The 56,005-nt window shown below is 74.2% G+C and carries 52 protein-coding genes, 1 tRNA gene and 1 pseudogene (1 of these 54 cut by a window edge); 25 read left to right on the plus strand and 29 right to left on the minus strand.

What is annotated here, in order from left to right; all coding sequences use genetic code 11:
* Positions 1 to 80: 80 nt before the first annotated feature.
* Positions 81 to 863, minus strand: a complete 783-nt coding sequence (locus tag ACI789_RS17060) for a DUF2470 domain-containing protein (protein WP_457010561.1) — start codon at positions 861 to 863, stop codon at positions 81 to 83.
* 235 nt (positions 864 to 1,098) lie between these two features.
* On the opposite strand from ACI789_RS17060, the gene ACI789_RS17065 reads away from it, so the two are divergent.
* On the plus strand, positions 1,099 to 2,700 hold the full coding sequence (locus tag ACI789_RS17065) for an alpha/beta hydrolase (RefSeq protein ID WP_457010562.1): 1,602 nt from the start codon (positions 1,099 to 1,101) through the stop codon (positions 2,698 to 2,700).
* Positions 2,701 to 2,985: 285 nt separating this feature from the next.
* Here ACI789_RS17065 and ACI789_RS17070 read toward each other — a convergent pair whose 3' ends face one another.
* Positions 2,986 to 3,252 (minus strand): hypothetical protein, encoded by a 267-nt coding sequence (locus ACI789_RS17070; RefSeq protein WP_457010563.1) that lies wholly within the window; start codon positions 3,250 to 3,252, stop codon positions 2,986 to 2,988.
* Positions 3,253 to 3,401: 149 nt separating this feature from the next.
* On the opposite strand from ACI789_RS17070, the gene ACI789_RS17075 reads away from it, so the two are divergent.
* The 4 genes from ACI789_RS17075 (at position 3,402) to ACI789_RS17090 (ending at position 4,996) form a co-directional block, all read left to right on the plus strand.
* Positions 3,402 to 3,608 carry a DUF5703 family protein gene (locus tag ACI789_RS17075; RefSeq protein ID WP_135140221.1) on the plus strand — a complete coding sequence of 69 codons (207 nt, stop codon included), beginning with the start codon at positions 3,402 to 3,404 and terminating at the stop codon, positions 3,606 to 3,608.
* Positions 3,609 to 3,660: 52 nt separating this feature from the next.
* A complete protein-coding gene (locus ACI789_RS17080; RefSeq protein WP_457010564.1) occupies positions 3,661 to 4,404 on the plus strand; it encodes an IclR family transcriptional regulator in 744 nt (247 codons plus the stop codon).
* 87 nt (positions 4,405 to 4,491) lie between these two features.
* Positions 4,492 to 4,875: a metal-sulfur cluster assembly factor gene (locus tag ACI789_RS17085; RefSeq protein ID WP_457010565.1), complete on the plus strand. Its 384-nt coding sequence runs from the start codon at positions 4,492 to 4,494 to the stop codon at positions 4,873 to 4,875.
* On the plus strand, positions 4,865 to 4,996 hold the full coding sequence (locus tag ACI789_RS17090; protein WP_457010566.1) for a hypothetical protein: 132 nt from the start codon (positions 4,865 to 4,867) through the stop codon (positions 4,994 to 4,996). The genes ACI789_RS17085 and ACI789_RS17090 overlap by 11 nt, the downstream gene beginning before the upstream one ends.
* A gap of 46 nt (positions 4,997 to 5,042) precedes the next feature.
* Here the strand turns inward: ACI789_RS17090 and ACI789_RS17095 are convergent, their stop codons facing one another.
* A complete protein-coding gene (locus tag ACI789_RS17095) occupies positions 5,043 to 5,999 on the minus strand; it encodes an NADPH:quinone oxidoreductase family protein (RefSeq protein ID WP_457010567.1) in 957 nt (318 codons plus the stop codon).
* 118 nt (positions 6,000 to 6,117) lie between these two features.
* On the opposite strand from ACI789_RS17095, the gene ACI789_RS17100 reads away from it, so the two are divergent.
* Positions 6,118 to 6,678: a class I SAM-dependent methyltransferase gene (locus tag ACI789_RS17100; RefSeq protein ID WP_457010568.1), complete on the plus strand. Its 561-nt coding sequence runs from the start codon at positions 6,118 to 6,120 to the stop codon at positions 6,676 to 6,678.
* Positions 6,679 to 6,681: 3 nt separating this feature from the next.
* On the opposite strand, the gene ACI789_RS17105 is transcribed toward ACI789_RS17100, so the two are convergent.
* From ACI789_RS17105 to ACI789_RS17115, 3 genes are all read right to left on the minus strand, one after another.
* Positions 6,682 to 7,920, minus strand: coding sequence for a low temperature requirement protein A (locus tag ACI789_RS17105; RefSeq protein ID WP_457010569.1), 1,239 nt, complete (start codon positions 7,918 to 7,920; stop codon positions 6,682 to 6,684).
* Between the two features lie 39 nt (positions 7,921 to 7,959).
* On the minus strand, positions 7,960 to 8,763 hold the full coding sequence (locus tag ACI789_RS17110; protein ID WP_457010570.1) for an SDR family oxidoreductase: 804 nt from the start codon (positions 8,761 to 8,763) through the stop codon (positions 7,960 to 7,962).
* A gap of 228 nt (positions 8,764 to 8,991) precedes the next feature.
* Positions 8,992 to 10,320, minus strand: coding sequence for a M20/M25/M40 family metallo-hydrolase (locus ACI789_RS17115; protein WP_457010571.1), 1,329 nt, complete (start codon positions 10,318 to 10,320; stop codon positions 8,992 to 8,994).
* An 86-nt stretch (positions 10,321 to 10,406) separates the two neighbouring features.
* Between ACI789_RS17115 and ACI789_RS17120 the strand changes: the two genes are divergently transcribed.
* Positions 10,407 to 10,494, plus strand: a tRNA-Leu gene (locus ACI789_RS17120).
* Positions 10,495 to 10,916: 422 nt separating this feature from the next.
* Complete coding sequence (locus ACI789_RS17125) at positions 10,917 to 11,690, plus strand: hypothetical protein (protein ID WP_457010572.1); 774 nt, start codon at positions 10,917 to 10,919, stop codon at positions 11,688 to 11,690.
* A gap of 31 nt (positions 11,691 to 11,721) precedes the next feature.
* On the opposite strand, the gene ACI789_RS17130 is transcribed toward ACI789_RS17125, so the two are convergent.
* Positions 11,722 to 11,988, minus strand: a complete 267-nt coding sequence (locus ACI789_RS17130; protein ID WP_457010573.1) for a hypothetical protein — start codon at positions 11,986 to 11,988, stop codon at positions 11,722 to 11,724.
* Between the two features lie 180 nt (positions 11,989 to 12,168).
* Positions 12,169 to 12,834, minus strand: a complete 666-nt coding sequence (locus ACI789_RS17135) for a hypothetical protein (protein WP_457010574.1) — start codon at positions 12,832 to 12,834, stop codon at positions 12,169 to 12,171.
* A gap of 301 nt (positions 12,835 to 13,135) precedes the next feature.
* Here ACI789_RS17135 and ACI789_RS17140 point away from each other — a divergent pair, with 301 nt between their 5' ends.
* Positions 13,136 to 13,270 (plus strand): hypothetical protein, encoded by a 135-nt coding sequence (locus ACI789_RS17140; protein ID WP_457010575.1) that lies wholly within the window; start codon positions 13,136 to 13,138, stop codon positions 13,268 to 13,270.
* 44 nt (positions 13,271 to 13,314) lie between these two features.
* On the opposite strand, the gene ACI789_RS17145 is transcribed toward ACI789_RS17140, so the two are convergent.
* The 8 genes and pseudogenes from ACI789_RS17145 to ACI789_RS17180 all read right to left on the minus strand — a co-directional run bounded on the left by ACI789_RS17145 (position 13,315) and on the right by ACI789_RS17180 (position 19,695).
* The gene (locus ACI789_RS17145) at positions 13,315 to 13,662 is read right to left on the minus strand and encodes a hypothetical protein (RefSeq protein ID WP_457010576.1); all 348 of its coding nucleotides are present in this window, start codon (positions 13,660 to 13,662) and stop codon (positions 13,315 to 13,317) included.
* Positions 13,663 to 13,762: 100 nt separating this feature from the next.
* Positions 13,763 to 15,364 carry a molybdopterin-dependent oxidoreductase gene (locus ACI789_RS17150; protein WP_457010577.1) on the minus strand — a complete coding sequence of 534 codons (1,602 nt, stop codon included), beginning with the start codon at positions 15,362 to 15,364 and terminating at the stop codon, positions 13,763 to 13,765.
* Between the two features lie 27 nt (positions 15,365 to 15,391).
* Positions 15,392 to 15,784, minus strand: a complete 393-nt coding sequence (locus ACI789_RS17155) for a hypothetical protein (protein WP_457010578.1) — start codon at positions 15,782 to 15,784, stop codon at positions 15,392 to 15,394.
* A gap of 161 nt (positions 15,785 to 15,945) precedes the next feature.
* On the minus strand, positions 15,946 to 16,614 hold the full coding sequence (locus tag ACI789_RS17160) for a hypothetical protein (RefSeq protein ID WP_457010579.1): 669 nt from the start codon (positions 16,612 to 16,614) through the stop codon (positions 15,946 to 15,948).
* Between the two features lie 94 nt (positions 16,615 to 16,708).
* Positions 16,709 to 17,092 (minus strand): annotated as a pseudogene (locus tag ACI789_RS17165) (NAD(P)-binding domain-containing protein); the annotation flags it as partial.
* Between the two features lie 56 nt (positions 17,093 to 17,148).
* Entirely contained in the window at positions 17,149 to 17,613 is a 465-nt protein-coding gene (locus ACI789_RS17170) for a hypothetical protein (RefSeq protein ID WP_457010580.1), read from the minus strand.
* 83 nt (positions 17,614 to 17,696) lie between these two features.
* Complete coding sequence (locus tag ACI789_RS17175; protein ID WP_457010581.1) at positions 17,697 to 19,037, minus strand: alpha/beta fold hydrolase; 1,341 nt, start codon at positions 19,035 to 19,037, stop codon at positions 17,697 to 17,699.
* A 106-nt stretch (positions 19,038 to 19,143) separates the two neighbouring features.
* Entirely contained in the window at positions 19,144 to 19,695 is a 552-nt protein-coding gene (locus ACI789_RS17180) for a hypothetical protein (protein WP_457010582.1), read from the minus strand.
* 137 nt (positions 19,696 to 19,832) lie between these two features.
* On the opposite strand from ACI789_RS17180, the gene ACI789_RS17185 reads away from it, so the two are divergent.
* Positions 19,833 to 20,963, plus strand: a complete 1,131-nt coding sequence (locus ACI789_RS17185; protein WP_457010583.1) for a GlxA family transcriptional regulator — start codon at positions 19,833 to 19,835, stop codon at positions 20,961 to 20,963.
* 53 nt (positions 20,964 to 21,016) lie between these two features.
* On the opposite strand, the gene ACI789_RS17190 is transcribed toward ACI789_RS17185, so the two are convergent.
* Positions 21,017 to 23,737 (minus strand): AAA family ATPase, encoded by a 2,721-nt coding sequence (locus ACI789_RS17190; protein WP_457010584.1) that lies wholly within the window; start codon positions 23,735 to 23,737, stop codon positions 21,017 to 21,019.
* A 129-nt stretch (positions 23,738 to 23,866) separates the two neighbouring features.
* Here ACI789_RS17190 and ACI789_RS17195 point away from each other — a divergent pair, with 129 nt between their 5' ends.
* The gene (locus ACI789_RS17195; protein ID WP_457010585.1) at positions 23,867 to 25,327 is read left to right on the plus strand and encodes an MFS transporter; all 1,461 of its coding nucleotides are present in this window, start codon (positions 23,867 to 23,869) and stop codon (positions 25,325 to 25,327) included.
* 271 nt (positions 25,328 to 25,598) lie between these two features.
* On the opposite strand, the gene ACI789_RS17200 is transcribed toward ACI789_RS17195, so the two are convergent.
* A complete protein-coding gene (locus ACI789_RS17200) occupies positions 25,599 to 25,784 on the minus strand; it encodes an ANTAR domain-containing protein (RefSeq protein WP_457010662.1) in 186 nt (61 codons plus the stop codon).
* A gap of 520 nt (positions 25,785 to 26,304) precedes the next feature.
* Between ACI789_RS17200 and ACI789_RS17205 the strand changes: the two genes are divergently transcribed.
* The 11 genes from ACI789_RS17205 (at position 26,305) to ACI789_RS17255 (ending at position 38,903) form a co-directional block, all read left to right on the plus strand.
* Complete coding sequence (locus ACI789_RS17205; RefSeq protein WP_457010586.1) at positions 26,305 to 26,538, plus strand: heavy-metal-associated domain-containing protein; 234 nt, start codon at positions 26,305 to 26,307, stop codon at positions 26,536 to 26,538.
* A 99-nt stretch (positions 26,539 to 26,637) separates the two neighbouring features.
* Entirely contained in the window at positions 26,638 to 26,772 is a 135-nt protein-coding gene (locus ACI789_RS17210) for a hypothetical protein (protein ID WP_457010587.1), read from the plus strand.
* Between the two features lie 65 nt (positions 26,773 to 26,837).
* Entirely contained in the window at positions 26,838 to 27,647 is an 810-nt protein-coding gene (locus ACI789_RS17215; RefSeq protein ID WP_457010588.1) for an ABC transporter ATP-binding protein, read from the plus strand.
* 5 nt (positions 27,648 to 27,652) lie between these two features.
* Complete coding sequence (locus ACI789_RS17220; protein WP_457010663.1) at positions 27,653 to 30,178, plus strand: FtsX-like permease family protein; 2,526 nt, start codon at positions 27,653 to 27,655, stop codon at positions 30,176 to 30,178.
* Positions 30,179 to 30,272: 94 nt separating this feature from the next.
* Complete coding sequence (locus ACI789_RS17225) at positions 30,273 to 30,773, plus strand: N-acetyltransferase family protein (RefSeq protein ID WP_457010589.1); 501 nt, start codon at positions 30,273 to 30,275, stop codon at positions 30,771 to 30,773.
* Between the two features lie 137 nt (positions 30,774 to 30,910).
* Positions 30,911 to 34,177: a heavy metal translocating P-type ATPase gene (locus tag ACI789_RS17230; protein WP_457010590.1), complete on the plus strand. Its 3,267-nt coding sequence runs from the start codon at positions 30,911 to 30,913 to the stop codon at positions 34,175 to 34,177.
* Positions 34,178 to 34,281: 104 nt separating this feature from the next.
* Positions 34,282 to 34,938: a GNAT family N-acetyltransferase gene (locus ACI789_RS17235; protein WP_457010591.1), complete on the plus strand. Its 657-nt coding sequence runs from the start codon at positions 34,282 to 34,284 to the stop codon at positions 34,936 to 34,938.
* Positions 34,935 to 35,510, plus strand: a complete 576-nt coding sequence (locus ACI789_RS17240; RefSeq protein ID WP_457010592.1) for a hypothetical protein — start codon at positions 34,935 to 34,937, stop codon at positions 35,508 to 35,510. The genes ACI789_RS17235 and ACI789_RS17240 overlap by 4 nt, the downstream gene beginning before the upstream one ends.
* Positions 35,511 to 36,288: 778 nt before the next feature.
* Positions 36,289 to 36,852, plus strand: coding sequence for an NAD-binding protein (locus ACI789_RS17245; protein ID WP_457010664.1), 564 nt, complete (start codon positions 36,289 to 36,291; stop codon positions 36,850 to 36,852).
* Positions 36,853 to 36,951: 99 nt separating this feature from the next.
* Complete coding sequence (locus tag ACI789_RS17250) at positions 36,952 to 37,197, plus strand: hypothetical protein (RefSeq protein WP_457010593.1); 246 nt, start codon at positions 36,952 to 36,954, stop codon at positions 37,195 to 37,197.
* A gap of 413 nt (positions 37,198 to 37,610) precedes the next feature.
* Positions 37,611 to 38,903, plus strand: coding sequence for an FAD-dependent monooxygenase (locus tag ACI789_RS17255; protein ID WP_457010594.1), 1,293 nt, complete (start codon positions 37,611 to 37,613; stop codon positions 38,901 to 38,903).
* A gap of 88 nt (positions 38,904 to 38,991) precedes the next feature.
* On the opposite strand, the gene ACI789_RS17260 is transcribed toward ACI789_RS17255, so the two are convergent.
* Positions 38,992 to 39,600 (minus strand): FHA domain-containing protein, encoded by a 609-nt coding sequence (locus tag ACI789_RS17260; protein ID WP_457010595.1) that lies wholly within the window; start codon positions 39,598 to 39,600, stop codon positions 38,992 to 38,994.
* 448 nt (positions 39,601 to 40,048) lie between these two features.
* Here ACI789_RS17260 and ACI789_RS17265 point away from each other — a divergent pair, with 448 nt between their 5' ends.
* Positions 40,049 to 40,207 (plus strand): hypothetical protein, encoded by a 159-nt coding sequence (locus ACI789_RS17265; RefSeq protein ID WP_457010596.1) that lies wholly within the window; start codon positions 40,049 to 40,051, stop codon positions 40,205 to 40,207.
* A 134-nt stretch (positions 40,208 to 40,341) separates the two neighbouring features.
* Here the strand turns inward: ACI789_RS17265 and ACI789_RS17270 are convergent, their stop codons facing one another.
* The 5 genes from ACI789_RS17270 to ACI789_RS17290 all read right to left on the minus strand — a co-directional run bounded on the left by ACI789_RS17270 (position 40,342) and on the right by ACI789_RS17290 (position 46,755).
* A complete protein-coding gene (locus tag ACI789_RS17270) occupies positions 40,342 to 41,862 on the minus strand; it encodes a serine/threonine-protein kinase (RefSeq protein ID WP_457010597.1) in 1,521 nt (506 codons plus the stop codon).
* Positions 41,863 to 42,880: 1,018 nt separating this feature from the next.
* Positions 42,881 to 43,297 (minus strand): ATP-binding protein, encoded by a 417-nt coding sequence (locus ACI789_RS17275; protein ID WP_457010598.1) that lies wholly within the window; start codon positions 43,295 to 43,297, stop codon positions 42,881 to 42,883.
* A complete protein-coding gene (locus ACI789_RS17280; protein ID WP_457010599.1) occupies positions 43,287 to 43,622 on the minus strand; it encodes an STAS domain-containing protein in 336 nt (111 codons plus the stop codon). The genes ACI789_RS17275 and ACI789_RS17280 overlap by 11 nt, the downstream gene beginning before the upstream one ends.
* Complete coding sequence (locus ACI789_RS17285) at positions 43,619 to 45,598, minus strand: glycosyltransferase (RefSeq protein WP_457010600.1); 1,980 nt, start codon at positions 45,596 to 45,598, stop codon at positions 43,619 to 43,621. Before ACI789_RS17285 ends, ACI789_RS17280 begins: the two co-directional genes overlap by 4 nt.
* On the minus strand, positions 45,595 to 46,755 hold the full coding sequence (locus ACI789_RS17290; RefSeq protein ID WP_457010601.1) for a PP2C family protein-serine/threonine phosphatase: 1,161 nt from the start codon (positions 46,753 to 46,755) through the stop codon (positions 45,595 to 45,597). Before ACI789_RS17290 ends, ACI789_RS17285 begins: the two co-directional genes overlap by 4 nt.
* 166 nt (positions 46,756 to 46,921) lie before the next feature.
* Here ACI789_RS17290 and ACI789_RS17295 point away from each other — a divergent pair, with 166 nt between their 5' ends.
* Positions 46,922 to 47,875 carry a glycoside hydrolase family 26 protein gene (locus ACI789_RS17295; protein WP_457010602.1) on the plus strand — a complete coding sequence of 318 codons (954 nt, stop codon included), beginning with the start codon at positions 46,922 to 46,924 and terminating at the stop codon, positions 47,873 to 47,875.
* A 130-nt stretch (positions 47,876 to 48,005) separates the two neighbouring features.
* On the opposite strand, the gene ACI789_RS17300 is transcribed toward ACI789_RS17295, so the two are convergent.
* The 5 genes from ACI789_RS17300 to ACI789_RS17320 all read right to left on the minus strand — a co-directional run bounded on the left by ACI789_RS17300 (position 48,006) and on the right by ACI789_RS17320 (position 54,918).
* Positions 48,006 to 50,462: a xanthine dehydrogenase family protein molybdopterin-binding subunit gene (locus tag ACI789_RS17300; protein ID WP_457010603.1), complete on the minus strand. Its 2,457-nt coding sequence runs from the start codon at positions 50,460 to 50,462 to the stop codon at positions 48,006 to 48,008.
* Positions 50,459 to 50,977 (minus strand): (2Fe-2S)-binding protein, encoded by a 519-nt coding sequence (locus tag ACI789_RS17305; protein WP_457010604.1) that lies wholly within the window; start codon positions 50,975 to 50,977, stop codon positions 50,459 to 50,461. The genes ACI789_RS17300 and ACI789_RS17305 overlap by 4 nt, the downstream gene beginning before the upstream one ends.
* Positions 50,970 to 51,857, minus strand: a complete 888-nt coding sequence (locus tag ACI789_RS17310) for an FAD binding domain-containing protein (RefSeq protein ID WP_457010605.1) — start codon at positions 51,855 to 51,857, stop codon at positions 50,970 to 50,972. The genes ACI789_RS17305 and ACI789_RS17310 overlap by 8 nt, the downstream gene beginning before the upstream one ends.
* A 1,074-nt stretch (positions 51,858 to 52,931) precedes the next feature.
* Positions 52,932 to 54,047, minus strand: coding sequence for a lysophospholipid acyltransferase family protein (locus tag ACI789_RS17315; RefSeq protein WP_457010606.1), 1,116 nt, complete (start codon positions 54,045 to 54,047; stop codon positions 52,932 to 52,934).
* Position 54,048: 1 nt separating this feature from the next.
* The gene (locus ACI789_RS17320) at positions 54,049 to 54,918 is read right to left on the minus strand and encodes a patatin-like phospholipase family protein (protein ID WP_457010607.1); all 870 of its coding nucleotides are present in this window, start codon (positions 54,916 to 54,918) and stop codon (positions 54,049 to 54,051) included.
* 377 nt (positions 54,919 to 55,295) lie between these two features.
* Between ACI789_RS17320 and ACI789_RS17325 the strand changes: the two genes are divergently transcribed.
* A protein-coding gene (locus tag ACI789_RS17325; RefSeq protein ID WP_457010608.1) for an amidase family protein crosses the window boundary here: on the plus strand, positions 55,296 to 56,005 show its 5' portion. 931 nt of this gene lie beyond the right edge of the window; the window shows 710 of its 1,641 coding nt (coding positions 1-710); the start codon lies at positions 55,296 to 55,298; the stop codon falls past the right edge of the window.

Raw genomic sequence — 56,005 nt, forward strand, 5'->3', positions numbered from 1 at the left:
CCCGGGCCCCCCGCCGGGCCCCCACCCCCCCGGCGGCGGGCGGCATACCCGGCCTGCCCCCCGCGACGTAACGCCTCCGCTCACCCGCGGGCTGACTGGGCGGCGCGGGCGGCGCAGAGCAGCTGGCGGGTGGCCGCCTGCAGCTGCCCCGGGCAGGTGAGCGGCCGCGGGAAGGGGATGCGCAGGTCCCGCGAGCTGGTCGGGCGCTCGATCCGCAGGCGGTAGCCGAAGCGGTCGATGCCCAGCGGCCGGACGACGTCGCGGGGGCCGAGCTCCTCGGCGGGGATGCAGCCGCGCAGCAGCGCGAGGGCCTCCGGGTGGTCGCGGTCGAGGTGCCGCAGCATCGCGGCCTCGACGCCGGCCAGCGGGTCGGGCCGGGCGGCGGCGTACTCCGGCGGGCTCACCTCGGCGCACCGCTCCCCCTCCCGCACGACCACCTCGGCGAGGTCCAGCCGCAGCAGCAGCGCCTCGCGGCCGACGTCGAGCAGGTGCTCGGCCGGGCGCACGTCGGCGAACTCCAGCGACGCGGCCCGCTGGTCGGCCCGGTGCACCGGCGTCAGCCAGCCGGAGAGCCACAGCTGGGCCCGCAGCGAGTCGCGCAGGGGCACCGGGGAGCGGTCGCTGACCATGAGCACCGTGGACCGGTCGGTCTCCTCCTCCAGGGCGCGGGCCACCTCGCCGTCGGCCGGCACGAGGACGAGCACCCGGCCCGAGGCCGTCGTGGCGTGCGCCAGCGGACGGCTGGGCGCCAGTCCGCGCACGCAGAGGGCGGCAGCGGCCCCGCAGGCGACCGTGCGGGCCCGCTCGGCCGCGTCGGCCAGCGCGGCGGGCGGGGCGGGGCTCCGGCCGGGACTCGTCGTCATGGGGCGCTCCCTCTGCGATCGACGACACGTAAGTAAGGGAAGCCTAACCAACCTTCGCGGCCGAGGGGAAGCCGACGGCGCCCGGCGTCGACCCGGGGCCGCACGGCGGCCGACCGGAACGGCCCGGTGCCGTTCTCGTGTTGCCGGGTGCCCGGCGGCGGAGTTGCATGACGGCCATCCCCGGGCGCTCCCCCGACGTCGCCCGGACGGCGTCCCTGGGGGCCCCGTGATCACGATGACCTGTCGTCGCAGCGCCGTCCTGGGCGCCCTCGTCGCCCTCGTCTCGGCCTCCGGGACCGCCGTCGCCGGCGCCGCGCCCGAGGCCGATCCGGTGCCGACCCTGACCTGGGCCGACTGCGGGACCACCCCCGAGGGCACCGCGGCCGGCGTGCAGTGCGCGACCGCGGACCTGCCCATGGACTTCGACGAGCCCGACGGCGACCGGGTGCAGATCGCCGTGGCCCGGGTGCCGGCCACCGACCCGGCGAACCGCATCGGCTCGCTGTTCCTCAACTTCGGCGGGCCGGGCGGGACGTCCGTCGACGTCCTGCAGGCCCGCGGGGCCGGCCTGTTCCCCGCGCTGAACGCCCGCTTCGACCTCGTCGGCTTCGACCCGCGCGGGGTCGGCCAGAGCACCCCCGCCATCGACTGCCGCGCGAACCAGGAGACCCAGGGCATCTACTCCGTCCCCGTCCCCACCCCGCTCGACGTCGACGCCGACGCCCTCGTGGCCAAGGCGCAGGGCTACGTCGACGCCTGCCTGGCCAACAACGGCGAGATCCTCGAGCACGTCTCCACCGCCAACGTGGCGCGCGACATGGACGCCCTCCGCGCGGCCGTGGGCGACGAGCAGCTCACCTACCTGGGCTTCTCCTACGGGACCTTCCTGGGCGCCACCTACGCCAGCCTGTTCCCCGACCGCGCGCGGGCCCTCGTGCTCGACGGCGCCCTCGACGCCGACCAGTACGTCAACGACCCGTTCAGCTCCATCGCCGCCCAGACGGCCGGGTTCGAGACCGGCCTGGCCCGCTTCGTCGAGGCGTGCGCCGCCGACCAGGTCGCCTGCTCCGGGTTCGGCGGCGCCGACCCCCGCCTCGCCTACGACGAGCTGGTCGCCGCGGCCGAGACCACGCCCATCCCGGCCGACGGGTTCGCCGCGGACCCGCGGCCGGTCACCGGCGACGACATCCGCACCGCCACCCTCTGGCTCATCTACGCCAAGCAGCTGTGGGGCCAGCTCGGCGCCGCGCTGGCCGACGCCGCCGCCGGGGACGGCTCGGCGGTCCGGGCGCTCACCGACGCCTACTACGGGCGCCGGGACGACGGGACGTTCGACCCCGGGCTGGACCGCTACTTCACCATCGGGGCCGCGGAGCAGCAGTACCCGACCGACGACCTGCAGGTCTACCTGGACCGGGGCGCCGAGTCGTGGGCGTCCTTCCCGCACTTCTGGTCCAACAGCGGCTACGCCGAGATCAGCTACGCGCTGTGGCCGGCCCGCGACGAGGACGCCTTCCTCGGTCCGTTCGACGTGCCCGAGTCCGCCGCGACCCCGCTGGTGATCGGCACCACCTACGACCCGGCCACCCCCTACGCCGGCGCCGAGGCCCTGGTGGCCGACCTGGGCAACGCCCGGCTGCTCACCATGGAGGGCGACGGGCACACCGCCTACGGCGGCAACTCCCCCTGCGTGGACGCCGCCACCGAGGCCTACCTGATCGACGGCACGCTCCCCGCCGAGGCGACGGTGTGCCGGCAGGAGGTGCCGTTCACCGCGCCGCAGCCGGTGCCCACGGGGGCGGCGGCGGCCTCCCGCGTGCTCCTCGCCGGCCCCTGAGGGCCCGCGACGCCTTTCGGCCCTGGGCACCCCGGCCGGCCTGGGCTGCGATGGGAGACGTGTCCGCGCCCGTCCACCGGGCCCTGGGACGGGCCGGGGGCCTGACCACCCCGCCCGTGCCGGGCCCGCCGCCGATCCCGCCGCCGCTGCCGGGGCCGCCTCCGCCGGCGCCGGAGCCGCCACTCCCGGTGCCCGAGCCGGGGCCGATGCCGGCGCCGCCGCCCGAGCCGGTGCCCCCGCCCGAGCCCCTGCCGCCGCCGCTGTCCGCGGCGGGGTGAGCTCAGGTCAGAGCGGGCCCTCGTCGTCGTCGACGGGGACGTCGGCCTCCTGCTCGAGCACGTCGGCGTCGTCGGCCTCGCGGTCCCCGACCGGTCGCAGCGGGCTGCCGGACTCGCCGGGCCGGGCCGCGAGCTGCTGTTCCAGGGCGTCGGCCTCGGGGACGTCCGCACCGGGCGGCGTCGCGTCCCCGGCGAGCGACACGGCCGGCGGGTCCAGCAGCGCCTCCTGCTCCGCGCGGTCGGCGTCGGGCACGTCGGTGCCGGGTTCGGTCACTGCTGGTCCTCCGTCTCGCTCGGCAGCTGCGGTCGCTCCCCATCCTGCCGTCCGGCGCAGGTCACGGCAGACCGGGTGCCCCGTCCCCGGGCGGCGGGGAGATGACGACCACGTGACCAGGAGGCGTCGGGCGGGGCACAATCGGCCGGGTGGAGGCGGTCGCCGGGGAGTACGAGTTCGCGCCGCTGCGGATCCCACCGGGCACGTCCCGGTCCGCGGCGGCGACCATGCTGAGCCTGCAGGCGGACACGGGGGGCTGGGAACTCGCCCGGCTCCAGCTGCACGCCGACGGCACGCGGAAGGCCATCCTGCGCCGCCGGGCGCGGTTGTCCTACCTGCCGAAACCACACATCTAGACGCCGGCACGCCCGCGGGCCATCGTGTGGCCCTCACCGCGAGGGGGCGGGAATGAGCGCACACCCGACGCTCATCCAGTCGGTACAGCGGGCGCTGCGGCTGCTGGAGGTCGTGGCCGAGCGGAACGGCCACGCCCGGGCCAAGGAGATCGCCCGGGCGGCCGGGCTCCCCCTGGCCACGACGTACCACCTGCTGCGCACCTGCGCGCACGAGGGCTGGCTGCAGCGGCTGGACGACGGCAGCTACGTGCTGGGGCACCGCATCGACCAGGTCCGGCAGCACGGCAGGAGCGCCCGCGGCCTGGCCCACGCCCGGCCCGCCCTGGAGTGGCTGCGCGACGAGCTGGCCGGCGCGGTGTACCTGGCCCGCTGGGAGGACGGCGAGATCGTCGTCGACGACATCGTGGACAGCCCCCGCGCCCCGCGGATCGACCTGTGGGTCGGCATCCACGACGCCGGGCACGCCACCGCGATCGGCAAGTCCGTCCTGGGGCAGCTGCCCGCCGCGGCGCGGGAGGAGTACCTGGCCCGACACCCCCTGCACGACCTGACCCCGCGCACCGTCGTCGACGCCCGGCGGCTGTGCCTGCCCCCGCCCGACCGCGTCGCGTGCGACGACGGCGAGTACGCCGTCGGGGTGAGCTGCGTGGCCGCCGCGGTCGACGCCGACGGTGCCGGCGCCGTGGGCGTGGTGGTCGGGCCGTCGGCCGTCGGGCGGCCGTCGGTGCACCGGACCCTGCTCACCGGCGCCCGCCGGGTGTCCCGCGCGCTCACCCTGGGCCGCCGGGCCGGCTGAGGGCCGGGCCGCCGCGCGGGCCGCCGAGTCGTCATCTGAAAAGCCGGCCCTGCCCCGCGGCGCACGGCCGGTCCCACGATGGCTGCCATGACGCCTCCCCCCGTGCCGGCCTGGGCGGTGGCCGCGCTGTCGGACGTCCCCGACCCGTGCTGCCGCGAGAAGGGCATCTCGGTGGTCGACCTGGGGCTGCTGCGCTCGGTCACCCAGTACGGCGGCCACGTGCGCGTCGAGCTGCTGCTGACCTCGGGCTGGTGCCCCTTCGCCGCGCGGCTGCTCACCGACGTCGAGGACGCCATCCGCGCCCGCCCGGGGGTCGCCTCCTGCGAGGTGGCGGTCGTCTGGGACGAGGCGTGGACGACCGACCGGCTGTCCCCGTCCGCCCGCCGCGCGCTGCGGTTCCTGCCCGACCCCGTCGACGTCCCCGACCGCGACGGCTACCTGGTCCTGAGGAGGTCCGACCGTGATCGGTGACGCGTTCGACTCCGACGGGACGGCGCACCCGTTCCCGTCCTCGGCGGGGAACTCCTTCGGCGTGCCCGGGCGGATGTCCGCCGCCACCACGGCGCGGCTGGGCCGGGCGCCGGCGCACTGAGCCCCGGGACGGCGGCTCCCGATCCCCCTCGCACCGCCGTCCCGGCTCAGGGCACCAGCACGACCTTGCCGACGGTGCTGCGGTCGGCGAGCTTGGCCAGCGCCCGCGGGGCCTGGTCGAGCGGGAGCACCTCGCTGACCAGGGGATCCACCTGGCCGCTCTCGACCAGCTCGGTCAGCGCCTGGTGGGTGCTGGCGATCAGCGACGGCTCCTTGGTGCGGTACAGGCCCCAGTGCAGGCCGACGACGCTGTAGTTCTTGACCAGCGCGTGGTTGGCCGGCGCCTCCGGGATCCGCCCGCTGGTGAAGCCCACGACGACCAGCCGGCCCTCGAACGCGATGCACTTGCGGGACCGGTCGAACACGTCCCCGCCGACCGGGTCGTAGACGACGTCGGCGCCGTGCCCGCCGGTGACCTCCTTGACCACCGGGACGAAGTCCTCGGCCGTGTAGTCGACGACGTGGTCGGCGCCGAGCTCGCGGCACACCTCGACCTTGCGGGCGCCGCCGGCGGTGGCGATCACCCGTGCGCCGGCGGCCTTGCCCAGCTGGATGGCGGCCGACCCGACCCCGCCGGCGCCGGCGTGCACCAGCAGCCACTCCCCCGGCTGCAGGTTCGCCCGGCGGTGCAGGCCGACGTGGCCGGTCTGGTAGGTCAGGAACAGCGCGGCGGCCTTCTCGTCGGGCATCCCCTCGGGCACCGGCCAGGCGTTGGCGGCGTCCATCAGCGCGTACTCGGCGAACGCGCCGAACCCGCCGGACGGCGAGCCGATGACCCGCTGACCGGTCTCGACGACCTCCCCGCACAGCTCGACGCCGGGGGTGAACGGCAGCGCCGGGCGCTCCTGGTACCTGCCCTGCACCACCAGGACGTCGGGGAAGTTCAGCGCGGCCGCCCGCACCCGCACCCGCAGCTGCCCCTCACCGGGGGTGGGCTGCTCGACCTCGTCGAAGGTCAGGACGTCCGAGGGCTCGCCGAGTTCGTGGACCCGCCATGCACGCATACGGGGACCTTGCCAGACCGGGGGTGACCGCGGTCACCGGAGTCGACCGGTTCGGCGTGCCGGGTGCCCCGGGCCGTGACAGGGTGCGCTGGACGCGGCCCGCTCCCCCGGAGGACCCATGATCGACCACCTCACCGACCGGCTGCGCTTCCTCCGGGCCTTCCTGGCCCACCCGCGGCAGGTCGGCGCCGTCCTGCCGACGTCGCGGGCCGCCGTCCGGGACATGCTCGACCTCGCCGACGTCCCCGGCGCCGACCTCGTCGTCGAGCTCGGGGCCGGCACCGGCGTCCAGACCGGGGAGATCCTCGCCCGGCTGGGCCCCGACGCCCGCCTGGTCTCCGTCGAGATCGACCCGGACCTGGCCCGGCTGCTCGAGGAGCGCTTCGACGACCCCCGGCTGCAGGTCGTGTGCGACTCGGCCGAGGAGCTCGACGTGCACCTGGGCGGCAAGCGGGCCGACGTCGTCGTCTCGGCGCTGCCCTACACCTCGATGCCCTCGCCGCTGCGGACCCGCGTGCTGGACCTGCTGCCGGCCGTGCTCGCGCCCGGAGGCACGGTGCTGGTCATCCAGTACTCGCCGCTGATGCTCGGCGAGCTGCGGCGCCGCTTCGGCTCGGTGCGCGGGCGCGTCTCGCCGTGGAACGTGCCGCCGGCGTTCCTGTTCGCCTGCCGGCTGTAGCGGTCAGGGGCCGGCGAGCACCCGCTCCTGGTACCGGTGGCCGAGCGTCTCGTAGCCGACGACGGTCACCCACGGCGCCAGCGCCAGCACCGCCAGGCACCAGACCAGCGCCGCGCCGGCCGCGGCCATGGCGACCGCCGCCACCACCAGCACGGCGGACCCGGCCAGCAGGAGCAGGTGGAACGGGTCGAGGGTCCGGGTCAGCTGGCCGTAGAGCGCGAACACCGACAGCACGTAGACCCCGACCGGGACGGCGACGGCCAGCACCGTGCCCAGCACGCCGAGGACGCTGGCGCCCTCGAGGAGGTACGCCGCGGCGTGCAGCCCGGCACCGACGGCGACGAGCGCGCCGAAGAGCACGATGTGGCCGTAGCCCCAGCCGAACGAGCGCTCCCGGTGGCGGGCCAGCAGCTCACCGCAGGGCAGCACGAAGTAGCTCCACCACATGCCGAAGGTCAGCGCCGTCCCGGCCAGCCCGAGGACGGCGACGTCGACCGACCAGCCGGGCCCCTCCGGTCCGACGACGGCGGCCAGCGCGACGGTCGTGCCGAGCAGCCCCTCCCCCAGCGCGATGATGACCAGCAGGCCGTAGCGCTCGGCGATGTGGTGGGCGTGCCACGGGGTGCCGCCCTCGCGCCGCTCGGCGAGCACCGGGCCGGTGACCTCGACCAGGACCAGCACCGCCGCCCACAGGAACATGACGCCGACCGACGTCTGCGCGACCAGCAGCGCGATCCAGCCGGCCTGCGCGACGAGGATCGTGGTCGCGTAGGTCAGGCAGGCGCGGCGCCGCTCGGGGGCCTGCCGGGCCGCGCGCAGCCACTGGGAGACCATGGCGACCCGCATGACCACGTAGCCGCCGACCAGCACCGCGTTGTCGACGGTGGCCCCCTCGTCGATCGAGGCGAACATCGCCGGCAGGCCGAGGGCCAGGACCAGCACGCCGAGCATCTGCACCATCGTGGCCAGGCGGAACACCCAGTCGTCGGTGTCGAAGGCCGAGGCGAACCAGGCGAAGTTGATCCACGCCCAGGAGATGGCGAACGTGGCGAAGGCGAACCCGGCCACGCCGGCGCCGACGTGGCCCTCGGCGAGCAGGTGCGCCAGCTCGTTGCCCGCGGTGCCGAAGGCGATCACGAAGGTGAGGTCGAACAGCAACTCGAGGGGGGTCGCCGTCCGGTGGTCCTCGTGCGGGTCGCGCCCGCCCATCCGGGTGCGGCGGTGGGTCCGCGCTACGGCCATGGTGCAGTCTGACGCAGATCGCGGCCGGGCCGGCGCGGCTCAGCGCATCGACGGCGGGCGCAGCGCCTCCGGGACGACGGCGGTCTCGCCGGTCGCCGTCTTCGCACTGGGCACGCCCTTGAACGCGTACGGGACGGCGCCCACGCCCGGCTGGACGACGTAGGCCGCGCCCGGCTCGCCCGAGGCCCAGGCGGCGAGCATCGCGTCGGCCACCTCGCCGGCGGAGAGCACCGGGAAGCCGGCCTTCTCGAACTCCGCGCGGAGCGGGTCGATGATCGCCGTGTCGGCGAAGCCGGGGCAGATCGCGGTGATCCGGATGCCCTGCGCGGCCAGGCGGGGGGCCATCGACCGGACGAAGGCCACCGCACCGCCCTTGGCGACGCTGTAGCCGGGGTCGGTGGCCATCGGGGAGAGCCCGGCCAGCGAGGCGGTGACCACGATCGCGCCGCCGCCGGCCCGCTGCAGCGCCGGCAGCGCCGCCTCCGTGCCGTACACGACGCCGAACAGGTCGACGTCGACGACCCGCAGGAAGCTCTCGACGTCGAACAGCGCGGCGGACTCGAACCCGGCGATGCCGGCGTTGAGGAACACCGCGTCCAGGCGGCCGTGCTCGGCCTCGACCTGCTGGACGACCGCGCGGTTGGCGGCACGGTCGGTGACGTCGAGCGGCATGAACGGGCAGCCGAGGTCGGCGGCCGCGGCACGCGCCCGCTCGCTGTCGAGGTCGGTGAGGACGGCGGTGACGCCCGCCTCGCGGAGCCGGCCGGCGAGGGCGCGACCGAAGCCGCCGGTCCCTCCGGTGATGAGCGCGACGGATCCGGGGCCGGGTGTGGTGGCGGTCACGTCGAGATCACACCACGCCGGAAGCGCACCGCGCCGGGCGCTCCGCGGGCCCACTCCCCCGACCTGCCCCGCCGCACCGCGATGCCGCCCCGCCGCACCGCGATGCCGCCCCGCCGCACCCGGCCGGCCGGCCGCGATCATGGAGTCCGGGAGGCGACACCCCGACGCGCACCGGCGTGTCGCCTCCCGGATCCCGTGATCGTCGCGGGCGGACCGGGCCGACGGCGCTCAGGCGGCGCGGAGGAACCGGTCGAGCACGCGGATGCCGAAGCGCAGCGACTCGACCGGCACCCGCTCGTCGATGCCGTGGAACAGCGAGGCGAAGTCCAGGTCCGGCGGCAGCCGCAGCGGGGAGAACCCGAAGCAGCGCATGCCCAGGCGCTCGAAGCTCTTGGCGTCGGTGCCGCCGCTCATCGTGAACGGCACCGGCCGGGCGCCGTCGTCCTCGGCCTTGAGGGCGGTGACCATCTGCTCGACGAGGGGGCCGTCGAACGTCGTCTCCACGGCCTGGTCGTGGACGATCCAGTCCCGCTGGACGCCCTCACCGACGAGGGCGGCGAGCTGGCGCTCGAACTCCTCCTCCTGCCCGTAGAGGAAGCGGCCGTCGACGGTGGCGGCGGCGGTGCCGGGGATGACGTTGGCCTTGTAGCCGGCGTCGAGCATCGTGGGGTTGACCGTGTTGCGCAGGGCCGCCCCGATCATCCGGCTGATGCTGCCGAGGCGGGCGAGCGCCTGCTCGGGCTGGTCGGGGTCGATCTCGATGCCGTAGGCGTCCTCGACGGCGGCGAGGAACTGGCGCATCGGCGGGGTCAGCACGGTCGGGAAGCGGTGCGCGCCGAGCCGGGCCACGGCCGCGCACAGGCGGGTGACGGCGTTGTCGTCGTGGACGAACGAGCCGTGGCCGGGCTTGCCGCCGGCGGTCAGCCGCATCCAGGCCAGGCCCTTCTCCGCCGTCTGCACCAGGTAGAGGCGCAGGTCGTCGCGGACGGTGATGCTGAAGCCGCCCACCTCGCTGATCGCCTCGGTGCAACCCTCGAACAGGTCGGGGTGCTCCTCGACGAGGAACCGCGCGCCCAGCCGGCCGCCGGCCTCCTCGTCGGCGACGTAGGCCAGCACGATGTCGCGCGGGGGCACGACGCCGGTGCGCGCCCAGTCGCGGACCAGCGCCAGCACCATCGCGTCCATGTCCTTCATGTCGACCGCGCCGCGACCCCAGACGTAGCCGTCGCGCTCCTCACCGGAGAACGGGTGCACGCTCCACTCGGCGGGGTCGGCGGGGACGACGTCGAGGTGGCCGTGCACGAGCAGCGCGGGCCGGCTGCGGTCGGCGCCCGGGATGCGGGCCACCAGGCTGGCCCGGCCCGGCTCCGACTCGTGGACGACGCTGCCGATCCCGACCTCGTCGAGCTTGCCGGCGACCCACTCGGCCGCCGTCCGCTCGCCCTTGCCGGTGGCGGTGTCGCCGGTGTTGGTCGTGTCGATGCGGATCAGCTCGGACAGCAGTCCGGCGACCTCGGCCTGGGCTCGGGCGAGGGGGACGGCGGTGGGCTCCGACATGCCGACGATCGTGCCACCGGGGGTGTGCCGACCCCCCGGGCGGCTCGGTTATGCTGACTGCGGTCGTTCGCGAGGGCGGCTCACCTGTCCGGGTGGCGGAATGGCAGACGCGCTAGCTTGAGGTGCTAGTGCCCTTTATCGGGCGTGGGGGTTCAAGTCCCCCCTCGGACACCACGAAGTGGGCTGCTGCCCACCTTCCAGGCCTGAACCAGGTTCCTCTCGATCCACACACGGTCACCGTCCCGGGCGACCCAGGCAGGGCAACCATCCCGCCGGACCCGGCCGAGCGTCGTCCCGATCCCCCGGCCGACCAGGTCTCCGACGCCGCCGTCGTCCGGCGGCTGTTGGCCGCTACTGCCCAAGCCGGGTCACCCGGGACGGGTAGGTCCATGCCGAACCCCGCTCCCCCGGCCCACCCGGCCGCCCGCCGGCGCGCCGGCGAGAACTCCCCCCGTCCTGGCACCCGCCCCACCCCGCGCCCCGGGACCGGTGGGGGCACGAGCACGAACTCGTCGCCGGCCGCCGGACGGCCGGCGTCCCCCGCCCTGACCGGTGTGCCGTCCTCGTGGACGGGCCTCGGGCCGCTGCTTGAACGCGTGGGCGAGCGGGCCCCCGCCGATGCACTCACCCTGGCCGCCGTCGCCGCCGGCGCCGGCAGCGTCGACGGCCGGCCCCAGGTGGACCTGTCCGGCATCTGGGCTCAGTCGGCCGACATGGCCGCCGCCCGCAGCACCACGCTGATGCGCACCTTGGACGGCAAGGGGCGGCTGCAGCTGCCGGTCGACTCCGATGCCGCCACCAGGCTCCCCGCCGAGCGTGACGGCGCACTGGTCACCGTGTACCTGCCCGGCAGCACCGAGCAGCCTCGTCCCAACTACGCCACCAACGCCCTGCCGCTGGACGCTCGCGGCCGGCTCACCGTCACCGCCGGCGTGCGCCGGGAGGCCGGCATCCCCGATGGCGCCGACGTCCTCGCGGTCCTCGATCCCGACCGCCGCACCGTCACCCTCACGGCGGCCAGCTGCGTCGACGCCGGCGTCACCGGCCTGTTCGACGGTCTCCGGCGCCCCGCCGCGGCCGCCTTCGGTGAGACCGCCCGCGCCGAAGACGCCGTCATCCGGCAGGCCACCAGGACGGATGCCGGCATCGCCTCGGATCGCGCCGTTCCGAGCAGAGCAGCGGCCAGCCACGCCCCCAGCACCTGCGCTGGCATGGGGAATGTCGGTAGACCGCGGTGTTCGCCCCAGACCTCCACTGCACGGAGGCACTTCTCGTACGTTTCGACGCTCGATGCGGCCAGGCGCGGGCCGGCCATGTACCGCGTCAACCGCTCGTTCAGCGCGACCAGGTCCACCCGCTCGGGGATGTAGACGTTCGACGGCCGCCAGCCGGGCCGCTTGGTCACCGCGTGCTCCCGTCGACCAGTTCGCGGAGACGCTGCAGCTGGCGGGCGGTCAGCGGGGTGTGTCGGTCGGCGGCGTAGAGATCCACCGAGCTGGGGTCACGCGGCAGGTCCATCGCCCAGCACCAGTCACTGAACTCGGCCCAGACCGCGCCACCTCGACGTTCGTCGACAGCACGTTGGTCGCCCAGATCGGCCAACAGGTTCAGGATCTGCGCCTCGGCAGCCTCGTCCGGCGCGGCGTGGTTCCTCTCGTTCTCGCTCATGCCGGGCGACCGTCCGCAGCCAGCTGCCGGGCGCACGGGTCTTGCCCACGACGGGCTTCATGCGCCTCAGCAGGGCTACCGCCAGGGAGAGGGGCACCCGAGGGGCCTGGAAGAGCCGGCCGTGCCTCGCCTCCCGTCGTCAGGGGCGACGACTGGCCCGGAGAGTGATGCGTCGCCTGATCAACGGGGCTGGCAGCCGTCCTTGAACCCACCACCGTGGTGCTCGGCAGCTGCCTTCGCGTCGCTAGCGCACGTCGGCAAGTCCGGCAGGTGCCACCAGGGTCCAGTCGGGTCGGCACTCCGCGCACGCGCCGATTCCCCGTCGTGCTGCTCCGTGTGGCGCATGAGGAGCTGGCGCCGGGCGACCGCAGCGAACGCCCCAGACAGCGCCCTCTCGTGCTGCGCCGCGTCCTGCATCTGTTCACACATCTGGCGCCAGTTCAGAGCGGCTTCGACAGCGCGGGCTACCGCCACATCCAGCTCATCGTCGTTGGCGAGGAAGCCAAGTCGTTCGAGGATGTCGGCGGTGGCGCCCCACTTCGTGTGCACCCAGGCGAGCTCGTCTGCGAGCAGCCAGAGGACATAGGCGCGGTGAAGTGCGAGCTGCCCGGCGTCCTCCAACTCGTCGGTGTCGGCAAGGGCAGCCGGGTGGACGGGCATTCCCACGTCGATCAGCAGCCTGCGGTCACGGAGCACCTCATAGTCCGCGCCGGCCGCCGTGAGTGCGAGCCTTTCGCCGGCGTGATTCGCAGCGTCCAGCAAGCAGCCTTCACACACCCAAGGCAGGATCGGCGAGCGCGCCCCTCCGCAGGACGCACACACCAGTGGTTCTTCGTTCAGCGCCACGAGTCCTCCTCGCTCCGCGCGCCGCTCATCGGCCCGCTCTGGCGCGGACGGTCCATGCCCGACGGCAGTGCGCAATGGGCGGTTGTCGGCGAGCGTCACCTCTGCGCCACGCGAGGGTGTGATTGCGGCAGCGCCCGTCGGGAGCTCTGCGGCGGCGAGGGTCAGCTTTGCGGCCGTGAGCCTGGCTTTGCGGTCATCCGCTGCCGGGCCGGGTACGGCGGGGCCCGACCGTCAGCCCGCCGGCGGCACGTGCGCGGGATCCGGTTCGGCCCGGCCTGCGGGGGCGAGGCCGGTCCTGCGGATGCAACTGGATCGCGATCAGCGCGACGTCGTCGCCGGGGTTGGTCGGCAACGTCAGCGCGAGCACCTCGTCACACAGGTCGTCGAGGTCGCGGCCGGCCAGCTCGCCGAGGACGGTCTGCAACCGGTCCGGTGATCGCCGACATGCCCGTCGCCGCCGAAGGGCATGTCGGCCAGGGCTCAGCGGACGGCGCGAATGCGCTCGGCGAGGCTCTCGGCGTCCTCGTCACCGAGCAGAACCGAGGCCAGTTCGTGACCGGTGAGAGTGAAGCGGACGCCGGGCTGGTCGCGGCGGGCGACGACGAACTCGGCACCCTCCCTCGCCCGCCAGGTGCCGATCTTGGCCCGGCCGGGCAGTGCCAGTCCGGGCGCGCGCAGTCCGCGGACGGCACCCAGCGCGTCGGGGACGACCTCTACGCCGGTGATCGCGGACAGCGGGATACGGAGGTCGCCGTGCAACGCGGCGACCTTCTCGGCGGTGGTGAGCTCGATGACGAGTTCCTGGGCGGTCAGGGACACGGTGCTCATGGCGACGCCTTTCTCGAGGTGGGGACAGGGTCGACAGCCGGAGCTGCCGGTGGCGTGAGCCGGTGAGACCCTCCGGCGCACGGCATTACTGGTCGGGGGGTCAGCGGGTTGGGCTGGCGGTCTGCCCGCTGCGCTTTCGTGGCCACCACGCGGCGACGCTGCGCGCCGCCCAGCTCACGCGGGTGATGCCCGCGCCGGCCAGCCGACGCAGCGCGGGGCCGGCCGGGCTGCCGCCGACGTGGACGGTGACGATGTGGATGCCGCGCACGCCATGGGGGAACGGCGTGGCGGCGGCGTCCTCCTGCCAGTGACCGGCGGTGGTGCGGCAGCGGACCCGCAGCCGGTGCTCGCCCGGGGTGGCCGACCATGTGGCCGCCCAGGGCCGCCAGGCGTCCGGGCCGAGGTCGATGCCGAGCGCCGCGTCGGTCCACTCGCCGCCGTCGATCTGCAGCTGCACTCGGTCGACGCCCACCGGCGGTGCCCAGGCGTAGCCGCGGACGGTGACCTCGCCCGGCTCCAGGTGGCCGTGGCTGCCGGGGGTGTCGATGCGGGAGGCCGGGTGCACCGGGTAGGTGCCGTCGGCCCAGCCCCGGGCGCCCCAGTACGACAGCGGCGGGCTGGAGGTGACGGTGAGCCGCCGCAGCCACTTGAGGTTGCCGTCCTGCCCGTGCCGGCCGGCGACGAGCAGCCGCGCGGGGCTGCCGTGCTCGCGGGGCAGCGGTTGGCCGGCCATGCCGACGGCGAGGAACCCATGGGCGCGGGCGGCCGCCAGCGGCAGCACGTTGGTGTAGCCGTCGACGGCCTCGGCGACCAGCCAGCCGTCGTCGGCGTGGACGCCGGCCCGGTCGAGAAGGTCGGCCAGGCCGATGCCAGTCCAGCGGGCGCAGCCCATCCGGGCGCCGCCGACCGGGTTGTGCACGCAGACCATCAGCAGGTCACGCTCCTCCAGCGGCAGCGCGAGGACCTCGGCCAAGGTGAGTGACAGCGGCCGCTTCACCTCGCCGTCCACGTCGAGTCGCCAGGCGCCCAGGTCGGTGCGCGGTTCGGGGACGGTGACGTCGATGACGACCAGCCCCCCGGGCTCGGCCAGCAGCGGCGCGACGCCCCGCTGTGCGGCGGCGTCGGCGGCGGACACCGGCCGCAGCGGCCGGACGGGGGCGGGCAAGGCCACCTGGTCGCGCAGCGCGGCGGCGCCCCGACGGCGCGCCCGCCGGTCGGCGGCCACGACCGCGCCCGTGCCCGCCGCGGCGGCGGCCAGCACCGCCGGCGGTGGTACCGGCAGCGGGGCGACCGCAGCCGCGGCGGTGAGCATGCCGGCGACCGCGGCAGCGGCGGTGTCCCGCGTCGAGGCGTCGCCGCGGCGCAGCGCCAGGTAGCCGCCGACGGCGTGCGGAGCAGCGGCCACGGCGGCACCGAGCAGCGGGCGGCGACCGGCCACGGCGCCGCCAGCGGCGGCGGCGAGGCCGCTGGCACCGGCCGCGAGCACGGCCAGGCCCAGCTTGTCGGCCCGGCCGACGAGGGCGACACCGCCGTCGACAAGCATCGCCGGGGCGGCATCGACCAGGCCACGGGCCAGGCCGGAGGACGGCGAGCGGCCACGGCGGGTGACGGAGGCGGCGATCTCACCGGCCGCGGCGGCCAGCAAGCCGGCGAGCAGGCCGGTCGGCGCGGGACGCGGACCAGGGGCGGGGTGGGCGGTCATCGAGGGCTCCTCGGGTGCGCGGGTCGGTCAGGGCGTGAGCAGGGGCGAGCCGGCGGGGTGGGGTCCGGCCGGTGGGAGCGGGTGTGCGGCCATCACCAGCGCCACCGCGAGGACCGTGCTCACCGGTGCCCACAGCACCAGCCCGGCCGGGGACAGCCAGCCCGGCACGGCCGACGCGGCGAACATGGCGGCCGGAGTCCCGATGACCACGAGCACGGCTGCGCCTCGCCAGGCGCGGCGGCGGAGCCAGCCGACGGCGGCCAGCGCCCACCCGGCGACGACTCCGAGCGCGGTGGCCCAGGTGTCGACGGCGAGCAGTTGCCACCCGGCCTCGAGGCCGGCCATGGTGGCCACCAGCGGCAGCAGCGTGGCGGTGAACCGGAGAAGGAACGCCCGGACCGCCGCGGAGGTGGGCGGCATCGGCGAGGGCTCCCCCTGATCCGGCGGCGGCCACGTCCCCCGCGACGTTGTCGCGGGAGGGCGGTCGGCGGTGACCAGGCGCTGCGTCGCGGTGAACATCGCTGTCTCCTGCGGCTGGACGTCGGTGGGCTGAGGTCGACGCTAGAAACGCGGCTCCCGCGTCACGCCGGGAAGACCGCCGGGGTTGCCGCCACGGCGCCAGCCCCGGTGCGCTGCTGCGCCTCGGCGGCGTCGGCGGTCAGCCGGGCGGCCAGCGCCTCGGCGTCGGCGCCGACGAAGCCGAGCAGGGCCGAGCCGCGGCAGGTCTGCCAGGGCAGGCCGAGGAAGTGCAGGCCGGGCACATTGGTCGTCCCGCCGGTGTGGTGGACCTGGCCGTCGACGACGACGCCGGGCACGTGCAGCCAGGAGTAGTCGGGCCGGTAGCCGGTGGCCCACACGACGGCGTCGACGCCGACGGTGGTGCCGTCGGCGAAGGTGGCGGTGCGGCCGGCGAGGCCGGTCAGCCGCGGCCGGAAGTCGATGCCGCGGCGGCGCAGGGTGCGGGTGCGGGTGCCGATGACGAGGTCACCGCGGGCGCGCAGCCGGCGGGCGATGCGGGTGTGCGCGGGCACGGTGAAGAACCCGGAGCGGGTCAGCCAGAAGAACAGGTCCCGGCCGGCGATGCGCTGGGGCAGCTCGGTCGGCCGGGTGCCGACCGCGACGGTGACCGGCTGGGTGGCGGCCAACTCGGCGGCGATCTGCAGGCCGGAGTTGGCCGCACCGACGACGAGCACCCGGCCGCCGCCGGGCAGCTGTGTCGGGTTGCGGTAGCCGGCGCTGTGCAGCTGCACGACCCCCGGGTCCAGCCGATCGCTGAGGGCGGGGATGTGGGGGGGTCTGGAAGGGGCCGGTGGCGACGACGACCTGCCGGGCGCGCACTGTGCCGGACGGGGTGGTGGCCGAGAACGTGCCGTCGGCGGCTCGGTGCAGCCGGAGAACTGGCGAGTTCAGCCGCACCGGCAGGTTGAAGCGCTGGGCGTAGGCCTGGAGATAGTCCGCGACGTCGTCCTTCGTCGGGTGGTAGCTGCCACCCGGTGCCGGGAACGGCAGTCCCGGCAGCGAGTCGTACTCGGCGGGGCTGAACAGCCGCAGCGAGTCCCAGCGGGACCGCCACGAGGAGCCGATCTCGGGTGCGGCGTCGACCAGCAGGAAGTTCGCCCCACCGGCGGCGAGGTGGTGGCCAAGGGCGAGGCCGGCCTGGCCGGCGCCGACGACGAGCACGTCGAGGGCCTCGGAGCCGCCGGCGGACACGGGCATGAGCGGGGACATGGGATCTCCAGCGGAGGTGGGAACGAACGGGAAGCGAGCCGGCGGGGTGACGTCGGTCAGAGGAGGCCGACGGTGAGCAGCGCGGTGGCGAGCAGGAGGTCGGCGACCAGGCAGGTCTCGGCGTACCAACGGGGCACCACCCGGTCGATGCGGTGGTGAATGACGTCCCAGGCGGCGTGCGCCAGCCAGCCGGCGGCAAGCACGTACCGGGCGGCGGCCGGGTCAGCGGCGACCGCCGCCATCGCCACCGCGCCGAAGCCGAGCACCGCCGCGGTCTGCGCCGTCAGCAGCCGCCGGTTGGCGAAGTCGCCCCGGACGGTGCCCCAGGTCAGGTAGATGACCGCAGCCAGCAGCACGCACCAGGCGCTGATCCAGGCGTGCACCTGGTCGGGCAGCGGCGCCAGGGCGGTGAGGCTGGCGGCGACCGCCGCGATACCGACTCCGGTGGGCCAGCGGCGGGCCAGGACGCCGCTGAGACTCCTGGGGCCTGTCGCGGGCTTCGTGTTCACCGCGGTGGTCATGAGCGGGCTCCTCGGTCCGAAGTGGGGTGCAGCTCGGACGCTAGGAACCGGTGCTCGGCCTCACGCCGGGAGAACCGCCAGGTTCACCGCAGGGGCGTGCCGGCGCGCGCGGCTCGCACGACGTCGTCCACTGCCTGAGCCGAATCGGCGGCGCCGCGCTCCTCGTCCAGCAGAGCGGCGTGCCCGGCGGCTGAGTGCCGGTGGGCGCTGTTGGTCGAGAGTGCGGCCATGCGTTCCTGCGCGGCGAGCCAGGCCGGATCGTCCTCGTTCCCGGCGGCGGTGAGCACCACCAGCGGCGTGTCGCCGAGGGTGGTCAGCGCGCGGGCCTGCGTGAGCAGGGTGGGCAGGGTGGCGACCTCGTCGCGGACGTTGCGCCAGCCGCGGGGGCTGGAGTTGAACATCCGGACCTGCTCGGCGGCCGGCTCTGGAAGGGCGGACCAGGCCGCGGCGGGCAGCAGACGTCCGATCCCGAGGCGGGCGAGGCTGGGCAGGACCGCCATCGCCTCGGGTGGGCCGCCGCCGACGCGGTAGGGGTCGGTGGCGTCCAGCAGGACCATGCCGGCGACCTGCTGGGGGTAGCGGGCGGCGTAGGTCATCGCGTGGTCGCCACCGATGGAGTGCCCGACGAGCACGTAGGGACCTTGCTCGCCGGCGCGTTCGAGGAGGGTGTGCAGGTCGGCGGCGGCCTGGTGGCCGTCCTGCGGCTGCGGTGCGTCCTCGCTCCATCCCTGCCCGGCGCGGTCGTAGGCGCAGACCCGGGCGCTGCGCGCGACGGCAGGGGCGACGCGGGCCCAGTTGGCCGACGTCGCCTGCAGCCCGTTGAACAGCACCACGGTCGGTCCGCCGGAGCCGGTGCAGTCCAGGTGCAACCGGTGGCCGCCGACGTCGTAGGTCTGCCCGGGCATCGTGGCACCGGGGTCGTCGGAGGCCAGCCCGACGGTCTCCGCAGCGCCGCCGACCGCCGCGGCGGCGATGACCACCACGACGGGGTAGAGCAGCCAGCGGCCGCTGCCGGCGGCCAGGGCGCGGCGGACTCTGACGCCCATCCAGACGGCCAGCGCCAGCAGCACCGGTGGCCACACCCATCCGGCGGCGGTCAGCCCGGAGTCGCCGGGGGCGAGGAGCAGGAGCCCGAGCCCCGTCGCGGCGGAGCCGGCGGCCGGCACCATCGCCCACCGTTGTGGCTGGCTGGTCAGCCGCGTCGACAACGCGGCCAGCAGCGCCCAGCCGGTGGCGAACCCGAGCAGCGCCGACCCGGTGATCACATGCTCGGGCGCGCCGGCGAACACGACCATCGGGAGCACGGAGGCGAGTAGGCCTCCGGTCAGCAGTGCTGCGGCGATGATCCGGCGGATGGGGCCGGTCTGGGACGGGGGTCCGGCGGTGGCCCCCGTGGCTTCGGCGGTCGAGGCGGGAGCGGACATGGGTGGGATCTCCTGATCGGGTGCGGTCGGGGTGCGACCGACCGTTGACGGTGCTCGCCTGTTCGACCGGGCATCTGCGCCAGGTCTGTCGCGGCAGCGGCCGCGGTCAGATCGGGAATGATCCCGTGGTCAGCGCGGCGGCGATAAGGGCGGCGGCGACCCAGTCGACGGTCGCGCAGAACGGCGGCCACCAGCGGGTGCCGGCCACGAAGCCGGTGCGGTGCTGCCACAGATCCTTGACGCCGTGTCCGGCCAGCCCGGCGACGATCAGCCAGGCCGATCCGGGTTCGGCGGCGGCGGCAGCAACGACGAAGACCGACGCGACGACCGTCTCGACGACCAGCACGTGCCGGCGCCCGTCGGCCACGGCGAAGCCGACGTAGACCGCCGCTATGAGGGTGAGGCCGAGGGCGTAGACGGTCGCCGGCTCCAGCCAGAAGAAGGCCAGCGGCGAAGCCGCCTGCAGGACTCCGAAGAGGACGCCCCAGATCAGTGGTGCACGCAGATGACGGCCGGCTCTGCTGCGCGGGTCACCGGTCGTCAGGCCGAGACCGCTGCGTCGGCTCAGCGCTCGGACGTCGTGTCCGGCCGGCCGCAGCCGGCTGACGGTGGGCGCGCCGAGGGTGCCCGTGGCTCCGGTGATCAGCGTGGTCGTCATGGATGCTCTCCTGTCCTCACCCAGTCGGGCCAGGCAGCCGGCGATGTGGGCACGAGACGACGATGAGGTCCGGAGCCGCCGCGGCGCCAGGACGCGGTCTTGACGATTCCGGCCATGCCGAGCCGTACAGTGCGGGGGTGGCTGCCCTCGACGTCGCGGTCGTCACGTTCCCGTCGGCGCAGATCCTGGACGTGACCGGCCCGCTCGAGGTCTTCTCCAGCGCCACGCACCTGCTGCCTTCGGCGGAGTACCGCAGCCAGGTGGTGAGTACGTCGGGCGGCCCGGTGCTGGCCAGCTCGGGGCTGTCGTTCAGCACCACCGCGCTCGCCGAGGTCGTGGAGCCGGTCGACACGCTCGTGGTCGCCGGCGGGCGGGACATGGACCAGGCGCGCGCGGACGAGGAGCTGCTGGCCCACGTGCGGCGGCTGGCAGGCAGCGCCCGACGGGTCACCTCGGTCTGCTCGGGGGCCTTCGTCCTCGCGGCCGCCGGGCTGCTGGACGGGCGGCGGGCCACCACCCACTGGGCGGAGTGCCAGCTGCTGGCGACCGCGCACCCCGAGGTGTCGGTCGACGGCGATGCGATCTACGTGCGCGACGGCGACGTCTGGACCTCCGCCGGGGTGACGGCGGGCATCGACCTGGCGCTGGCCCTCGTCGCCGACGACCACGGCGCCCGGGCGGCGGCGGCGGTCGCCCGGCACCTGGTGGTCTACCTGCGGCGGTCCGGCGGGCAGGCGCAGTTCTCCACACTGCTCGCCGCCCAGGCAGCGGAGAGTGAACCGGTGCGGGAGCTGCTGGCGTGGCTGCCCGACCACCTCACCGCAGACCTGTCGGTGCCCGCCCTGGCCCGCCGCGTGCACCTGTCCGAGCGGCAGTTCAGCCGGGTGTTCAAGGCGGAAGTCGGCGTGACGCCGAGCGAGCACGTGGAGCGGTTGCGGCTCGAGGCGGCCTGCCAACTCCTCGAGACCACCAGCCACGCTGTCGACCACATCGCTCGCGTCTGCGGCTTCGCAGCGCCGGAGACCATGAATCGTGCGTTCCGTCGTCGGTTGAACACCACCCCGGGGGACCACCGCCAGCACTTCAGCCACGTCGCGGGGGCAGTAGCCGCCCACCGCGCCGGCGACGTCGGCCTCTGGCCGCGCACAGGCGATCGCCGGCATGCCGTGCGCCGGCCGCGGCGACCGGCACCATGGCCGCCACTCACGCCAGGAGCAGGGCGATCTCCCGGGGACCCATCCGAACCCGGGCCAGCGGTGTCACGCTGAGACAACCGCCAGGTTGGAGGGGCGTGAGCGCTCGACGCCGGCGCTCGGCGGGGTCAGTCGAGCGGCAGCGCGGTGAGCTCAGCGCGGGAGGCCACGCCGAGCTTGCTGAACACGTTGCGCAGGTGGAAGTCGACTGTGCGTGGCGACACGAACAGCCGGGCGGCGACGTCCCGATTCGACAGGCCCTGCCGGACCAGCCCGGCGACCTGGCGCTCCTGCGCGGTCAGCTCGGTGGTGGTGGTGGTGGTGACGTCCCGACGGCGGGCGGTCTCCCCGGAGGCGCGCAGCTCCTGCGCGGCGCGTTCGGCGAGCGGCGCCGCGCCGAGCTCCTCGAACACGGTGAGCGCGGCCCGCAGCAGATCGCGGGCGTCGACCCGCCGGCGGGCGCGCCGCAGGTGCTCGCCGAAGGCCAGCTGGGTGCGTGCCCGGTCGGGCAGCCGCGGGGAGGCGGCGTGCGCATCGAGCGCGGCGAGGAAGTGCTTCTCGGCGTCCGGGCCGTCGGCGAGCAACGCGCGGCCGTGCTCGGTGACGGCGACCGCCGAGGCGGTGGCGGTGGCCGCGGCGAACCGTTCGACCTCGGTCAGCCACGTGCGCACGACGTCGGTCCGGCCAGCGCGGACGGCGATGTCGAAGACGTCCAGGACGGCCATGCGGCGCAGCATCGGGTTCTGCACCTGCTCGAGGTGGTGCAGCGCGGTCGCGGGCCGGTCGACGCCGCGCAACGCCTGCGCCCAGTGCGCCAGATCGGTGACGAGGCTGTCGGTGATGCCGACCGGATGCGCCGCGCGGATCGCGGCGACGTCGACGAGGTGGCGGTCGGCGGCATCGTCCCCGCGCAGGGCCGCGATCACCGCCAACTGCGCGGTGGGCAGCGCGGTGAGCCCGGTCGAGCCGGTGCTGGCGGTCAGCGGAAGCGCCTCGGCGGCGGCGCCGGCGGCCTTCGTCCACGCGCCGGTCGCCACCTGGGTCTGGAACCCGCGGGTGAGGGCGTGCTCCACCATGGTGAGTGCACCGGCGCGGCGGGCGGCGGTCAACTGCTCGTCGTGCAGCCGCAGGCTGCGCTCGTCCTCGTCGATGAGCCAGGCGGCGATGCCCAGGTTGGGCTGCAGGACATGGTCACCGTCGAGCGGCTCGGCGTCGGTCAGGTCGAACGCGCGCCGAAACGACGCCGCGGCGGGAGCCCAGTCGCGGCGGCCGACGGCGGCGAACCCCTGCAGCAGCTCCCAGGCGGCCCGGCCGGTGGCCGGTGCGTCGGCGGGAGGTCCGCCGACCAGCGTGGCGGGGTCGACCGGGCGCGGGGAGCGTGCCCCGAAGGCCGACAGCGCCGCGGCGAGCATCGCCAGCGGTCGCGCGGTCGCCTCGTCGGCCTCGGCGGCGAGCTGGGCGGCCTGCAGGACGAGGTCGTAGCCCTCGTTGAGCGAGTGGGTGTTCCACTCGATCTGGCCCTGCAGCAGCAGCAGCCGCGCCCGCTGCACCGGGTCGGTGAGGTCGGCCGCGGCGGCGGCCGCCAGCCCGGCGGCCTGCGACGGATGGGCGCCGAGCCAGGCCGAGGAGGCGGCGGAGAACAGTCGCCGGCCGCGGCTCGCGCTGTCGACCGTGAGCTCGGCGGCGCGGGCCCAGGCGGCGGAGGCGGCCTCGTGGCCGCCGCGAGCGGCGGCGCGTTCGGCCACGCCGTCGAGCGCGGCGACCACCGTCTCGTCGGGCCGGTCGGCCGCGGCGGCCAGGTGCCAGGACCGCCGGTCGGGGTCGGCGCGGAGGACGTCGGCCAGCGCTCGGTGGGCAGCGCGGCGCTGGGCGCTGGTGGCCGCCCGGTACACCGCCGAGCGGACCAGCGGGTGGTACAGCGCCAGGGTGTCGCCGTCGACGCGGAGCAGCCCGCTGCGCTCGGCCGCGTCCACGGCGTCGTCGCCGATGTCCAGGCGCGCGGCGGCGTCGCGGACGACGGTCAGCCGGCCGGTGTCGTCGGCCGCGGCCAGCAGGAGGAACCGCTGGGCTGAGTCGCTGAGGCGCCGGACCCGGTCGAGGAACCCGCGCTCGACTCCGCCGGTCAGCGGGAGCGGTGTGGGCAGCGGCGCCCGGCCGGCCAGCTGGTCGCCGGTCAGGGCGGCGGCGAGTTCGCCGAGGGCGAGCGGGTTGCCGCCGGTCGCGGCCACCAGCCGGTCGCGCACCGCCGGGTCGACCTCCCCGTCGGCCCGGGCGGTCAGCAGCTCCTCGGCGTCGGCACCGGTCATGCCACCGAGGACGGCGGTGGGCAGGTCGGGCGCCTCGAAGCCGTAGGCCTCGCCGTCGCGGGCGGCGAACAGCAGCGCGACGCGCTCGGCCTGCAGCCGGCGCGCGGCGAACAGCAGCGCCGCGGCCGAGGCGTCGTCGAGCCAGTGCGCGTCGTCGACCACAACCAGCACCGGGGTCTCCTCGGCGGCGTCGGCGAGCAGGCTCAACGTGCCCAGGAAGGCCAGGAAGCGGTCGCCGTCGCCGTCGGCCTCACCCAGTGCCGCGCCCAGCGCCGCGGCCTGCCGTGCCGGGAGCGCGGCGAGGCGGGCGCGCAGCGGCCACAGCAGCCGCTGCAGCGCGGCGAACGCCAGCGGGGACTCCGATTCCACGCCCGACGTGCGCAGCACCCGCATGCCGACCGCCGCGCTGACCGCGTCGGCCAGCAACGTCGACTTGCCCGACCCTGCCACGCCGCGAACCACCAGCGAACCGCCGGTCCCGGCGCGCGCAGCGTCGAGCAGCGCAGCGATCGCCGCGCGTTCGCGGTTCCGTCCGGTCAGCACGAGCGGAACCGTACCGACCGCCGCGGACAGGTCCGGAGATCGCGATCCTGGTGGTTTCCCCGGCGTGAGCGATCCCGGGGGCGGCGAGCGTGGGAGCCAACCCCGCAGATCCCACCTCGAGGAGAAGTCATGTCGGCCCACCCCGCCGCCGAACCGGCGGCCCGCGCCCCCGAGCATCCGGACGAGCCGCGTCGGCCGTGGACGGTGTTCGCGCTGATGATCGCCGCCCAGTTCATGGTCATCCTGGACGTGTCGGTGGTGAACGTCGCGCTGCCGTCGATCAGCGAGGCGCTGCACCTGTCCGCCGGCGACTACCAGTGGGCGATCAGCGCCTACGTGCTGCTCTCCGGCGGCCTGCTGCTGCTCGGCGGCCGGATCGCCGACCTGCTCAACCGCCGCAGTGCGTTCCTCGCCGGCGTCGGCCTGTTCACCGCCGCCTCGCTGGTCAGCGGCCTGGCCCAGACCCCGCTGACGCTCATCCTGGCCCGCGGCGCGCAGGGCGCGGGTGCGGCGCTGCTCACCCCGGCCGCGCTGTCGATCATCATGACCGCGTACGCCGGCCGGCAGCGGCAGACCGCGCTGGCGGTGTGGGGCACCGTCGGCAGCCTCGGCATCGCCGCCGGGGTGCTCTTCGGCGGGGCGCTGACCAGCGCGCTGGGCTGGCGGGCGGTGTTCTTCATTAACGTGCCGATCGGCGTCGCCGTGGTCGCCGGCACCCTGCGGGCCGTGGCCCGCGGCGGCTCGCAGTCCGGCGCGCTGCGCCGGCTGGACGCCCCCGGCGCGCTGACCCTGGTGGCGGGCCTGCTGACGCTGGTGTTCGCCATCGAGGCCATCCGCTCGGCCGGGCCGACCGCGTCGCGCACCTGGCTGGCGCTGGCCGCCGCGGCGGTACTGCTGACCGGCTTCGCCCGCCTTGAGCGGCGCGCGGCCGACCCGCTCGTGCCACCGGCGACGTGGCGGATCCGGTCGCTGATCTCGGCGTCGGCAGCGATGGCCGGCGTGACCGGTGTTGTGGTCGGCGCGATCTTCCTGACCTCGCTGTACCTGCAGGCGGTCGTGGGTTCCTCGCCGGTCGTGGCCGGGCTGCAGTTCCTGCCGCTGGCCGCCGCCATCACCGCCGCGGCCGCCGCCGCTTCGAAGGCCATCGGCCGGCTCGGTGCGCGCACCCTGATCCTGGGTGGGCTGGTGGTCCTGGCCGCCGGCGTGCTGCTGCTGGCCGCGAACGCCGGCGGCACCTCCTACGCCGCCGACGTGCTGCCCGGCTTCCTGCTCGTCGGCGCCGGCGTCGGCCCGATGTTCGTCGCGATCGCCGTCGCCGCGATGAGCGACGTGCCCGCCGAGCGCTCCGGGCTGGCGTCGGGGCTGATGATGACCGGCCACGAGATCGGCGCGGCCGTCGGCGTCGCCGCGCTCACCGCGATCGCCGGCGACCTGGCCACCTCCACCGGCCTCGTCGACGGCTACGGCCGGGCCTTCACCGCCACCGCCGGCGTGCTCGGGGCCCTGTTCATCCTCACCCTGTTCGCCGTGCCCGCCGGCAAGCCCGCAGTCGGTGCGCACGCCCACGGCCACGGCGGGCACGGCCACTGAGCTCCGGGCAGCCGGGCGGTGCGGCGGGGAATCCGCCACACCGCCCGGCGCAGCGTCGGCCACTACGGCGGCCGCCTGGACACGGTCCCGGTGGACCCGGGGGGCGGCCGGCCGGCCGACGCTCCCGCCACCCGGTCCGGGCGCTCACCGCGCCGGCGCACCAGCTCGGCGGAGGCGCCGACCATCCGCTGAACTCGCAACCGACCCGCATCCACCAGGTACCGACAAGCGCGATGCACGGCCACCTGCGAGCCGGTGTGATGGTCACCCATCACACCTCACCTGCAGGGGAGATGCGGTCGAGGACGGTCAGCACGTCCGGGTGGCCGGCCACGACCATCGGGGCGAGGTCGCGGACCTTGACGTTGAGAGCCTGGCTGAGCTGGGCCAGTCGGCCGAAGGCCTGCTCGGCGGAGACCTTGTGCCGGGCCATCAGCACGCCTCTGGCCTGGTCGATGACCGCCCCGGGAGGTCAGCGCGGTCTCCAGGCTGGCCGCCAGCCGCTTGAGCGCGGCCCGCTCGGCGACCTCGCGCAGGATCGCGGCGACCGCCGCGGCGACCATCTCGCCCAGGCGGATGCTGTCGCCGGTGAACACACCGGGGCGGTCGCTGTAGATGTTCAGGACCATCCACCGCTGATCGGGCAGCTGGGCCGGCACGGCCAGCACGCTGCGCCCCCCCGTTCCTGCACGACTCCCCGCACCGCAAGCACGACCGGCGAGCCGGGAGGAACCCGGCGGTACCGCGCGATGCGGTCCCGGCGTCGCGCCTGCCGGCACGCCCGGGCACTGACCGACGCGCCCCGCTCCCGCGCGGCGCCCGCCCGGCGGTGCCCACCGCGGTGCGGTCGAGTCCACCACGCCTCCTGACCGGCTCTTCCGGTGCAGATCCCGGCGATTTCCCCGGTGAGACGCCCCTGCCCTCGCGCCGACGCTCACTCCCGACCGCACCACCACCAGCACCGTCGAGGAGCCCCCATGTTGTCCGGCACGCCCCGCACCTTCATCGGCTCGACCACCTTCTCCGTCACCGGCATGACCTGCGGGCACTGCCAGCGCGCGGTCACCGAGGAGATCGCCGCCGTCGCCGGCGTCGAGACCGTCACCGTCGACCTGGCCAGCGGCACCGTCACCGTCACCGCCGACCGCCCGGTCGACCGCGCCGACATCGCCGCCGCCGTCGACGAGGCCGGCTACGCCCTCGTGCCGTAGCCCCACGGCCCCCCGCTGCCCGGGTCGCCCACCGGCACTCCGCCCCGACGACCCGCGCACCCCGCCACCGGCTTCCCCCACCGCCGCCAGGAGCCCGCCATGACCCTCGCCCACGAGCATCTCGCCCGCTTCCGCCAGCAGGAACTGATCCGCGAGGCGCAGCACGTGCGGCTCGTCCGCTGCCTGCGACCGGCCCGGCCCTGGCGGCGCCCCCGCCCGTGCCCCTGCCCGTGACCGCCGCCGCCCGCACCACTCCGCCCGCTCGCCGCCCCGGCGACCCGCTCCCCGCAGGAGACACCATGACCGTCACCGACCCCCACTTCCCGCCGCCGCCGACCCGGCCCGTGATCGCCGCCCGCGCGGTCGACGTGGTCAAGACCTACGGCCGCGGTGAGGCCGCCGTCCGCGCCCTCGACTCGGCCAGCGTCGCCATCCCGGCGGGCGAGTTCACCGCCGTCATGGGCCCCTCCGGATCGGGCAAGTCGACCCTCATCCACGCCCTCGCCGGGCTGGACGGCATCGACTCCGGCCGCGCCTTCGTCGGCGACACCGACCTGAGCAGCCTGTCCGAGCGGGACCGCACCCTGCTGCGCCGCGAGCGGCTCGGTTTCGTGTTCCAGGCGTTCAACCTCATCCCGGCGCTGACCGCCGCGGAGAACATCGCGCTGCCGCTCACCCTGGCCGGCAAGCGGCCCGACCCGGGGTGGATGAACGAGCTCGTGCACATGCTCGGCCTGCAGACCCGGCTCGACCACCGCCCGACGCAGCTCTCCGGTGGCCAGCAGCAGCGGGTCGCCGTCGGCCGGGCGCTGATCGCCCGCCCGGAGCTGGTGTTCGCCGACGAGCCGACCGGCAACCTCGACTCCCGCGCCGGCGCCGCGCTGCTCGCGTTCCTGCGCGAGGCCACCCGCAGCTTCGGCCAGACGATCGTCATGGTCACCCACGACCCGGTGGCCGCCGCCTACGCCGACCGGGTGGTCTTCCTCGCCGACGGCCGCATCGTCGACGAGCTCACCGACCTCACCGCCGAGACCGTGCTGGCCCGCCTGGCCCACCTCGATACGTCCGGTCTCGACGTCGCCCGCCTCGACGAGCCGGTGGGGGCGTGATCGCGATGTGGCGCCTGTCCTTGTCCAACGCGCTCGCGCACCGCTCCCGGCTGGCCCTGACCTGGCTGGCCGTCGCGCTCGGCGTCGCGTTCGCGGTCGGCAGCCTGGTGCTCACCGACACCAGCACCCGGCTGCTGGACGAGCAGTTCCGCACCTCCGCCGCCGGGGTGGACCTCACCGTCCGGGACGCGGCCGCCTTCGACGCCGCAATGGGCGTCGAGGTGGCCCGCGATCCCCTGCCGGCCGACGTCGCCGACCGGATCGCCGCCGTTCCCGGCGTCGACCGGGTCCGCCCGGTCGCCGCCGGCCCCGGGCAGCTGCAGGTCCGCGGCACCGCCCTGGCACCGGCCGGGCCGACGATCCTCGGCACCTGGGCCGAGGCCCCGTTCACCGCCTACAGCCTGCGCGTCGGGCAGGCTCCGCACGGCGACGAGGTCGTCCTGGACGCCGCCACCGCCGCCGGTCACGGCATCGCCCTCGGCGACACCGTCACCGTCTCCGCGACTGCCAGCCGGCCGCTGCGCGTGGTCGGCCTGACCGGCGTGGGCGACGGCGACGGGCTGGCCAACAGCACCGTGGTGCTGGTCGACCTGGCCACCGCACAGACGCTGCTGGACATCGGCGCCGGCCTCACCTCGGTCGACGTGATCGCCGCCGACGGCGTCGCCGTGCCGGACCTGCGCGCCGACCTCGCCGCGGCACTCGGTGCGCAGTACGCCGTCACCGGCGGCCAGGACGCCGCCGCCGCCAGCGCCGACGCGGCGAAGGAGAGCATCGACTACCTGCGCATCGTGCTGCTGGCGCTGGCCGCGGCCGGGCTGGTGGTGGGGGCGTTCCTGATCGCGAACACGTTCGGCATCGTGCTCACCCAGCGGGCCCGGGAGCTGGCGCTGCTGCGCGCCGCCGGCGCCACCGGCCGGCAGGTGTTCGGCTCGGTGCTCGGCGAGGCGCTGCTCGTGGGGCTCACCGGCGCGGCCGGCGGCACCGCGGCCGGCATCGGCGCCGCGTACGCGCTGCGCGGCCTCGCCTCCGATGCCGGGCTGGCGCTGCCCGACGGTCCGCTCACGGTCACCGCCCGCACGCTCATCCTCGGCCTGGCCGCGGGCACGCTGATCACCCTGCTGGCCGCGTTCGGCCCGGCCCGCCGCGCTGCGCGCACCGCACCGGTCGAGGCGATGCGGGCCGCCGACCCGGCGCCCACCGCCCCTCGGCGGGGCCGGCTGGTCGCCGGCTGGGTCATGCTCGGCCTGGGCCTGGTGCAACTGGTCGCGGCCGCGCTGCTGCGCCACATCGTCGGCGTCGGTCTGGGCGCGGTGCTGCTGCTGGCCGCGCTGGTCGTGCTCGGCCCCGTGCTCGCGCCGCGGCTGGCGCAGGCCGTCGGCCGCCCGCTGACCGGCCTCGGCGTGCCGGGGCGGCTGGCCCGGGAGTCCACCGTGCGCAACCCGCGGCGCACCGCGGCCACCGCGATGGCCCTCGCGCTGGGCCTGGCGCTCATCTCCTTCGTCGCGGTGCTCGGCAGCTCGGTCAAGGCGATCGGCGCCGGCTCGACCGAGGCGATCACCGCCGACCTGCTCGTGCAGAGCTCCCGCGACGAGATGCTCGGCGGGCTTTCCCCGGAGGTCGCCGCCCGCGTCGCCGACCTCCCGGAGGTCGCCGCGACCTCCCCGGTCCGCTTCGGCCACTGGCTGGACGGCGGCATGACCAGCACGCTCACCGCCGTCGACCCGGCCACCCTCCCGAAGGTCGCCGACGTGCAGATGACCGCCGGCTCTCTAGCGGCGCTCGACGGCGGGGGCGTGGTGCTCGCCGACAACGTGGCCGCCGAGCGCGGCCTGGCCGTCGGCGACACGCTGGCAATGACCTTTTCCCGGCACGGCGAACAGCGGCTGCCGGTGGTCGGGCTGATGGCCGCCGACTCGGCCCGGGCGCTGTCGACCAGCTACGTCCTCTCGCTGGGCACCTACGCGCAGCACTTCAGCGAGAACGTCGACGCGACCGTCTACGTCACCCTCGCCCACGGCGTCGACCCGGGCCAGGCGCGGACGGCGCTGATGGCCGCGGTCGCGGACTTTCCCAACGCCGAGGTCCTCGACCAGGCCGAGGCCGCCGCCGGCCGCGCGGCCGCGGTGGACCAGGTGCTCGGGCTGATCACCGTGCTGCTCGGCTTCGCGGTGCTGATCGCGCTGCTGGGCATCACCAACACCCTGGCGCTGTCCATCGTCGAGCGGACCCGGGAGATCGGGCTGCTCCGGGCGGTCGGCATGACCCGGGCGCACCTGTCCTGGATGGTCCGCGCCGAGGCGGTGCTCATCGCCGCGGTCGCCGTCGTCGCCGGCGTCGCCCTCGGGCTGGGGTTGGCCGCGGCCACCCTCGCCGGGCTGGCCGCGGACAATCCCCTGGTCGTCGAGGTCCCCGTCGGGCAGCTGGTGATCATCGTGGTCGCCGCGGTGCTCGCCGGGCTAGCCGCCGGCCTGTTGCCCGCCCGCCGCGCCGCCCGGCTCGACGTGCTCACCGCCATCGCCACCCAGTGACCGGTCGCGCCGGCCCGCCACCGGGCGGGCCGGCGCGCCAGTCGGTGCCCTCACCCCCGTCCGCCGGCGACCGCCCTCCCGACCAGGAGCTGCCATGCCCGACGCCCTCACGACCGCCGACACCGCCGCGGTGAGGATCCGCCGGGCCACCCCGGCCGACGCCACCGACGTCGCCGCGATGGTGGCCGAGATCGCCGCGCACGAGAACCAAGCCGCGCACGTACACGTGCCCGACACCCAGTGGCACGGACTGCTCGAGCGGCCCGAGGTGATCGTGCTGCTCGCCGAGCGCGACGGCACCGCCGTCGGCTACGTCTCCGCGATCCGGCAGCTGCACCTGTGGACCGGCGGCGACGTACTCAACCTCGACGACCTCTACGTCCGACCCGGGCACCGCGACGCCGGCGTCGGCCGGCAGCTGATGGCCGCCCTCGCCCGCCACGCCGCCCCCGAACAGCTGCTCATCCGCTGGGGCATGGAGGCCGACAACGTCGACGCGCAGCGGTTCTACCGCCGCCTCGGCGCCACCCTGCGGCCCAAGATCCTCGCCGCCTGGCCGCCCGCCGCCTACGCCGACCTGGCCGGCGGCAGCTGACCCGACCAGCCCCGCGCACGCCACCGGGCCGGCCACCGGGCCGACCGATCCCGGCGATTTCCCCGGTCCGAGCCCGCCCACCACCACCAACGATCGAGCCGTAGCCCAACCCGACGCCGGCCCATCAGGAGACCCCGATGACGACCACCGCACCGGCCACCGCGACCGCGGCGACCGAGGCCACCGCCAGCTGCACCCTCGCCATCGGCGGCATGACCTGCGCCTCCTGCGTCGGCCGGGTGGAGAAGGCCCTCAACCGGGTGGCCGGCGTCACCGGCGCGCAGGTGAACCTGACCACCGAGGCCGCCACCGTCCGCTTCGACCCCGCCCAGGTCGGCGTGGAGGAGCTGACCGCCGCCGTGGCCCGCGCCGGCTACACCGCCACCCCGCGCCGCGAGACCCGGCCTACCGCCGAGCGGCCCGGCACCGGCGCCGACGCGACCGGCGAGGACCGGGACGGCGAGGCGCACCTGACCGCCCTGAAGCGCAGGTGGCAGCTCACCCTCGCCACCGGCCTCGGCCTGATGGGCCTGATGTACGTGCCGCTGTACCTGGACACGATGGACTGGCTGATGCCGGCGATCCTCGTGGTCGCCACCGTCGTGCAGTTCTGGGCCGGGCGCGACGTCTACCGCGCGGCGTGGACCGCCGCCCGGCACCGCTCGACGAACATGAACACCCTCGTGGCGCTGGGCACCGGCGTCGCCTACGGCTACAGCGCCTTCGTCACGCTCTGGCCCGCGGCGGCCGAGCGGTGGGGCCTGCCGCTGCACGTGTACTTCGAGACCTCGCTGGTCATCCTCGCCCTGGTCCTCGCCGGCCGGTGGATGGAGGCCCGCGCCAAGAAGGCCACCGCCGCGGCGATCACCGCCCTGGTCGGCCTGGCCCCGAAGACCGCGCGCGTGCTGCGGAACGGCACCGAGACCGACGTGCCGGTCGAGCAGGTCACAGTCGGCGACCTCGTCCGGGTCCGGCCGGGCGAGAAGGTCCCGGTCGACGGGGTCGTCACCGACGGGGCGACCGCCGTGGACGAGAGCATGCTGACCGGCGAGAGCCTGCCGGTCGACAAGACCGTCGGCGACACCGTCATTGGCGCCACCCTCAACCGGACCGGCACCGTGGTGCTGCGGGCCACCGCCGTCGGCGCCGACACCGCGCTGGCGCAGATCGTCCGCCTGGTGGAGGACGCGCAGGGCGCGAAGGTGCCGATGCAGCGCCTCGCCGACCGGGTCTCGGCGTGGTTCGTGCCGATCGTCCTCGGCCTGGCCGCCGCCACCTTCGCCGCCTGGGCCCTTCTCGGGCCGGACACCGGCCGGCTGACGATGGCGATCACCACCACGATCGCGGTGCTGATCATCGCCTGCCCCTGCGCGCTCGGGCTGGCCACCCCGACCGCGGTCATGGTCGGCACCGGCCGCGCCGCGGAGCTGGGCATCCTCATCGGCAACGGCGACGCGCTGGAGACCGCCCGCCGGGTCACCGCCGTCGTGCTGGACAAGACCGGCACCCTCACCCGCGGCAAGCCGGCCCTCATCGGCATCACCACCGCCGGCGGCTGGACCGAGGACGACGTCCTGGCGCTCGTCGCGGCCGCGGAGACCGGCAGCGAGCACCCGGTCGGTGCGGCGCTCGTCGCCGCCGCCCGCGCCCGCTCCCTCGACCTGCCGCCGCTGCGCTCCTTCGACGCGGTCCCGGGCCACGGCATCGACGCCGTCGTCGCCGAGCGGCAGGTGCTGGTCGGCAACGCCGCCCTGATGACCGCCCGCGGCGTCGACGTCGGGGCGCTCGAGGAGACTGCGGCGGCCGAGGCCGCGGCCGGCCGCACCCCGATGTTTGTCGCCGTCGACGGAGTCCCGGCCGCGGTGCTCTCGGTCGCCGACACGGTCAAGCCCGAGTCCGCCGAGGCCGTCGCCCAGCTGCAGGCGCTGGGCCTGCAGGTGTGGATGCTCACCGGCGACAACGCCGCCACCGCCGCCACGATCGCCGAGCAGGTCGGCATCGAGCACGTGCTCGCCGAGGTGCTGCCCGCGGACAAGGCAGCGCAGGTCCGCCGCCTGCAGGAGCAGGGGCACGTCGTCGCCTTCTGCGGTGACGGCATCAACGACGCCGCCGCCCTCAGCGCGGCCGACGTGGGCATCGCGATCGGCACCGGCGCCGACGTCGCCATCGCCGCCTCCGACATCACCCTCGTCGGCGGCGACCTGCGCGGCATCGTTGCGGCGATCGCGCTGTCCCGGCGCACCGTCGCGACGATGAAGCAGGGCCTGGGCTGGGCGTTCGGCTACAACGTGCTGCTGATCCCGGTCGCGGCCGGCGCGCTGTACTGGTGGAACGGCCTCCTGCTGGACCCGGTGCTCGCCTCGGCGGCGATGGCGATGAGCTCGGTCAGCGTCGTCACCAACGCGCTGCGGCTGCGCCGCTTCCGCCGGCCGGCCACCGCCGCGGAGATCCTGTCCCCGCCGCTGCGCGCCCGGATCGGCTCCTACGCCTACCTCACCGGCGTGGCGGTGGTCGCCCTTGCCCTCGGCGCAGGGCTGACCGCCGTGTCGCGGATGGACTTCGCCGAGCGCGGCATGAACGGCCAGCTGGCCTGGATGCAGGGCACCGGCATGCCGATGCGTCCGGCGATGAGCGAGATGATGACCGCCGAGGTGCCGCCCACCGACGCCACCGACGCCGGCGTGGACGTCCGCCTCGACCCGCCCGCCGACGTGCGCCCCGGGCAGCCGACCCGGCTGGTCGCCACCGTCGTCGACAGCACCACCGGCGACCCGGTCGAGGACCTCACCCGTAGCCACGAGGCCTGGATGCACCTGATCGCCACCCGGGAGGACCTGGGCACCTTCGCCCACGTCCACCCCCAGCCCACCGGCGCACCCGGGCAGCTGGCCGTGGAGATCACGTTCCCGACCGCCGGCCGGTACATCGTCAACACCGAGTTCCGCCGGCAGGGCGAGATGAGCGACCTTCACTCCCGGCAGGTGATCACCGTGGCCGGCGCCGCGCCGGTTCCGGTGGCCCTTGCGGCCGGGCCGCGGAGCGTGGTGGTCGACGGGATCCGCGTCGAGCTTGAGGGCGACGCCGAGGCTGGCGGCGTGAGCGACCTGCACTTCACCTTCACCGACAACGCCACTGGCCGGCCGGTCGACGACCTGCAGCCCTACCTCGCCGCCGCCGGCCACGTCGTGATCATGCGGGCCGACGGGCAGACCTTCGCCCACGAGCACGCCGAGGTCACCGACGCGTCCGGCCGCCCGGTGTTCGCCCTGCCGGGCCAGACCTTCGGCCCGGAGCTCGACGTGCACGCCGAGTTCGCCACCGCCGGGACGTACCAGCTGTGGGCCCAGTTCCGGCTCGGGGACGGCGACGTGATCACGGTGCCGTTCACCATCGAGGCCACCTGACCGCGGGACCGGCGGCCCCGCACGCTGCGATCGGTATGCGGGGGCCGCCGCTCGACCACCGGATCCACCGGCCGTAGCCGTCCCCGAGAACGACCGAGGAAAGAATGAGACTGCATGTGCGCGCGGCGGCGCTCGATGACGTCCCGGCCGCCGCCGAGGTGCTCGCCGACGCCTTCGCCGACTACCCGTGGACCCGGTGGACGGTCGACGCCGACGGCCACGGCGATCGGCTACGGGCGCTGCACCACCTCTACCTGACCGCCGTCGCAGTGCCCTTCGGCCACGTCGAAATCGGGAAGGTGGGGCAGGACGTCGTGGGTGTCGCCGTCTGGCTGCCCAGCACCGGGGTCCCCGACGAGGTGTGGGCGCAGGTCGGCCCGGCCGCCGCCGAGCTGGCCGGGCGCCGGGCGGCAGCCGCCGCCGAGGCCGAGGAGGAGCTCGTCGGCCGCCGCCTGGGTGAGCCGCACCTGACCCTGGCCAGCCTGGGCGTCGTGCAGCACCAGCGAGGGCGGGGTCTCGGTGCCACGCTGCTGGCGCCCGGGCTCGATCACGCCGACCGGGACGGACTGCCGGTGTTCCTCGAGACGAGCGCCGAGCGGAACGTGCGGTTCTACCGCCGCCTCGGCTTCACGGTGACCGACGTCGTCGACCTGCCCCGCGGCGGCCCGCGCACGTGGTTGATGCTCCGCAAGCCTGGGCCGCCGGCCGCTGACCGGAGGGCGACCGCGGCGGTCGAGCGCCGGTTGGAGAGCGCCCGATGAACCCGGTCCTAGTCGCGCTGATCGTGGCCTGCGAGGTCGGGTTCTGGTGCATGCTCGGCGCCGGCCTGGTCGCCCGGTACGTGATGCACTTGCCTCGCACGAGCGCAGTCCTCCTGGCCGGCGCCCCGGTCCTCGACCTCGTCCTCCTGATCGCGTCCGTCCTGGACCTCCGCGCGGGAAGCACGGCCGGCGCCGCCCACGGTCTGGCCGCCGCCTACATCGGCTTCTCCGTGGCGTTCGGCTCCACCACCCTGCGATGGGCCGACCAGCGCTTCGCCCACCGCTTCGCCGATGGCCCGCCACCCGAGCGTCCTCCCCGCTACGGGCAGGCCCGCGCCCGACACGAGTGGCGACTGTGGGCCAGGGCGCTGCTGGGCTGGACGGTGACCAGCGGCCTGCTCGGGCTGGCAATCCTCGCTGTCGACGATCCGGGGTGCACCGCGCACCTGACCGGGTGGATCAAGGGCCTCACAGCCGGCCTGCTGATCTGGGCGCTGGCCTGGCCGCTGCCCTACACGCTCTGGCCGAAGAACCCGCCAACTGCCGCGCCGCGCCCCGCCGAGAACACCTGATCACCCCGGCCCCCGCGTCGTCGGCCAGCGGCTGCAGGCACAGAGTGGTGTCGGCCAGCAGGACCGGGCATAGCGGCAGCAGCGGCGGTTCGGTGGCCGCGTCGTCCGGGTGGGCGTGCATGGAGCCCCGATCAGGTGGCGGTCGGTCGGCAGGAGCCGGTGGGGGTGGTCGGCGGGTCAGGGCCCCTCGTCGTCGGCCAGGCGAGCGGCCGACGGCGTCCTCGGCCGTGAGCACGGACCCGAACACCGCCCACGGGGACCGTCCCGGCGTCGATTCCGCCGGGTGAGCTCGTCGACGGCGGCAAGGAATCCGGTGGCCCTGGCTGTTGCCTCTGCCAAGAGTTGCCTGTGCCAATCGCTGCGTCTGCCAATCCCGGCGCGATTGGCAACGTGCAACTCCAGATTGGCAAGAGGCAACCTTTGGCAGCCCACGCAGTTCCACGCGTGCCAATCCCGTGCAACTACTCACAAGGTGTAGCTCGGAGCAGCGTCAGCAGGTCGAGGTGGTCAGTCCGGCCGCGCTGGCCCCAGTGCCGGCGGGCCCCATCTGACCAGCGATGACGATCTTGCACTGTCCGATCGGCGCACTACGTTCCGACCATGTCCACGAAGCCGCGCACACCGCGCTCCACTCCCCCAGCGGAGGCAGCGGGTGGGACGGCTCCCACTTCCCGGTGTCCAACTCCCCCCTCGGACACAGCCTCACCCCGGTGTTCCTGCAGGCCAGGACCCCGGGGTGTTCTTCTGCGAGGACCTCGGAGGCCCTCGTGATACCCGCGTGATACTCCGCGCGCCGGATCAGCCCTCGAGCAGCGCGGCGAAGCTCAGGCGAGCCTCCGTGCACCGGGCACGCGCTGTCGTGGTGGCCGTGGACCGGGACGACGCCGCCGTCCTGATCACGCTCACCGCCCGTCGCCTCAACCCCGACGGACGGATCGCGACGAGCGTCCGCGAGATGGCCAACGCCGCGCTGCTCCGCCAGTCCGGGGCAGACACGGTGCTCACGACGTCGGCGACCTCGGGCCGGCTCCTCGGTCTGGCCCCCGGCAACCCCCGCGTGGTGGGTGTCATGGAGGACCTGCTGGAGCACGGCGTGGGATTGGACTTCCACGAACGTCCGGCGCGTGCCGGCGAGGTGGGGCTGGACCCCCGGCAGTTGCCGGACATCGGGAGAGGGAGCCACGAGGCGTCTCCAATGTGTACCGAGCAGCTGATCCCTCGTCCGCCTTACCCGCGGGTAAGGAAATGCTGCCACCTGGATGAGCAGAAGCGGGCCGGTTGGGACATGGTGCGGGGCCTGCCGCACAGAGCACGATTGTCATCAGTCAAGACCTGGTCCTGACACACAACAGTAAATGCACCACGGGTCTTGGCCGGCACAGCTCATCCACCACCATCGGCAGACCATTCCGGCCATGCCACGGACGATCAGGAGAATGTCATGGGCCTTTCCAAGCGACGTATCGCTCTGGCCACCGTCGCCAGCGCCCTGGGTCTCGGTGGCGTGTTGCTGCCGGGCGGGGGCGCGATGGCGGCCACCGCGCCCGCGGACAGCGTCACCGCAGCAAGCCACGGCACCACCGCGTCGGCGCTGGCGTCTCCCGGTACCACCGGGTCGGCGTCCTCCCTGCAGCCGTCCGACAGCTGCGGGTGGTGGGACTACGGGTACACCTACAACTGCTGGTGACTGACCCTCTAGGACAGGAACGGGACAGCGGCGCAGCGCTGGGCGGACGGGAGTGCGGTCCAGTTCCCACGCCGCCCAGCCGAAGGCATTGACCTACCTGTCCGCAGGACACCTGCATCGAGCAGGCGGTCGGGAGGGGGCGCCGCAGTGCCCCCTCCCGACCTGTCCCACGACCCGCAGTCGCTGCGAGCGGCGACTGGACCGGCCGTTGACCCGTGGCCCGGGACCGCCCGCAGACATCCGGTGACCCACCTGGCGCGGCTGTGTCCCTGCCACGAGGCCTCGGGCGCCCTGCCGGGCAGGTGTCCGCCGCAGGTCAAGGTCGCAGCGCGGCTGCGCCCGGACCTTGTTCTGTCGATGCCCCGCAGGGCATCCGCGACCGAAACGCGCACGTTCGTCCCCGGAGGACGTCGATGAAGATCACCTGCGTCGGTGGTGGTCCCGCCGGCTTGTACTTCGCCATCGCGGCCAAGCTGCGCGACCCCGGCCGCGAGATCACCGTCGTCGAGCGGGCTCCGCAGGGTGCTACGTACGGCTGGGGCGTCGGCTACTGGGACGACATGCTGGACCTTCTCCACCTCACCGACCCGGTGAGCGCGCGGGCGGTGCGTCAGGCCTCGACACTGTGGAGGGACCAGCAGATCCGGATCGGCAGCACCGCGGTCTACCTCAGCCGCTATGGCTTCGCCGTCCAGCGCGCGGCGTTCCTTGAGGTGCTCGCCGAACGGGCGGCGGACCTGGGCGTGCAGGTGTCGTACGACCATCCGATCGAGGACCTGGCCGAGATCGCCGACGCCGATCTGGTCGTCGCGGCCGACGGCGCGGGCAGCAGCGTCCGGCAGCTGTTCGAGGACCGCTTCGGCACGCACGTGCGCACCGGCGCGAATCCCTACATCTGGCTGGGGACGGACAAGGTCTTCGACAGCTTCGTCTTCGCTTTCGAGAAGACCCCCGCCGGCTGGATCTGGCTCTACGCCTATCCATCGAGCGACATCGTGAGCACCTGCGTCGTCGAGTGCTCAGAGGTGACTTGGCATGGCCTCGGCCTGGACCGGTGCGACGAGGGCGACGGCCTCCGGCTGCTGGAGAAGATCTTCGCCGGGCCGCTCGAGGGCCACTCGCTGATCAGCCGCGCTCGCGGGGACTTGGCCCGCTGGCTGCGGTTCAAGGAGATCAGCAACCGGACGTGGTGGCACCAGAACGTGGTGCTCATCGGCGATGCCGCCCACACCACGCACTACACCCTGGGATCGGGCACCAGGCTGGCGGTCATCGACGCCGCGGAGCTGGTCCGCAGCCTCGACGACTTCTCGGGAGACCTCACCGCGGCACTGCAGGACTTCGACGACCGGGCCCGGCCGAACCTGCAGCGGATCCAGGCCATGGCGCGCAGGAGCATGGACTGGTACGAGCACGCCGACGAACACCTCAACGGCTCGCATCCGATCGAGGCGGCCTCCGCCATGGTCGGCCGCTGCTCGTCCCGGCCTCCGCGGGACCATCCCCGGCTCCTGCAGTCGCCGGTACTGCGGCGCCTGCACGCCGGCACCACCACGGTGCACCGCTGGCACCGGGCGGCCCGCCGGGGAGAGATCCCGGGCCTGCCGGCGTGGCATCGCGGGCATCCGCCGGCCGGACGCGCCGCAGCCTCCCCGGGGACACCGGCCGGGCCTCGCACCAGGACCCTCCTGGCGGACGCCGGATAGCCCTGGCCGACGCCTTGTTGCCGAAAGGCGGTCGCCTGCCCGCTGCACCGACACCATCCCCACCGCGACGCTCCGCGTGCACGCCCTGTCAACGTGCGGCCGACTGCCGCCTGAGGTTGGCCGGATTGACGGCGCCCCGCTGGATGGCCTCCTTCGCCAGGGCGACCCGCCGCTCCTCCGGCGCGAGGATCCCGAACTTGTCATAGAGGTTCAGCAGGTGCTGCTTGACCGCAGCGTCCGTGATCACCAGCTCTGAGGCGATCCGCCGAGTGGACGCCGGCTGGGGGAACGCCTCGCCGCAGAACAGCGGTCGGCACAGTGCGTCGAGCACATCACGCTCGCGCCGAGTGAGTTCCGGGGCGGGTTCGGGGGCCGCGGTCACGCTCAGCGCATCCCCGGTGAGCTGCTCGCCTCGGAAGACCATGCGTGAGTGCCCGACTCGCACCTCGTCCGCCGAGTGCAGGGCGCGCTCGGTGTGGATCTGCTCGCCGTTGACGAACGTGCCGTTCCGGCTGCCCAGATCCCGTACCGACCAGCCTGCCCCGTAGTCCTCGAGGATCGCGTGCAGCCGGGACACCGTCCGGTCGTGGGTCAAGACGACCGTGTTCGAATCGGCCTTGCCGATGGTGATCCGCGGACCGGTCAACGCAACCAGTTCGGGGCCGGAAGGTCTCCAGATCTCCAGATAGGCCGGCATCACACGCTGCATCCCCCTCGGGTGACCTGGCCGACGGATGGGGGCGCCCTGCCCGCGTCCACGGTGGTGCCGTCGGACCTGCCGGTCAAGGGTCGATGAGCCGGCTGGGTTCCCACACTGCATCTCAGGAGTCCGGCGGACGGCCTGAGTGACCGTCACGGTCCTTGGCGGCCGGCAGCGCACACAACCGCCGTCGGAGGGCGGCCACGCGCGGCGTTCGCTCTCCCTGAGCCGGGTCTCCGCGATGCCCCTTCAACGGCGACGCGGCGCCTTACGGAAGGGAAAGCAAACTCTCACCTCGGGGAGAAGCAACTGCCCCTTCGACATGTATGCGAATGAATGGACGGGAGGAGGAGTTTGGTGGACGTCCCTGAGGAACTCGGGCGGAAGGCAAGAAGTCATCCGACCCATCGAGATCCTCTTCATCACCAATTGCAGGAGCAGTGCCATGGCCGAGCCTTGCTACCGCCACTCCCGGCGAGCCTGGATCGCGAATTGTGAGATCTGCACCGACTGGCACCTGTCCCGGCAGATGGCCCGCCGTGCCGGCACCCGCGTCGTGGAGACCGCGCCCGACACGCGACCGCGGCACCTGCAGGCCGCCTGACCCCACCACAGCCTCCCGACCACGATGCCTCGTCGACGTCCTGACCGCCCAGCCGTTCACGCGCTCGGGCTCGTGACTGACGGAAGACGCACGGCGGCGCTGCACCGGCTCCACGGCCGTGTCGTGCGATGAGGCTAGGCGACCTCATAGAGACTCAGCTCGTGGATCACCACGGTCCCACCCGCCTGGCGGCTGTAGACGTCGAGCCCGGGGTATGTCGGCGCCGGCGGCACCTGGTGGTCCTCGACGTCCACGGCGGCCTCTCCATCGACCCACAGCCCCAGCCGATCCTCGAGGACGACGACCGTGAGGCTCACCGTCCGGCCGGTGTCGAGCCCCGGCAGGTCGACCCGCGGAGCGAGGGGCACGTGGTGCTCGCCGTTCCACACGTTCAGCTGCGCGAACTCGGCAGCGGTGTCCATGCACATCTCGTACGCCAGGCGGCCCTGCACCGCCCACCGCAGACCCCAGCAGAACAACGCGTCGGACCCGGGGGTGACCGACAGGTCGATGTCCCCGACGAACGTGGTGACGCCCTCCGCCAGTTTCAGGTCCGTACCGACGGTGGTCCGAGGTGCCAGCGCGGCCAGCTCGAGCCGACCCGGCAGGTGCCGTACCACTCCGGCCGCGGGATCAGTGCCGCGTCCCACCAGGTCGACGAAGCTCGCCCCGTCCTCGTCGAGATCTGCCCGGTAGACCAGTTGCCCCCGGGCCACGTCCGCAGGCGCGGAGGTTCGTTCGGGCTCTGGGGTCCCCTCCGGAGGGTCTGACCCCCACGCGGCCGCGACGCCACCCGCGATGGCGACCACGGCCACCGCCGCGGCAACGAGGACCTGGATGCGCCGGCGAGTGGCACGACCTCGACCGTCCCCCTTCTCCAGTGCATCGGTGAGTGCCTCCACGAACGCGCCGGCGGAAGGATGGCGCTGTGTCGGGGCCTTGGCGAGTCCCCGCTCGAAGACGGCCTCCACGGACAGTGGCAACGAGGGGTTCCGGTCCCTGGCGCGCGGGATCTCGCCGTGCCCGTGCGCCAGGAACAGCGCCATGGGGGTGTCCTGGGTGTACGGCGGTGTGCCGGTGAGCACCTCGAAGGCCAGGCAGGCGAAGGCGTAGAGGTCGGCGCGGTGACCGACCGGCTGCCCGGTGGCCTGCTCCGGGGCCATGTACCTCGGGGTGCCCAGGTACTGGCTGCTGGCGGTGACGGACGTGTCGTCCAGCGCCTTGGCGAGCCCGAAGTCGGCGAGGACCGGACGATCCTGCTCGTCGACGAGGATGTTGGACGGCTTGAGATCCCGGTGGATGACACCGCGACTGTGGGCGTAATCCAACGCCTCCGCCAGGGGTGCCAGCAGCGCGAGCGCTCGCTGGGGCGGGTACGGCCCCTGGGCCAGGTGCTCCTTCAAGGTCGCGCCCGTGACCAGACGCATGGCGAGGTACAGGTGTCCGTCGCACTCCCCCGCGTCGTAGACCGTGGCGATACCGGGGTGCTCGAGACTCCGCAGCACCCGTGCCTCCCGGACGAACCGAGCCACGAACGCGTCCTGCAGCGCCAGGGCCGGTCGGAGCAGCTTCAGGGCCACCGGGCGACCGAGGCGGTGATGGGTCGCGCGGTAGACCTCTCCCATCCCGCCTCGGCCGATGAGCGCGTCCACCACGTAGGGCCCCACCTCGGTTCCGGGCGGGACCGAGGCGCTCGTCATCCCGAGGGTCCCGGATCTGGTCGACACCTCTCGGGGAACGAGTAACTCGCCTCCTCGATCTTCGTGCCTGCGACCGGGTACACCTCACCGAACACCAACCTGGGGCAGCCGACCGTCAACTTCCTCCCGTGCCTCGACGGTCGCCTTCGCAGGAGACGCTCACCTCGAACGCGCGTCTCGTCCGCGCTGTCGGCGTCCTGGCGGCACGAGGCTCGTCCCACCGCCTCGAGGACGGCGTACGCACCGGAGGCCGCCCGGTCGTGGACGAGCGCGACATCGGTTCTCGGTTCGAGGTCCCTGACCGGTCGGGCGCTCGAAATGGGGCGCTCGGCGCCATTCACCTGAGTCGACTCCGCATCGCGACGAGCCGCTCGCAGCAGGTCCCCGGGGGCCGCCTCTGCTCCCATCAGCCACCACCCTGCGAACCCGGGTCGCCGAGCCCCGCCTACGGGACAGCGCGAACGGTGGGTGGTCCACGGTAGAACGGCTGTCCCTGGTCCGGGAAGTCCGCACGACTCCCGCGCTGACCGGCGCCGGCGGACAACGACGCTCGAACAGGAAGTCACCCGACTGGATCCCGACCGACGAGAGCGTGACGCCGGGAAGACCGTTCGCCCGTCTCGAGCGGAGCCTCGACGACCGCGATACCACGGTCACACGCGGGACCGGTCGCTCCCCGGTCCTGGGTGACGTCGCTGGCTACGAGGCGACGTTCGCCTCGGCCTCCTCGACCTGCGACACCTCATCGGTCGGTCGGCGTTGCCTGAAGCCCTTGACCGGACACACATCCCGGCCGCAGCCGTGTGCGTGTGTAGCGAGTCGCCCCTCGGACACCAGCTGAAGGGAACCCGTGGGTCGCTCCGCCCACGAGCATCCCCCATCACCACGTGAGACGTTCCTCCGACAGCACGGTGCAGCGCGGGCCCACGTGGAGGAGTGTCGCGCCGAGACTTCCGACGCTGCACGCCACCGCTCAGGAGCCAGTGCGCCACCGCACGATCCGCCAGTGGTTCATCGAGCCCTCACGCCGGTAGTTGAGCTCGTGCACCGCGGCCAGTGCCAGAGCCAGCCCGCGCCCCGACTCTGCGAGGCCAACAGGCAGCTCCGCACTGTCCAGGTCCACGTCGACCTGCTTCCCGCCGTCGCGGAACTCGGCTTGGAGACGGCCGGGCTGCGCGAACACCTCCAGCTCGAAGCTGATGGGCTCGCCATCCGTGGCGTGTCGGATGATGTTGCCGGCGATCTCGGTGACGGCGATCTCGAACCGCGTGCGGTCCTCCGGCAGGACGTCGCCGTGCTCGAGCCACAGGCGCTCGAGCAGCGCGTGCACGCTCTCGAGGGACGCCGGCTCAGTCGACGCGGTGAGGCGGATGCCCCCCTCAACCGTCACGCAGGGCTCCCTCGACGCTGTCGTGCGGGCGGAGGACCCGGTCGAGGTTGGTGAGCTGGAGGACGGTGGCCACCTGGGGGCCCACACACGCGATCCGGAGGTCACCACCGGCCTGACGTGCCTGTTTCAGGCCGCCGATGATCGCCCCCAGGCCGGAGGAGTCGATGAACTCGCAGGCGCTGAGGTCGATGACGACCCGCACCCGCCGAGCCTCGACCGCCTCGGCGACCGCGGCGCGCAGCTGGGGCGCCGTCACCATCGTCAGCCGGCCCCGGGGCCTGAGCACGGCCGAGTTCCCGGCTCCCTGCACGTCCACCTCGATCACACTGCCTCCTCCTGTCGCACCGGCCCTCGATAGCGGCCCGCCTGGATGATCACGCTGAGCACGACGAGGTCGTAGAGCACCCACACCACGTTGATCCAGGTGCCCTGCGCCGTCGGCGCCAGCCCCAGCCACAGTCGGACCAGCCCGACGACCAGCGCGGCCACCAGGAGCACGATCGCCACGAGCTGCGCCCGGATCAGCCGCCATGGGAACCCCCCACTGCCCTGACGGGTCTTCGGTGTGACCACGAAGCCGAGGCTGCGTCCGAAGAGCACGTTGCCGACGGCCGTCGTGCACGCCCGGATCCACAGTGGGAAGAGCGCGAGGCTGTACTGCTGCCCGCGCCAGGTCCGGATGCCGTAGCCCACGACCAGGAACAGCAGCTGGGTCGCGAGCAGGTAGGGGACGAGCCGGACGGCGAAGTCGCCACCGAAACTCTGCACCGGCCGGATGCCGAAGAAGAGGTAGAGCACCGGGGCCGCGATGTACACGACGGCAGCGAAGCCGGAGAGGTAGCTCCACATGGTGGCGAAGTACATGAGCCGCTGCCCGAGGCTGAGCCCCCGCTGCACCAGCGGGTTCTCCTTGAGCATCACCTGGAGCGTCCCCTGCGACCAGCGCAGTCTCTGGTGCAGCATGGTGCCGAGGTCCTCCGGCGCCAGACCCCGGGCGAGCACCTCGTGGTGGTACACGGTCCGCCAGCCCAGCGCGTGCAACCGCATGGCGGTGGCCATGTCCTCGGTCACCGAGATGGTCGCCATCGGCATCACCGGCTGGGCCTCGTCGACGAGGTCCACGTCGACCGCGCGCACCAGCGCCCGGACCGACTCCAGGGCCCCGAGCGGCGACCACTCCCGGACGGCGAGCTGCTCGAGCGCCGCCACGTCGACGACCACGGCGTTGAGCTGCCCGTCGGTCTCGATCGGCAACGTCTCGATCGCCCGGAGATCCGCCCTGAGCGCCTCGAGGTCGGCGGCCACGACGTCCCGGCCGGCGGCGTCGACGCGCTGCTGGAACCGGTAGGTGACCTCGGAGACGGGCTGCCCGGCCTTGAGCTCCGACCGTGCGTCCCGGACGGCCGCGGCCACCTGTTCCAGGGCCGCGACGGCCGCGGGGTGGTGCCGCGCCTCCCGGCGCGCCCGCGCGATCATCGCGCCCGCGGCGCCGAGGGCCTCCCGCACGGCGACCTCCACGCCCCGCACGTAGCCCACGACCCCGAGCTGCATGAGGGCCTCCCGCCGCAGCACCGCGTTGGACCCGCAGAAGAACGCCGCGTTCCAGCCGTCCTTGCCCTGCTGGATGGGTCCGTAGAAGAGCGGGGCCTGGCTCCCCAGGGGGTCCGAGTCGTCCACGTTGACGAACCACTGCGGGGTCTGCACGAGCGCCACCCGAGGGTCCCGGAAGTAGCCGAGCGTGCGGTCCAGGATCGCCGGGTCGGGGACCTGGTCGGCGTCGAGGATGAGCAGGAACTCCCCCTCGGTGGCGAAGAGAGCGTTGTTGAGGTTGCCGGCCTTGGCGTGGCGCGGCCGGTCCACCCAGTCGGCGCTGCGGGTGATGTACCCGATGCCGGCTGCGGCGGCGGCAGCGCGCATCTCGGCTCGGTCCCCGTCGTCGAGCACCCAGGTCCGGTGCGGGTACCGGATGGCGACGGCCGCGCGAGCGGTGGCCATGACCATGTCGACGGGTTCGTTGTAGGTGGTGATGAACACGTCCACGGTCACGTCCGGCGGGGACAGCGGCTCGCCGCGCTCGCGGACCCGCCACATGGTGGCGCCGAACAGGAAGGCGTCGACGAGGCTGTAGGTCTCGGCGAGCACGAGCGGGACCGCGATCCACCAGTTGTCCCAGTTGACCGAGTACAGCCAGCGCCAGGCCACGTAGTTGACCCCGGACACGAGCGCCAGGACGACGAGGACCCGGATCAGGCCCCGCCGAGTGCGGGCGCGCACGCTGTCCGGAGGCCGGTGCCGGCTCATCGGTCCCTCCGGACGACGAGGACCGTCACGTCGTCGTCGAGCACCGGCCGGGTGCGCGCCAGGGCCATGAACCGCCGGACGACGTCCGCGGACGACGAGGACTCCCCGACGGCGCGGGCCACGTCCTCCAGTGCCCCCTGGGGCGACCCGCCGCACAGATCGAGCAGCCCGTCGCTGAACGCCACGACCGTGTCCCCCTCACCCAGGACGACCCGCTCCTCCCGCCAGTCCTGGTCGGGCAGGACGCCCAGTGGGAGACCTCCGCGCTGCGGACGCAGGACCGAACCGTCCGCGCGCACCAGGAGCATCAGGCCGTGGCCCGCGTCGGTGTAGCGGAGGACCCCCGCCCCGGGAGACAGCCGCGCATGACAGAGGGTGACCATGCTGGTCGTCCCGTCGAGGTCCTCGTACAGGGTCGCCGCCGCCTCCCGGACGGCGTCGCCCGGCTCCGCTCCCCGGCCGGCCAGCCGCATCGCGCCGCGGACGGTGGCCATGACCATCGCCGCCGCGAGGCCCTTCCCCATCACGTCCCCCAACGTGAAGGCGAGGTCCCCGTCCGGCGTGCGGTACCAGTCGATGAAGTCGCCGCCGACGCTTCGTGCGGGCATGCACGCCCCGGCCACGTCGTAGCCCTGGAGGTCCGGCCAGCGGGACGGCAGGAGGGACCGCTGGACGTCAGCGGCCTGCTGCAACTCCCTGGACCGGGTCATCTCCTCCTGGACCCAGCCGGCCAGCTCCTCGAGCAGGAGACGTTCCTCCTCGGTGAACCGGCGTGGACGGTCATCGACGAGACACAGGGCGCCCACCCGGTGACCTCCCGGCGCCTCGAGAGGGTGGCCGGCGTAGAAGCGGATGGTCGGCCCACCGAGCACCAGGGGGTTGGCGGCGAAGCGTTCGTCCCCGGCGGCGTCCTCCACCACCAGCGTCCTCTCCGTGCCCAGCGTGTGGTGGCAGAACGAGTCGGAACGGGGTATCGCGTCGAGGTGCCGGCCCTCCTGGGACTTCACGTGCTGCACGTCCCGGTCGACGAGGGTCACCGCGGCAGACGTGACCCCGAAGACCCGCCGGGCCAGCCGGGTGATCCGGTCGAACCGTTCCTCCGGCCCGGTGTGGAGGACCCCGAGGTCCTCCAGCGCCCGGACCCGGGCGTCCTCCACGGCCGGTCCGGGAGCAACCGGTACCGCACCCACGCCGATCGATCCCACTCCTGCCTCCCCGTGGACCCCGGCACGCCGAGTTCTGGCGACACGCCCACCGATGATGCGGTCTGGGCGGCCGCTCGGCTCGTTCGCCCGTTCACGGCAGGGGTGGTACCAACGTGCGGTGCACCCGACCCGGCTGTGGACGACCGTCGGCGTGCTGACACTCCTGCCGGTCCTCGTACTGGCCGGCTGTGGGCGGGCCGAACCGATGACGCTCGGTGTCGCGGCCGACGACGTGACGGCGCTGGACTCGTTCTCGGACATCGCCGGCACGCCCGTGGGGGTGTACCAGTGGTACCAGGCGTGGGCGGGGCGACCACCGCTCGACACCGCACGTGCCGCCGCCGTCGCGACGCGGGGTGCCCTGCCGCTGCTGACCTGGGAACCCTGGATCCCGGGAGCGGGGGTCGGACAGCCCGACTTCTCGCTGTCGAGCATCGTCGACGGCGCCCATGACGACTACGTCCGGGCCTTCGCCCGGCAGGTGCGCGCCTACGGCGGGCAGCTCGGGCTCCGCTTCCTGCACGAGGTGAACGCGCCGCACTACCCGTGGTCGGTCGGTGTCAACGGCAACGTCCCGCGCGATGCCGCGGCGGCCTGGCACCACGTGCGGCAGCTCTTCGACGAGCAGGAGGCGGACAACGTCGTCTGGGTGTGGACGGTCAACGTCCACGCGCCCGGCACGACGTCCTACGAACCCCTCTACCCGGGTGACCACGCGGTCGACTGGGTGGCCGTCGACGGCTACAACGGCGGGACGGCTCTGCCCTGGGGCGGCTGGCGCAGCCCGGAGGAGGTCTTCGGGGAGTCGCTGGCAGACCTCCGGCGGCTGTCGGACCGCCCTCTCGCCATCACCGAGACGGCATCGGCGGAGGAAGGCGGGGACAAGGCCGCCTGGACGGAGGCGCTGTTCGATCTCGCGGTCGCCGAGGGCGTCTCCGTCGTCATCTGGTTCCAGTACGACAAGGAGACCGACTGGCGCGCGAACAGCTCACCCGCCGCTGCGGACGCCCTTCGTCGGTCGGCCACCGTGCCCGGCCGCATCACGGCCTCGTGGCCGGCCGGCGACTCGTGAAGGTCGGTCTAGCCCTGCGAGTCGGGGCAGGTCGGCTCACCTCGGACTGGGGGTCGTGCGCAGGCTACCGGGGGCACTCAAGCGCCGGCACGCCAGAGCCCCGGCGGCGGGGAGGAGCAGCCTCCGGCGCTCACCCGGTGCGGTCCGCCGGCCCCGTCCGGCCGGCCGCCGCGAGCAGGCCGACGACCCGCTCGGGGGTCATCGGGAGCTCGTCGACCCACACCTCGAACGGGGACAGGGCGTCGTTGATCGCGCTGGCCATCGCCGTCGGCGCGATCAGCCGGCCCCCCTCGCCGGCGCCCTTGACGCCGTACTCGGTCCAGGGTGACGGGGTCTGCTCGTGCACCACGTGCATGGGCGGCGCCTCGTTCATCGACGGGATGAGGTACTCCCGGAAGGTCGGCGTGCCCAGGCGCCCGTCCGCGTCGTAGACGTACTCCTCCATCGTCGCCGCACCGATGCCCTGGACGATGCCGCCCATGACCTGACCCTCGACGAGCTTGGGGTTCATCACGGTGCCGCAGTCGTTGGCCGCGTAGTACTGCAGGACCTCCACGGAGCCCGTCTCGGGGTCGACCTCGACGATCGGGATGTGACAGCCGTGGCTGACCATCGGGTAGAAGATCCCCATGTCGCTCCGGTCGCTCGCCGGCGGCGTCGAGTGCGGGTGGTCGTAGGTGCAGCTCTCGACCAGGCCGCTGGACTCGCCCTCCGGGTTGTCGTGCTTGAACAGGTGGGCCCGCATCGCGACCGCCGCCATGCCGACCTCGCTGCCGGGCACGCCGCGGACCCGGAAGGTGCCGTCGATGCACTCGACGTCGTCCGGGTCGGACTCCATCATGTGCGCCGCGATCCGCGTCATCTTCTCCTTGATCCGCCGCGCGGCCGTGCGGGAGGCCCCGGACAGCATGATGGTCAGCCGGCTGCCGCCGGGGCCCGCCGACAACCTCCCGGAGGTGGAGTCGGCGTAGACGACCGTCACGTCGTCCGGCTGCACGCCGAACTCCTCGGCGACGACCTGGCCGACGACCGTCTCCGGGCTGTTGCCCCACAGCGGGCAGCCGACCTCGACCCGGATGCCGCCCGTGGCGTCGACGTCGAGCTTCACCGACTCCGGGGTGCTCGTCGCGCCGAGCGGGGGCTGGTCGTAGAGGAACCACCACTCGCTGGCGTTGTACCCACTGCGCTCCTGGCAGCTGGCCAGACCCACGCCGATGTAGCGGCCCTCCTCCTTCCGCAGCCGCTCCTTCTCGCGCATCCAGAAGTCGTAATCGGAGACCTCGAGCGCGCGCGTGAGCACCCGGTCGTAGTTGCCCGAGTCGTACTCGTTGCCGGTCGGGATCTTGTACGGGAAGTCCTCGGGCCGGATGAAGTTCTGCCGCCGGATCTGCACCCGGTCGATGCCCAGTTCGAGAGCGGCCGCGTCCACGAGCCGCTCGAGGACGAAGTTGCCCGGGTCCGCCCCTGCGCCGCGGAAGAAGCCCTGCTGGACCTTGTTGGTCAGCACGCAGGAGACCTCGTAGCCCAGGGCCGGGATCGTGTAGGGGCCGGTGGGCTGGGCCATGGCGTTGCCGTGCTGGCCGTGGGCGAACTGGAAGTACGCGCCGTAGTCGTCGACGATCGTCAGCCGCAGGCCGAGGAAGGTGCCGTCCTCGGCGACCGCCAGCTCGCCGTCGTAGATGCGGTCGCAGCCGACGTTGTCGTTGGCGGCCAGGCAGTCGATGCGGTCCTCGAGGAACTGGACCGGTCGTCCGGTCGCCTTGCTGAGGCTCCCGGCGATGGAGATGACCTTGGTCAGCAGGTGCTTGCTGCCGAAGCTGCCACCGACGGTGCACGGGATGAGCCGGAGCCGGCTGGTCGGCACCCCGAGCATGCCGGCGAACGCCCACGGCAGGAAGTTGTGGAAGTTGGTGTTGGACCACACCGTCATCTCGCCGGTGTAGGGCTCGAAGGAGCACACGGCACCGGCGGTCTCGATCGGCTGGGCGCCCATGCGGTGCCACCGCGCGCGCCGGCGGATCACCCGGTGCGCGCCGGCGAAGGCACCGTCCACGTCGCCGAAGTCGATCGCCCGGTGGAAGACGACGTTGCTGTCGAGCGTGTCGTGCACCCGGGGGGCCCCGGGGGCCATGGCGGCCACGGGATCCACGACGGGATCGAGCGGCTCGTACCGGACGTCGATCAGCGCGAGGGCGTCCTCGGCGATGTAGCGGCTCTCGGCCGCGACGGCCGCGACGGCCTCGCCCGGGAAGCGCACCTTCTCCACGGCGATCGCGTGCTGGGGGACCGGCTCGGCGCAGAACGCCGTCATCGGGCCGACGTGCTGCTGGGCCTCCTCGCCGGTCAGCACGGCGAACACGCCGGGGAGGGCGCGGGCGCGGGAGGTGTCGATGGAGACGATCCGCGCGTGGGCGTGCGGGCTGCGCAGCACCGCGGCGTGCAGCATCCCGGGGACGACGACGTCGGCGACGTACGTCGCGCGCCCGGTGAGCAGCTTCCGGTCCTCCTTGCGGGGAACGCTGCGCCCGACCCACCGGTGGTTCCCGTCGCCGGTGGCGGGGTCGGTGACGTCCTCGGTGGCGGTCATGCCCGGACCTCCTGCTGCGGCACCGCGTACGTGCGGGCCTGGCTGATGAGCTCTCCGGCGCGGCACACCGACTCGACGATGTTCTGGTAGCCGGTGCAGCGGCACAGGTTGCCCGACATCGCGAGGCGCACGTCCTCGGGCCCGGGCGTCGGGTTGCCGGCGAGCAGTTCGGTGGCGGCCATGAGCATCCCGGGTGTGCAGAAGCCGCACTGCAGCCCGTGGCGCTCGTTGAACGCCTGCTGGAGGGGGTGCAGCGTGCCGTCGGCCCGCGCGAGTGATTCGACGGTCTGCACGCTGCGGCCGTTCGCCTGCACGGCGAAGAACAGGCAGGCCCGGGTGCTCTGCCCGTCGACCAGGACCGTGCACGAGCCGCAGACGCCCTGCTCGCACCCGACGTGGGTGCCCTTCAGCCCCAGCGTGTCGCGGAGGAAGTCGGTCAGCAGGGTGCGCGGCTCCACCAGGGCCTCGTGCTCGGCCCCGTTGACCGTGAGCGTGAGGTGGACCTTCTCAGGCATCCGTCTGTCCTCCGTCGGCTCGGGCGATGGCTCGGGTCAGGGCGCGTTTCGTGAGCGTGACCGCGAGGTGCCTGCGGAACGCGGCCGAACCGTGGCAGTCGCTCACCGGGGAGAGGTCGGCGGCGGCGAGGTCCGCGGCCTCCGCGATGGCGTCCGCCGAGGGCTGGGCGTCGCTCAGCGCGGCCTCGGCCCGGCGGGCGCGGACCGGCCGCCCGGCGACCGAGCCCAGCGCGATGCGGACGTCGGACAGGTGGCCGGACGGGTCGAGCGCCACCGTGACGGCGACGCCGCACACGGGCAGCTCGCCGTGGCGGCGGGACAGCTCGAGGAAGGCCGATCCGGTGCGGGTCCCGGCCGACACCGGGACGCGGACCTCGACGGCGAACTCGTCCGGTTCCAGGCTGGTCTCGTGAGCGGCGACGAAGAAGTCCTCCGCCGCGATGACGCGCTCACCGCGGGCGCTCCGGGCGACGACCTCCCCGTCGAGCGCCAGCAGCGCCGTGGGCAGCTCCGCGGCCGGGTCGGCGAAGCACACACTCCCCACCACGGTGCCGCGCGAGCGCACGGAGGGGTGGGCCACCAGCGCTCCGGCCTCGGCGAGGAGGGGCACTGCGGCGCGGACCGTGTCCGACAGCTCCGAGGTCCGCTGCCGCGTCAGGGCGCCGATCACGACGGTGCCGTCGCGGCGGTCGATGCGGTCCAGCTCCTCGACCCCGTTGATGTCGACGAGCAGCGAGGGCTCGGCGAGCCGGGTGTTCATCAGGCGGACGAGGCTCTGGCCGCCGGCGAGGACCCGGGCATCCGCCCCGTGCTCCGCGAACTGCTCGACCACCTCGTCCGTCGTCCTCGCGGCGAGGTAGCGGAACGGTGCAGGTTTCATCGCTGTCTCCGAGAGGTGCGGGCGGACGGCGTCCCGGCCGGGTGCCAGCGCGCCGGACGTCGTCCGCCGCCACCCGTCTCGTGGCGACGGCGGGCGCGACGGCTGTCGGCTCCGGATACGACGCGGCCCACCTGCGGCCCGCGTCGTGAGAGTGACCTGGATCACGTGCGGGCCACGACCCTCCACGAGCGGCCATCCGCTGTCAACGGGCTCGGACGTCCCCACTCGAGGTGTCGACGGAGCCGGTGCTGGTGGACCGGACAGGCCTCCGCGGCGACGAGCGCCGGGCTGCCCAGCCGCCGTGGTGTGCGTGCCGGTGCTCCGCCTGGACGTCCGTGCCGAAGCCGGCCTCAGGGTCCCGCCAGACCGGGTGCGCCTGGTTGGCGTCGCGGGCGGTGTCGAGCCGGCCGCCACCGCCCGAACGGCAGCCCGCCGTGGTTCGTGGGCGCGTGGTCCCAGCGCACGCTCGTCTCGCCCGTCACCGGTCACGGGTGTGCGCCGATCGCGGACTGCCCACCCGTCGGGCGCGACAGAATGACGGCATGACCACCAGGCCGACGTCCCCGCGCGCAGCTTCGGTGCTGATCTCCGGAGCGGCAACCGTGCTCTACTACGCCTCGCCGGACTTCGTCTCCTCCCGCACGGCTCGCGGCTTGACGAAGGCAGGGCTGGTAGCAGTCTCGCTCGCCGTGGCGGTGCCCGACATCCGGGCGGCATGGGCGGCCGCGAAGGAGCCGCAGCAGCTCGACGGGGAGGCCGTCCCCCCGGTCACGTTCGGCTCGCTGCCCCCCGGGGGGCGAGGCCGTCGCCGTCGGAGCCGGGGCCGCCGCGCTGGCCCTCGCAGTCCGCGGGGTGATCGCCGCCGAGCGGTGGGCCTTCCGCCGCGGACAGGCTCGGGCAGCCTCCGGCAAGCGGCTGCCGCACACGGGTCCCGCGCTGCTGTACGGGGCGCTGACGAGCGCCCTCTGGCTCCTCCCGGCGCCGCCGGACACGCACTGACGCACGGGTGCAGGACGATCCGACGGCACGAGCCCTCACCAGGGCCGGGTCCCCTCGGCCCGGGCGCCGAGCAGGTCAGTGACCTGATGGGCGCTCTCGGCTCCCGCGACGCCACCGCAGCGCCCTGGGTGCGCACTGGCTCCTGCGTCGATGCACGTCCTGCACCGACTGAGCCGCCGAGGTGGTGGTGATCCACGCGTCGATCGTCTCCCACCAGTGATAGAGCCAGTCGGTCAGTCGCGTCTCGTCCCGCGGCACCTCGGCGGCCGGGACGAACCACCAGCGCAGGTGCAGGGTCTTGTCCATGGGCAGGCTCCGCCACAGGTCGCGCACCGAGCTCAGGTGTTCCAGCCCGGTGTGCGCGACGAACACGACATCGGCGTGCGGGGCGGCGTGCAGCGCCGCGACGACCCCGCCCGGACGCGGCGGCAGCAGGTTCGTCATCGCCTCGGCCCGGCTCACCGCGGCCAGCAGCCCCCGGTCGCGCAGTCGCTGGATGGCCCGGATCCGGCGCTGCTTGGTGAAGTTCGCCCCCTCGGGGAAGATCAGCAGCGCGTCCTCCTCACCCAGGTCGCGGGCCAGATCGGCGATGGCCTCCTCGGAGCTGGAACCCGCCGGCGGATCGGCCGGGACGAAGTGGTTGGGCAGCCGGTTGAGGTAGACGTCGATCAGCGGGTCCAGCTGCAGCAGGTCCTTGAGCACGATGCGCGGCTGGCGCAGGTGATCGCGGTTCATCAGCGTGTGCACGAGCAGGAACGAGTCGCCCGGTCCGGCGTGCCGGGAGAGCACGACCATGGCGTTGGTCGAGCCGGGCACCCCGTCGTCCAGCGGCGACCAGGACGTGCCGTCGGTGACCAGCCGCAGCGCGAACAGCCGCTGCGCCACCCGCATCAGGACGCCGAGCAGCAGGCGCAGCACGGTGTAGTGCGCCGCCCGGGCCCGCGGTGTGTGCAACCGGCGGCCGAAGCCGCTCAGCACCCACAGGACCGCGGCGACCGCGAGCCCGGCCACCTCCAGCGCGAGGTAGACCAGCGCGAAGGCCAGCAGCCGCAGCGCGCGCAGCCGTCCGGGCAGGAAGATCGAAGTGACCACCGCCACGACCACGAGCGCGGGCAGCAGGACGACCGCGGCCACCAGCGCGGCCACGAGGAGCGGCCCGGCGACCCGGCGGACGCGGCGTGGCGGCAGCAACTCAGGCTCCCCCGTCCCGCGACGCGCCGATCCGGTCCAGGTGGGCACGGGCTGCGCGGTACGCCTGGTCGATCCGGGCCTGCACCCCGGAGAAGTCGCGGTAGCGCAGGTTGGCGGCCCCGGGCGGAGCCGGGTCACCCGAGGGCAGCACGTGCACCGTGACGCCGGGCGGCAGGGCGGCCAGGTCGGCGGCGAACCGGTGCCGCCGCGCGATCTCGAAGGCGACCTGCGCGACCTCCCACGGCCCGGTCGGTGGGCGGAGCGGTCGGTCGATCCGCCCGACGTGCAGCACGTAGATCGTGTCGGCACCGAGCGCGACCGCCCGGCCGACCGGGATGCTGTGCACCAGCCCGCCGTCGAGGTAGTGCTCGCCGTCGAGCTCCACGGGCGGCAGCAAGCCGGGCACCGCGCACGAGGCGAGCACCGCCTCGACCAGCGCTCCCTCGGTGAACCAGTGCTCGGCGGCCCGCTCGATGCTCGCCGCGACGCACTGGAACGGCACGCGCAGCTCGGCGAAGGTGCGCACCGGGAGATGCTCGGTGAGCAGGTCCCGCAGCGGCTCCCGCGGGTGCAGGTGCGTGCGGGTCCGCACCAACGTGCGCGCCCGGCCCAGCACTGACCCGGCGAAGATCCGCTGGGAGGCCAGCTCCTGCCACACGCCTCGCAAGCGGTCCACGGTGCCCGGCGCGGGGTCGGCGGCGACGAGCGCGCCGTTGATCGCTCCCACCGACGTGCCCACGACCAGGTCGGGCCGGACGCCGTGCTCGACCAGAGCCTGCAGCATCCCGACCTCGGCCGCGCCGAGCACTCCCCCACCACCGAGGACGAAGGCCGTGCCGCCCGTGCCGGCCGGCGTCCCTGGCGATGCCATGGCCTGCATCGTGTCATCCGCGAGGCTCCAGGCCCTCCCGTGCGAGGGTCCGCACCCTTCCCCACACCTCCTGGGATCGCATCGCCGGAGCAGGCATCGCACGGGCCGCGCGGTCCCGCCTCGCCGGTGAGCCACCTGTTCATCGCCGCCGGAGTAGCCGCTGCCTGCGTTGTGCCCGGCGAACCACGCAGCGTGACGGCTCCCGAACCGCAAAGCGACGCCGTCGAGGTCCGTGTCTGCGTCTCCTGTGCGTCTGCTGGACGGTCCTGTATGCCCGACTGAGGCACCAGGCACGTGCGCTCCGGGATCCCGCGGAACGCCTGGGAGGAACCATGCGTGTGGCCCTCGACCCCTGTCCCTGGAGCAGAAGTGCCACGGTGACCGCTGCCATGGCCGGAGTGCTGCTGGTCCTCTCCGGCGCCGTGGCGGTCCCGTCGTCCGGCGCCGACCCGGTGCCCGGGACGACAGGTCCCGCCGTCGTCGCACCGTCGCTGGGCGGCCTCGACCTCGACGCCGCCACCATCCCCGAGATCCAGTCCCGGATCGACGCCGGGGACTTCACCGCGGTCGAGCTCACCCAGGCCTACCTGGCCCGGATCGCCGAGCTCGACGACGTGCTCGGCTCGGTGCTCTTCGTGAACCCGAACGCCGTGGCCGAGGCCGCTGCCAGTGACCAGGTCCGCCGGGAGAGCGGCGCGCGCAGCCCCCTCGAAGGGATCCCCGTGCTGCTGAAGGACAACGTGGACACCGCGGACATGCCGACCACGGCCGGCTCCCGCGCCCTGCTCGGGAGCCGGCCCGACGACGCGACGATCACCCGTGAGCTCCGCGAGGCCGGCGCGGTCCTCCTGGGCAAGGCGAACCTGTCGGAATGGGCGAACTTCCGCGGGGACGATGCCACCAGCGGTTGGAGCGCTGTGGGCGGGCAGACGAACAGCCCCCACGTCCTCGACCGCAACCCCAACGGTTCCTCCTCCGGCTCGGCCGTGGCCGTCGCCGCCTCCCTCACCCAGGTGGCCATCGGGACCGAAACCGATGGATCCATCGTCAGCCCGGCCGGCGCCACCGGCGTCGTCGGCCTCAAACC

This window comes from Geodermatophilus sp. SYSU D00965, assembly GCF_054050075.1.

Bases quoted from the DNA above. Each gene is read 5' to 3' on its own strand.
- ACI789_RS17155 (WP_457010578.1), bottom strand. From the start codon at position 15,784: ATGCCGCCCACCTCCGCGGCGGTCCGGGCGTTCCTTCTCCGGTTCACC.
- ACI789_RS17195 (WP_457010585.1), top strand. From the start codon at position 23,867: ATGTCGGCCCACCCCGCCGCCGAACCGGCGGCCCGCGCCCCCGAGCAT.
- ACI789_RS17250 (WP_457010593.1), top strand. From the start codon at position 36,952: ATGGGCCTTTCCAAGCGACGTATCGCTCTGGCCACCGTCGCCAGCGCC.
- ACI789_RS17240 (WP_457010592.1), top strand. From the start codon at position 34,935: ATGAACCCGGTCCTAGTCGCGCTGATCGTGGCCTGCGAGGTCGGGTTC.
- ACI789_RS17260 (WP_457010595.1), bottom strand. From the start codon at position 39,600: ATGCCGGCCTATCTGGAGATCTGGAGACCTTCCGGCCCCGAACTGGTT.
- ACI789_RS17150 (WP_457010577.1), bottom strand. From the start codon at position 15,364: ATGACCGCCCACCCCGCCCCTGGTCCGCGTCCCGCGCCGACCGGCCTG.
- ACI789_RS17060 (WP_457010561.1), bottom strand. From the start codon at position 863: ATGACGACGAGTCCCGGCCGGAGCCCCGCCCCGCCCGCCGCGCTGGCC.
- ACI789_RS17205 (WP_457010586.1), top strand. From the start codon at position 26,305: ATGTTGTCCGGCACGCCCCGCACCTTCATCGGCTCGACCACCTTCTCC.
- ACI789_RS17095 (WP_457010567.1), bottom strand. From the start codon at position 5,999: ATGCGTGCATGGCGGGTCCACGAACTCGGCGAGCCCTCGGACGTCCTG.
- ACI789_RS17215 (WP_457010588.1), top strand. From the start codon at position 26,838: ATGACCGTCACCGACCCCCACTTCCCGCCGCCGCCGACCCGGCCCGTG.
- ACI789_RS17285 (WP_457010600.1), bottom strand. From the start codon at position 45,598: ATGAGCCGGCACCGGCCTCCGGACAGCGTGCGCGCCCGCACTCGGCGG.
- ACI789_RS17170 (WP_457010580.1), bottom strand. From the start codon at position 17,613: ATGACCACCGCGGTGAACACGAAGCCCGCGACAGGCCCCAGGAGTCTC.
- ACI789_RS17115 (WP_457010571.1), bottom strand. From the start codon at position 10,320: ATGTCGGAGCCCACCGCCGTCCCCCTCGCCCGAGCCCAGGCCGAGGTC.
- ACI789_RS17180 (WP_457010582.1), bottom strand. From the start codon at position 19,695: ATGACGACCACGCTGATCACCGGAGCCACGGGCACCCTCGGCGCGCCC.
- ACI789_RS17310 (WP_457010605.1), bottom strand. From the start codon at position 51,857: ATGAAACCTGCACCGTTCCGCTACCTCGCCGCGAGGACGACGGACGAG.
- ACI789_RS17305 (WP_457010604.1), bottom strand. From the start codon at position 50,977: ATGCCTGAGAAGGTCCACCTCACGCTCACGGTCAACGGGGCCGAGCAC.
- ACI789_RS17220 (WP_457010663.1), top strand. From the start codon at position 27,653: ATGTGGCGCCTGTCCTTGTCCAACGCGCTCGCGCACCGCTCCCGGCTG.
- ACI789_RS17065 (WP_457010562.1), top strand. From the start codon at position 1,099: ATGACCTGTCGTCGCAGCGCCGTCCTGGGCGCCCTCGTCGCCCTCGTC.
- ACI789_RS17210 (WP_457010587.1), top strand. From the start codon at position 26,638: ATGACCCTCGCCCACGAGCATCTCGCCCGCTTCCGCCAGCAGGAACTG.
- ACI789_RS17300 (WP_457010603.1), bottom strand. From the start codon at position 50,462: ATGACCGCCACCGAGGACGTCACCGACCCCGCCACCGGCGACGGGAAC.
- ACI789_RS17140 (WP_457010575.1), top strand. From the start codon at position 13,136: ATGCAACTGGATCGCGATCAGCGCGACGTCGTCGCCGGGGTTGGTCGG.
- ACI789_RS17175 (WP_457010581.1), bottom strand. From the start codon at position 19,037: ATGTCCGCTCCCGCCTCGACCGCCGAAGCCACGGGGGCCACCGCCGGA.
- ACI789_RS17130 (WP_457010573.1), bottom strand. From the start codon at position 11,988: ATGAGCGAGAACGAGAGGAACCACGCCGCGCCGGACGAGGCTGCCGAG.
- ACI789_RS17230 (WP_457010590.1), top strand. From the start codon at position 30,911: ATGACGACCACCGCACCGGCCACCGCGACCGCGGCGACCGAGGCCACC.
- ACI789_RS17255 (WP_457010594.1), top strand. From the start codon at position 37,611: ATGAAGATCACCTGCGTCGGTGGTGGTCCCGCCGGCTTGTACTTCGCC.
- ACI789_RS17105 (WP_457010569.1), bottom strand. From the start codon at position 7,920: ATGGCCGTAGCGCGGACCCACCGCCGCACCCGGATGGGCGGGCGCGAC.
- ACI789_RS17080 (WP_457010564.1), top strand. From the start codon at position 3,661: ATGAGCGCACACCCGACGCTCATCCAGTCGGTACAGCGGGCGCTGCGG.
- ACI789_RS17265 (WP_457010596.1), top strand. From the start codon at position 40,049: ATGGCCGAGCCTTGCTACCGCCACTCCCGGCGAGCCTGGATCGCGAAT.
- ACI789_RS17100 (WP_457010568.1), top strand. From the start codon at position 6,118: ATGATCGACCACCTCACCGACCGGCTGCGCTTCCTCCGGGCCTTCCTG.
- ACI789_RS17320 (WP_457010607.1), bottom strand. From the start codon at position 54,918: ATGGCATCGCCAGGGACGCCGGCCGGCACGGGCGGCACGGCCTTCGTC.
- ACI789_RS17085 (WP_457010565.1), top strand. From the start codon at position 4,492: ATGACGCCTCCCCCCGTGCCGGCCTGGGCGGTGGCCGCGCTGTCGGAC.
- ACI789_RS17225 (WP_457010589.1), top strand. From the start codon at position 30,273: ATGCCCGACGCCCTCACGACCGCCGACACCGCCGCGGTGAGGATCCGC.
- ACI789_RS17235 (WP_457010591.1), top strand. From the start codon at position 34,282: ATGAGACTGCATGTGCGCGCGGCGGCGCTCGATGACGTCCCGGCCGCC.
- ACI789_RS17145 (WP_457010576.1), bottom strand. From the start codon at position 13,662: ATGAGCACCGTGTCCCTGACCGCCCAGGAACTCGTCATCGAGCTCACC.